General features: G+C 38.9%; 52 protein-coding genes, 8 pseudogenes and 1 riboswitch (1 of these 61 running past the window's edge). Of the genes and pseudogenes, 41 read left to right on the top strand and 19 right to left on the bottom strand.

Translation table 11 applies throughout. The annotated features are described in order from the left end of the window. Nucleotides 1-80: 80 nt before the first annotated feature. The 4 genes and pseudogenes from NSS70_RS07760 (at nt 81) to NSS70_RS07775 (ending at nt 6181) form a co-directional block, all read left to right on the top strand. Nucleotides 81-1208 (top strand): annotated as a pseudogene (locus NSS70_RS07760) (IS110 family transposase). Between the two features lie 186 nt (nt 1209-1394). Continuing rightward, complete coding sequence (locus NSS70_RS07765) at nt 1395-3122, top strand: methyl-accepting chemotaxis protein (RefSeq protein ID WP_339211266.1); 1728 nt, start codon at nt 1395-1397, stop codon at nt 3120-3122. 850 nt (nt 3123-3972) lie between these two features. Then, complete coding sequence (locus NSS70_RS07770) at nt 3973-4434, top strand: MarR family winged helix-turn-helix transcriptional regulator (protein ID WP_063389390.1); 462 nt, start codon at nt 3973-3975, stop codon at nt 4432-4434. Between the two features lie 94 nt (nt 4435-4528). Continuing rightward, on the top strand, nt 4529-6181 hold the full coding sequence (locus tag NSS70_RS07775) for a bifunctional diguanylate cyclase/phosphodiesterase (protein ID WP_339199548.1): 1653 nt from the start codon (nt 4529-4531) through the stop codon (nt 6179-6181). Nucleotides 6182-6314: 133 nt separating this feature from the next. Here NSS70_RS07775 and NSS70_RS07780 read toward each other — a convergent pair whose 3' ends face one another. Next, nucleotides 6315-6413, bottom strand: a complete 99-nt coding sequence (locus NSS70_RS07780; protein WP_063389388.1) for a YjcZ family sporulation protein — start codon at nt 6411-6413, stop codon at nt 6315-6317. A 75-nt stretch (nt 6414-6488) separates the two neighbouring features. Continuing rightward, a complete protein-coding gene (locus NSS70_RS07785; RefSeq protein ID WP_339199550.1) occupies nt 6489-8288 on the bottom strand; it encodes a DNA ligase D in 1800 nt (599 codons plus the stop codon). A 33-nt stretch (nt 8289-8321) separates the two neighbouring features. Between NSS70_RS07785 and NSS70_RS07790 the strand changes: the two genes are divergently transcribed. Next, nucleotides 8322-8849, top strand: a complete 528-nt coding sequence (locus tag NSS70_RS07790) for a D-glycero-alpha-D-manno-heptose-1,7-bisphosphate 7-phosphatase (protein ID WP_063389386.1) — start codon at nt 8322-8324, stop codon at nt 8847-8849. On the opposite strand, the gene ku is transcribed toward NSS70_RS07790, so the two are convergent. The 3 genes from ku to NSS70_RS07805 all read right to left on the bottom strand — a co-directional run bounded on the left by ku (nt 8846) and on the right by NSS70_RS07805 (nt 10391). Then, nucleotides 8846-9688, bottom strand: a complete 843-nt coding sequence (gene ku, locus NSS70_RS07795; RefSeq protein ID WP_063389385.1) for a non-homologous end joining protein Ku — start codon at nt 9686-9688, stop codon at nt 8846-8848. The genes NSS70_RS07790 and ku overlap by 4 nt on opposite strands. A gap of 165 nt (nt 9689-9853) precedes the next feature. Then, a complete protein-coding gene (locus NSS70_RS07800) occupies nt 9854-10021 on the bottom strand; it encodes a twin-arginine translocase TatA/TatE family subunit (protein ID WP_063389384.1) in 168 nt (55 codons plus the stop codon). 175 nt (nt 10022-10196) lie between these two features. Next, complete coding sequence (locus NSS70_RS07805; protein ID WP_063389383.1) at nt 10197-10391, bottom strand: alpha/beta-type small acid-soluble spore protein; 195 nt, start codon at nt 10389-10391, stop codon at nt 10197-10199. A 373-nt stretch (nt 10392-10764) separates the two neighbouring features. On the opposite strand from NSS70_RS07805, the gene NSS70_RS07810 reads away from it, so the two are divergent. The 4 genes from NSS70_RS07810 to NSS70_RS07825 all read left to right on the top strand — a co-directional run bounded on the left by NSS70_RS07810 (nt 10765) and on the right by NSS70_RS07825 (nt 14311). Beyond that, nucleotides 10765-11967, top strand: a complete 1203-nt coding sequence (locus tag NSS70_RS07810; RefSeq protein ID WP_339211275.1) for a quaternary amine ABC transporter ATP-binding protein — start codon at nt 10765-10767, stop codon at nt 11965-11967. Then, complete coding sequence (locus NSS70_RS07815) at nt 11957-12817, top strand: ABC transporter permease (protein WP_339211276.1); 861 nt, start codon at nt 11957-11959, stop codon at nt 12815-12817. Before NSS70_RS07810 ends, NSS70_RS07815 begins: the two co-directional genes overlap by 11 nt. 50 nt (nt 12818-12867) lie before the next feature. After that, nucleotides 12868-13758: a glycine betaine ABC transporter substrate-binding protein gene (locus tag NSS70_RS07820; protein ID WP_339211277.1), complete on the top strand. Its 891-nt coding sequence runs from the start codon at nt 12868-12870 to the stop codon at nt 13756-13758. A 337-nt stretch (nt 13759-14095) separates the two neighbouring features. Continuing rightward, a complete protein-coding gene (locus NSS70_RS07825; protein ID WP_339199556.1) occupies nt 14096-14311 on the top strand; it encodes a DUF6366 family protein in 216 nt (71 codons plus the stop codon). On the opposite strand, the pseudogene NSS70_RS07830 reads toward NSS70_RS07825, so the two are convergent. Then, nucleotides 14303-14803, bottom strand: a pseudogene (locus NSS70_RS07830) (IS1595 family transposase); the annotation flags it as partial. The gene NSS70_RS07825 and the pseudogene NSS70_RS07830 sit on opposite strands and share 9 nt — an antisense overlap. A gap of 88 nt (nt 14804-14891) precedes the next feature. On the opposite strand from NSS70_RS07830, the gene NSS70_RS07835 reads away from it, so the two are divergent. Continuing rightward, nucleotides 14892-15116: a hypothetical protein gene (locus tag NSS70_RS07835; RefSeq protein WP_339199559.1), complete on the top strand. Its 225-nt coding sequence runs from the start codon at nt 14892-14894 to the stop codon at nt 15114-15116. A 44-nt stretch (nt 15117-15160) separates the two neighbouring features. Here NSS70_RS07835 and NSS70_RS07840 read toward each other — a convergent pair whose 3' ends face one another. After that, nucleotides 15161-15859, bottom strand: coding sequence for a DUF1836 domain-containing protein (locus tag NSS70_RS07840; RefSeq protein ID WP_340881225.1), 699 nt, complete (start codon nt 15857-15859; stop codon nt 15161-15163). A gap of 234 nt (nt 15860-16093) precedes the next feature. Here NSS70_RS07840 and NSS70_RS07845 point away from each other — a divergent pair, with 234 nt between their 5' ends. The 4 genes from NSS70_RS07845 (at nt 16094) to NSS70_RS07860 (ending at nt 20168) form a co-directional block, all read left to right on the top strand. Further along, complete coding sequence (locus NSS70_RS07845) at nt 16094-17449, top strand: TrkH family potassium uptake protein (protein WP_063389377.1); 1356 nt, start codon at nt 16094-16096, stop codon at nt 17447-17449. A gap of 42 nt (nt 17450-17491) precedes the next feature. Continuing rightward, nucleotides 17492-19483 carry a penicillin-binding transpeptidase domain-containing protein gene (locus NSS70_RS07850; protein WP_445206621.1) on the top strand — a complete coding sequence of 664 codons (1992 nt, stop codon included), beginning with the start codon at nt 17492-17494 and terminating at the stop codon, nt 19481-19483. Between the two features lie 396 nt (nt 19484-19879). Then, complete coding sequence (locus NSS70_RS07855; RefSeq protein WP_094245525.1) at nt 19880-20035, top strand: hypothetical protein; 156 nt, start codon at nt 19880-19882, stop codon at nt 20033-20035. Next, a complete protein-coding gene (locus tag NSS70_RS07860) occupies nt 20025-20168 on the top strand; it encodes a hypothetical protein (RefSeq protein WP_339199568.1) in 144 nt (47 codons plus the stop codon). The genes NSS70_RS07855 and NSS70_RS07860 overlap by 11 nt, the downstream gene beginning before the upstream one ends. On the opposite strand, the gene NSS70_RS07865 is transcribed toward NSS70_RS07860, so the two are convergent. Continuing rightward, entirely contained in the window at nt 20165-21934 is a 1770-nt protein-coding gene (locus NSS70_RS07865) for a B12-binding domain-containing radical SAM protein (protein WP_340881227.1), read from the bottom strand. The genes NSS70_RS07860 and NSS70_RS07865 overlap by 4 nt on opposite strands. 491 nt (nt 21935-22425) lie before the next feature. On the opposite strand from NSS70_RS07865, the gene NSS70_RS07870 reads away from it, so the two are divergent. Beyond that, complete coding sequence (locus NSS70_RS07870) at nt 22426-23172, top strand: FadR/GntR family transcriptional regulator (protein ID WP_063389375.1); 747 nt, start codon at nt 22426-22428, stop codon at nt 23170-23172. 109 nt (nt 23173-23281) lie between these two features. Further along, nucleotides 23282-23832: pseudogene (locus NSS70_RS07875) on the top strand (transposase); the annotation flags it as partial. A 96-nt stretch (nt 23833-23928) separates the two neighbouring features. On the opposite strand, the gene NSS70_RS07880 reads toward NSS70_RS07875, so the two are convergent. After that, nucleotides 23929-24165, bottom strand: coding sequence for a hypothetical protein (locus NSS70_RS07880; protein WP_144598530.1), 237 nt, complete (start codon nt 24163-24165; stop codon nt 23929-23931). Between the two features lie 432 nt (nt 24166-24597). On the opposite strand from NSS70_RS07880, the pseudogene NSS70_RS07885 reads away from it, so the two are divergent. From NSS70_RS07885 to NSS70_RS07900, 5 genes and pseudogenes are all read left to right on the top strand, one after another. Continuing rightward, nucleotides 24598-25827 (top strand): annotated as a pseudogene (locus NSS70_RS07885) (IS110 family transposase). Nucleotides 25828-26180: 353 nt separating this feature from the next. Beyond that, nucleotides 26181-26616 (top strand): annotated as a pseudogene (locus tag NSS70_RS20835) (IS1634 family transposase); the annotation flags it as partial. A 141-nt stretch (nt 26617-26757) separates the two neighbouring features. Further along, entirely contained in the window at nt 26758-27477 is a 720-nt protein-coding gene (locus NSS70_RS07890; RefSeq protein WP_063389374.1) for a (Fe-S)-binding protein, read from the top strand. A gap of 18 nt (nt 27478-27495) precedes the next feature. Further along, entirely contained in the window at nt 27496-28929 is a 1434-nt protein-coding gene (locus NSS70_RS07895; protein WP_063389373.1) for a LutB/LldF family L-lactate oxidation iron-sulfur protein, read from the top strand. Next, nucleotides 28926-29645, top strand: a complete 720-nt coding sequence (locus NSS70_RS07900; RefSeq protein ID WP_340881229.1) for a LutC/YkgG family protein — start codon at nt 28926-28928, stop codon at nt 29643-29645. The genes NSS70_RS07895 and NSS70_RS07900 overlap by 4 nt, the downstream gene beginning before the upstream one ends. Before the next feature lie 284 nt (nt 29646-29929). Here the strand turns inward: NSS70_RS07900 and NSS70_RS07905 are convergent, their stop codons facing one another. Continuing rightward, on the bottom strand, nt 29930-30931 hold the full coding sequence (locus NSS70_RS07905) for an acyltransferase family protein (RefSeq protein WP_066247926.1): 1002 nt from the start codon (nt 30929-30931) through the stop codon (nt 29930-29932). Nucleotides 30932-31105: 174 nt separating this feature from the next. On the opposite strand from NSS70_RS07905, the gene NSS70_RS07910 reads away from it, so the two are divergent. Both NSS70_RS07910 and NSS70_RS07915 read left to right on the top strand, forming a co-directional pair. Continuing rightward, nucleotides 31106-33262: a PAS domain S-box protein gene (locus NSS70_RS07910; RefSeq protein ID WP_339199578.1), complete on the top strand. Its 2157-nt coding sequence runs from the start codon at nt 31106-31108 to the stop codon at nt 33260-33262. Nucleotide 33263: 1 nt separating this feature from the next. Then, complete coding sequence (locus tag NSS70_RS07915) at nt 33264-33758, top strand: methylated-DNA--[protein]-cysteine S-methyltransferase (RefSeq protein ID WP_063389369.1); 495 nt, start codon at nt 33264-33266, stop codon at nt 33756-33758. Nucleotides 33759-33939: 181 nt separating this feature from the next. Here NSS70_RS07915 and NSS70_RS07920 read toward each other — a convergent pair whose 3' ends face one another. Together NSS70_RS07920 and NSS70_RS07925 are read right to left on the bottom strand one after the other, a co-directional pair. Further along, a complete protein-coding gene (locus NSS70_RS07920; RefSeq protein ID WP_339199581.1) occupies nt 33940-35100 on the bottom strand; it encodes a toxic anion resistance protein in 1161 nt (386 codons plus the stop codon). Between the two features lie 5 nt (nt 35101-35105). Beyond that, the gene (locus NSS70_RS07925) at nt 35106-35732 is read right to left on the bottom strand and encodes a 5-bromo-4-chloroindolyl phosphate hydrolysis family protein (RefSeq protein WP_063389368.1); all 627 of its coding nucleotides are present in this window, start codon (nt 35730-35732) and stop codon (nt 35106-35108) included. Between the two features lie 179 nt (nt 35733-35911). Here NSS70_RS07925 and NSS70_RS07930 point away from each other — a divergent pair, with 179 nt between their 5' ends. Together NSS70_RS07930 and NSS70_RS07935 are read left to right on the top strand one after the other, a co-directional pair. Beyond that, on the top strand, nt 35912-36226 hold the full coding sequence (locus NSS70_RS07930) for a YbjQ family protein (RefSeq protein WP_340881232.1): 315 nt from the start codon (nt 35912-35914) through the stop codon (nt 36224-36226). A gap of 418 nt (nt 36227-36644) precedes the next feature. Then, nucleotides 36645-36893, top strand: a complete 249-nt coding sequence (locus tag NSS70_RS07935; protein WP_066247934.1) for an aspartyl-phosphate phosphatase Spo0E family protein — start codon at nt 36645-36647, stop codon at nt 36891-36893. Between the two features lie 22 nt (nt 36894-36915). On the opposite strand, the gene NSS70_RS07940 is transcribed toward NSS70_RS07935, so the two are convergent. After that, entirely contained in the window at nt 36916-37647 is a 732-nt protein-coding gene (locus tag NSS70_RS07940; protein ID WP_063389365.1) for a ZIP family metal transporter, read from the bottom strand. An 88-nt stretch (nt 37648-37735) separates the two neighbouring features. Between NSS70_RS07940 and NSS70_RS07945 the strand changes: the two genes are divergently transcribed. Then, nucleotides 37736-38188: a hypothetical protein gene (locus tag NSS70_RS07945; protein WP_340881234.1), complete on the top strand. Its 453-nt coding sequence runs from the start codon at nt 37736-37738 to the stop codon at nt 38186-38188. Nucleotides 38189-38393: 205 nt separating this feature from the next. Here the strand turns inward: NSS70_RS07945 and NSS70_RS07950 are convergent, their stop codons facing one another. Continuing rightward, nucleotides 38394-39881 (bottom strand): ATP-binding protein, encoded by a 1488-nt coding sequence (locus tag NSS70_RS07950; RefSeq protein WP_340881236.1) that lies wholly within the window; start codon nt 39879-39881, stop codon nt 38394-38396. A gap of 173 nt (nt 39882-40054) precedes the next feature. Here NSS70_RS07950 and NSS70_RS07955 point away from each other — a divergent pair, with 173 nt between their 5' ends. Next, entirely contained in the window at nt 40055-40501 is a 447-nt protein-coding gene (locus NSS70_RS07955; protein WP_063389362.1) for a MarR family winged helix-turn-helix transcriptional regulator, read from the top strand. A gap of 13 nt (nt 40502-40514) precedes the next feature. On the opposite strand, the gene motB is transcribed toward NSS70_RS07955, so the two are convergent. The 3 genes from motB to NSS70_RS07970 form a co-directional block, all read right to left on the bottom strand. Continuing rightward, the gene (motB, locus tag NSS70_RS07960) at nt 40515-41294 is read right to left on the bottom strand and encodes a flagellar motor protein MotB (protein ID WP_063389361.1); all 780 of its coding nucleotides are present in this window, start codon (nt 41292-41294) and stop codon (nt 40515-40517) included. After that, the gene (gene motA, locus NSS70_RS07965; RefSeq protein ID WP_063389457.1) at nt 41287-42081 is read right to left on the bottom strand and encodes a flagellar motor stator protein MotA; all 795 of its coding nucleotides are present in this window, start codon (nt 42079-42081) and stop codon (nt 41287-41289) included. Before motA ends, motB begins: the two co-directional genes overlap by 8 nt. Nucleotides 42082-42243: 162 nt before the next feature. Beyond that, nucleotides 42244-44364, bottom strand: coding sequence for an ATP-dependent Clp protease ATP-binding subunit (locus NSS70_RS07970; protein WP_063389360.1), 2121 nt, complete (start codon nt 44362-44364; stop codon nt 42244-42246). Between the two features lie 243 nt (nt 44365-44607). Between NSS70_RS07970 and NSS70_RS07975 the strand changes: the two genes are divergently transcribed. The 7 genes and pseudogenes from NSS70_RS07975 to queF all read left to right on the top strand — a co-directional run. Then, nucleotides 44608-45642: a YkvI family membrane protein gene (locus NSS70_RS07975; RefSeq protein ID WP_066247941.1), complete on the top strand. Its 1035-nt coding sequence runs from the start codon at nt 44608-44610 to the stop codon at nt 45640-45642. 32 nt (nt 45643-45674) lie between these two features. Continuing rightward, entirely contained in the window at nt 45675-46412 is a 738-nt protein-coding gene (locus NSS70_RS07980; protein ID WP_063389358.1) for a metallophosphoesterase family protein, read from the top strand. 373 nt (nt 46413-46785) lie between these two features. After that, a riboswitch (PreQ1 riboswitch) is annotated at nt 46786-46829 on the top strand. 141 nt (nt 46830-46970) lie between these two features. Further along, a pseudogene (gene queC, locus NSS70_RS07985) lies at nt 46971-47669 on the top strand (7-cyano-7-deazaguanine synthase QueC); the annotation flags it as partial. Continuing rightward, nucleotides 47669-48106 carry a 6-carboxytetrahydropterin synthase QueD gene (gene queD / locus NSS70_RS07990; protein ID WP_063389356.1) on the top strand — a complete coding sequence of 146 codons (438 nt, stop codon included), beginning with the start codon at nt 47669-47671 and terminating at the stop codon, nt 48104-48106. The pseudogene queC and the gene queD, both read left to right, overlap by 1 nt. Continuing rightward, on the top strand, nt 48106-48834 hold the full coding sequence (gene queE / locus NSS70_RS07995; RefSeq protein WP_063389355.1) for a 7-carboxy-7-deazaguanine synthase QueE: 729 nt from the start codon (nt 48106-48108) through the stop codon (nt 48832-48834). Before queD ends, queE begins: the two co-directional genes overlap by 1 nt. A 24-nt stretch (nt 48835-48858) precedes the next feature. Beyond that, nucleotides 48859-49026, top strand: a pseudogene (locus tag NSS70_RS08000) (preQ(1) synthase); the annotation flags it as partial. Between the two features lie 377 nt (nt 49027-49403). Continuing rightward, nucleotides 49404-49733 (top strand): annotated as a pseudogene (gene queF / locus NSS70_RS08005) (preQ(1) synthase); the annotation flags it as partial. A gap of 130 nt (nt 49734-49863) precedes the next feature. Here queF and NSS70_RS08010 read toward each other — a convergent pair. Continuing rightward, nucleotides 49864-50043 carry a YkvS family protein gene (locus NSS70_RS08010; protein ID WP_063389354.1) on the bottom strand — a complete coding sequence of 60 codons (180 nt, stop codon included), beginning with the start codon at nt 50041-50043 and terminating at the stop codon, nt 49864-49866. Nucleotides 50044-50178: 135 nt separating this feature from the next. Here NSS70_RS08010 and NSS70_RS08015 point away from each other — a divergent pair, with 135 nt between their 5' ends. After that, nucleotides 50179-50382, top strand: coding sequence for a hypothetical protein (locus NSS70_RS08015; protein WP_063389456.1), 204 nt, complete (start codon nt 50179-50181; stop codon nt 50380-50382). A gap of 61 nt (nt 50383-50443) precedes the next feature. Here NSS70_RS08015 and NSS70_RS08020 read toward each other — a convergent pair whose 3' ends face one another. Continuing rightward, nucleotides 50444-50953 (bottom strand): sigma-70 family RNA polymerase sigma factor, encoded by a 510-nt coding sequence (locus tag NSS70_RS08020; protein ID WP_063389353.1) that lies wholly within the window; start codon nt 50951-50953, stop codon nt 50444-50446. Nucleotides 50954-51217: 264 nt separating this feature from the next. Between NSS70_RS08020 and NSS70_RS08025 the strand changes: the two genes are divergently transcribed. The 6 genes from NSS70_RS08025 to NSS70_RS08050 all read left to right on the top strand — a co-directional run. After that, nucleotides 51218-52702 (top strand): spore germination protein, encoded by a 1485-nt coding sequence (locus NSS70_RS08025; RefSeq protein WP_082829433.1) that lies wholly within the window; start codon nt 51218-51220, stop codon nt 52700-52702. Nucleotides 52703-52725: 23 nt separating this feature from the next. Next, on the top strand, nt 52726-53820 hold the full coding sequence (locus NSS70_RS08030; protein WP_339199608.1) for a GerAB/ArcD/ProY family transporter: 1095 nt from the start codon (nt 52726-52728) through the stop codon (nt 53818-53820). Between the two features lie 2 nt (nt 53821-53822). After that, a complete protein-coding gene (locus tag NSS70_RS08035) occupies nt 53823-54890 on the top strand; it encodes a Ger(x)C family spore germination protein (protein WP_158640196.1) in 1068 nt (355 codons plus the stop codon). Nucleotides 54891-55037: 147 nt separating this feature from the next. Beyond that, a complete protein-coding gene (locus NSS70_RS08040; protein WP_340881240.1) occupies nt 55038-56363 on the top strand; it encodes an oligosaccharide flippase family protein in 1326 nt (441 codons plus the stop codon). A gap of 119 nt (nt 56364-56482) precedes the next feature. Beyond that, complete coding sequence (locus tag NSS70_RS08045; protein WP_339195041.1) at nt 56483-57031, top strand: TlpA disulfide reductase family protein; 549 nt, start codon at nt 56483-56485, stop codon at nt 57029-57031. 313 nt (nt 57032-57344) lie between these two features. Beyond that, a protein-coding gene (locus NSS70_RS08050; protein ID WP_340882488.1) for a heavy metal translocating P-type ATPase crosses the window boundary here: on the top strand, nt 57345-57671 show its 5' portion. The gene runs 1572 nt beyond the window's last position; 327 of the gene's 1899 nt are visible here — the first part of the coding sequence; its start codon is at nt 57345-57347; its stop codon lies beyond the right edge, outside the window.

A 57671-nucleotide genomic window follows, 5' to 3' on the forward strand; every position in this document is an offset into this window, starting at 1 on the left:
AGGTGACTACGAACAGAAAAATGCCTAACGTGCAAATGGACTCCCTGTTTGCGAATTTATCGATGGAAGGAGTAAGAATCATGGATGTTCTTTATCATCGTTGTGCAGGATTAGATGTCCATGCCGAAACAATTGTCGTTTGTGCTCTTCTTGGAGAGGAAGAACACGTTCAAAAGGAAGTTGAAACATTTCCTACTTTCACGAAAGACTTGTTTCGTCTTCTGAAATGGTTAGAAGATCGTGGTGTCACTCATATTGCGATGGAGAGTACGGGCGTTTACTGGAAACCTGTGTTCAATATTTTGGAAGATTACTTTGACATTACACTTGCCAACGCTCAGCGAATCAAAAATGTACCGGGGAGAAAAACCGATGTTTCCGATGCAGAATGGATCGCCAAATTGTTGCGTTACGGATTGATCGAGAAGAGTTTCGTACCTCCTGAGAACATTCGAGAATGACGGGATTTAACTCGCTTGCGCAAAAAATGGATCGGGCAGTTAACCGCGGAGAAAAACCGCATTCAAAAAGTGTTGGAATGTTCCAATATCAAGTTAAGTTCCGTGATTTCGGATGTATTTGGTGTATCTGGGCGAAAGCTACTGGAACGTTTAATGAAACAGGGATACATCGAAGAAACCGAAGTCGATGCTTGCATTCACAGGAGTATGAAGAGGAAAAAACAACAAATTCAGGATTCTCTCTTTGGTACATTGACCAACCATCAACTGTTCATGATTCGCCAATCGTGGAAGCACATCGAATCGTTGGAAAGTTTACTTCGAGACATCGAAGAACGAATCGACCAACTCTTACAAGTATACAAACAAGAGATGGAGCTTCTTGTGACCATACCGGGGATCAAGAAGGAAACCGCTGCCGTGATTATCGCTGAAATCGGAGTCGATATGGGACAATTTCCAACGTCTCAACACCTCGCTTCATGGGCGGGAGTCGCGCCGGGAAATCATGAAAGTGCTGGAAAACGAAAAAGTACCCGAACGACGAAGGGGAATCCGCATATCAAATCGGCGTTATGTGAGGCGGCTTGGGCTTTGTCTCGATGTAGGAATCAACGTTTGGCAGCGAAATATTGGTCATTGGCGGCACGCAGGGGAAAGAAAAAAGCACTCGTTGCGATCGCGCACCGAATGCTTACCATCATTTACTGCATCATTTCTCGAAAAGAACCGTTTCGAGAGCAGTAAATAAATTAGTATAACCAAAAAGGTTCAGAAATATACGAGATACCTAAAAATAAGGTAGCTCTGCTTTCCTATTGCCTTTTTTTGGTCGTTAATAGGGTATCCAATTTGATTGTGGGGTATACCGCTTCAGCCATGGTTAATTGATTTTCACAGAAAAAGAGGTTTGGGAAGGGGATCGTAGATCATATGAAAAAGAATAAAACAGTGACAAGGATCACTACTTCCAAAAAGCAAGGCGGATTGAGAAGAAGGCTGCTCAGAAGCTTTGGAATATTAATGCTGCTAACATGTTTAATGGCCGTTATTAATTTTGGGGTAATAAAAAATTTAACAAATCATACGGAAAGCATCATGAAGGAAGATGTAGAAGGACTGATCCAAAACGAGAAAATGCGATACAATATTGCAGAACGCATTTCATTAATAAACCAGTTTCTTCTATATGGGGACCGAGACATTCGTCAAAAATACGAAGAATTGGCAAAACAGAGCAGCGAGATTCAAAAGCAGTTATTGAAATTGAATTCTTCACAGCAAATGAAGGATTTAGTTGCGAAATGCCACCAATGGGAATTGCTTGTCCGACACGAGGTTTTATTTGACTATGATATGGGGAAAAAGAATGATGCTTTAAAGCAAATGAAAGAAAGTGTACAACCGCTTGGGGAAACGATTATTCAAGAATTTGAAAAAGTGACGTCGGATCGACAAAACGATGTAATCAAAAGCGGAAATAATATGATTCAACTTAGCAATCTATCTATCATCATCATATTAGCTGTTTTGGCCTCCATACTTTTAATCGGTTTCATCATGTCCTTTAAAATGGCTCGTTCCATTACGAATCCTTTGATCAAAATCGCCGGCCAAATGGAGCAAATATCTAAGGGAAATCTAATGTTGGAACCGTTATCAATAAAGTCGAAGGATGAAATCGGCGAATTGATGGAAGCTGTCAACGAAATGGGGAATCAGCTTCGAAAGATCGTGCAAGACATTCATCATGCTTCAGATACTATGTCAAAACAAAGCAGCGATTTGCTTTCTTCCTCTAAAGAGCTAAAAGAAGGAAGCAACCAAATCGCTGCGACAATGCAAGAGCTGTCGGCTGGAGCAGAATCGCAAGCTAATTCTGCCTCAGAGCTTTCTGAAGCAATGGGTATGTACATGGATAAGATTTATCAAATACATAGGAATGGAAAAGAAATGTTTGATAAATCGAGAGAAGTGCTGGAGTTGACGGACAATGGCAGCAAGCTGATGAATCAATCGAAAAAACTTTTTGATTATATGTTTACAGGCATGCAAAGCAATATGAAAAAAATTAAAAAACTTGATGAACGCTCAAAACAAATTTCCAAACTCGTTGAAGTTATTCAATCTATAGCTGATCAAACAAATTTGCTCGCGCTAAATGCAGCGATTGAAGCGGCTCGAGCGGGGGAACATGGAAAAGGATTTGCAGTAGTTGCAGACGAGGTCAGAAAATTGGCTGAACAAGTTTCCAGTTCCGTTGTGGATATTCAAAAAATCGTGGAAGAAGTCCATAGCGAGACGAATAAAGTGACGAAAAGCTTTGAATTAGGATTTCAACAAGTAGAATCGGAAATGGATTCAATGAACGAAACGAGTGCCGCATTTCAACAAATTAAAGAAACGATTAAAGAAATTTCCGAAAGAATCAACAATGCTCAAAATGATTTAACTGACATGTTATCAACGAGCGAATCGATTAATGATTCGATTTCCAACATCGCATCGATTTCGGAAGAGGCGGCTGCAGGTATTGAACAAACATCAGCTTCAGCAGCAACGGCAAATGAGTCAGCGGCAACTATTGCTTCACATGCCGAATCCATGTCAAATCTGGCTGGAGATTTGCAATCTTTAGTGAAAAGGTTTCAAGTTCAATAATCAATTTTTACGAACCGTATGACAAAATAAAAGGATGAATGGACTGTAAAGCGTGCAAGCATCTTGCTGCACGCTTTTATTTGTGCGCCCGGCATGTATATGAACTATAGGGTGTAAGTCCCGAACCCCGAAGACAGAAGTAGAGGTTAGCCAAGAGCAAGGGTGTCCGTGGTGACGCGGAATCTGAAGGAAGCTGGAGGCAAAACACCGGTCCGAGGAACACGAACTTCATATGAGGCTAGGTATCACTGGGTGAGTTTGCAAGACAAAACAAAGCCCTTTCTGCCGAAGGTGATACAGAGTAAATGAAGCAGATGGATGGAAGGAAAGATTACACTCTTACCCGGGGAGGTCTGGCTGGCACGCCAAGTAACCTTGGTAACCTATCTAGTGATAGATAGCTGAACCGTCAGAAGTCAGCAGAGGTCATAGTATTAGTTGGTCTAGAACAACTAAGAAGGACCGAACAATTAAGAGAGAATAGCCCTTGGCATTCAGTGAGTCATGATGAACACAGAAAACGTAGTACCTCACTTGAGGGAGGAAGCGGTGAATCCCGTGGGAGACCTCTTGGAGGGTGGAGTGACCACTGGCATAAAGAGAACAGCTATTCACGGAAGTTATGAAAACTTGCGTCAATTATCTTAATTGAACCGCCGTATACGGAACCGTACGTACGGTGGTGTGAGAGGACGGGAGTTAATCGCTCCCTCCTACTCGATTTTTCGATAAGAAAAGATTTTGACTGACTGTTTGGTAGAGCGCACTTTTAAAATGACAGCGTTTACATAAACTGTTTTTTCCATTAAAATGAGCATTATAAAATAAAAAAAGGAAAAGGGGATTGGAAATGTTTTTTTCCTATACTCAAGAAGAAATGGAGAGGGCTTTAAACTTGTTTCATACGCTTGCAAAAGCGTATAAAAACGTTTCGGATCACGCCAATCGAGACAGCAAGGAGCATGGTTTGAATCCAACCGAATATGCTGTATTGGAGCTTCTGTACATAAAGGGTCCGCAAAAACTTCAGCAAATCGGGTCAAAACTATTGCTTGTCAGCGGTAATGTAACTTATGTTATTGACAAGCTTGAAAAAAACGGGTGGATTTATCGGGAAAAAAATCCGAAAGATAAACGGTCAGTTTATGCAAATTTATCGGAGAAGGGGCGCCAATATTTTGATGAAATATATCCGATCCGCGCCTTAAGGATGGCGAGAGTTTTTTCCGGCCTATCCGAAGAAGAACAAGTGCAATTGATCGAACTGTTAAAAAAAGCTGCAGACTCCAGCAATAGTGTGCTGTTTCGATAATTTTTATGAATGAAATTCTATGTAATTATTGAATAAAGCTATGTTTATACCGATATAAAAAATGAGAACCCATAGTTGAGGAAGTGTTAAAATAATGGATCGCCTTTTTCAACAATTTTATGACCTCATTTTTCAATTTCACCCTGATATGATCGTTTTTTGTGATCCAAGCGGATTGGTCAAGGAAGGCAACAGAATGGCTGCGCATTTTTTGCAAAAGAAAGGTTCGATTTATCATTTTTTTCATTCTTCATCCAGAAAAGAGATTCAGCATCTTTTTGAACAGGTGAGGATAACCGGCGAACCTGCAACTTTTGAGGCAGTTGTTGAGGAAACGCCTTCGTCCATCTTATGCCTTCCTTTATATAGCAATAATTTTTTTTATGGTTATGCGCTGATTATAAGAGATATTTCAAAAGTAAAGGAAGCGGATGAAAAGATTCAATATTTAACGCAATTTGACGATTTGACAAAGCTGCCAAATGAACAAGCTACTTTCAACCGTTTAGAGTATTTATGCCAAACAGAAAAAAATCCTGCTGCAGTTGTGAAGTTTCAAATTAACCGCTATAAATACATAAACGAAATTTTTGGGAAAGATATTAGTAATGAAGTGATTAAGTCATTTGCAAGGCAGTTGAGAAATATTTTTCCCGATACATACTTTATAGGTCGATTGTCAAATGACGAGTTTTTAGTTATTGTTTACAATGTTGTAAATAAAGATGAGATGATTCGTGATATTGTGCATCGTATCAATAAGCTGGAAGATATACTTGTCATCAACGATTTGGAAATTTATTACGACTACAGCATTGGCATCGTGTTTTACCCGGTTCATGGAAGAACGCCGAAAACTTTAATTAAAAATAGTGAAATTGCTATCAAAATGGGGAAAGAAAAAAACGAGCGCATTGCCCAATTTAATAATCATAACAGCAAATCGATCGAACGAAGAATTTTTATAGAAAATGAGCTTTACAAAGCTGTGAAAAAAAGAGAATTATGTTTATATTATCAACCGATCGTCGATACAAAAGAAAAAAAAATTACCGGCTTTGAAATGCTGCTCAGATGGAAACATAAAGAGCTTGGGATGATTCCCCCTTCAGAATTTATACCGATTGCGGAAGATACAGGGCTTATCGTAGAAATCGGCAAATGGAGCATGGAAAAAGCTTGCCAGCAATTAAAGGAATGGAGAGATAAGGGCTTCCGTGACTTGAAAATCAGTGTCAATTTATCTATTAAACAATTTTACCAGCATGATGTTGTGAAAATGATTACGGATTACTTGACGATGTATGAAATTCCGCCTGAATGCTTTGAGCTTGAATTTACCGAAACCGTCCCAATGTACAATTTTGAATGGTTTTTGGAAATCATCCGTAAGTTAAAGAAACTAAATATAGGTCTGAGCATCGATGATTTCGGAACAGGCTATAGTTCGCTCAGCTATTTAACGAAGCTGAAGCTGGATAAAATTAAAATTGACCGTTCTTTTATTCAAAACATTTATTTAGAGCACGACCACAATGTCGTTGTAAAAACGATCATTGCTCTAGCACAAAATTTGAAGCTTTCCATCGTAGCGGAAGGCGTCGAAAAAAAAGAACAAGTATTTTTTCTGAATCGCCACCATTGTTTTCAAATGCAAGGTTTTTATTTCAGCAAGCCTGTTTCATCTGATGAAGCATTCCAACTTTTGCAAAATTGGCCTGAAAAGAAAAATCAATTGTTCATTTGAAAATCTTGATCGTCGGATTTAGATTGATTACTCTTAAAAAAATATTCTGCTTTTAACAGGTGAAACCGGCAATTTTGCCGGTTTCAACGAGAGAATAAGCTCTGGCATTTTTGAAAAAGTCAAAATGCAATATTTACCATCCCCACCAAGATGCACCAACAATAATGAGAAGGATGAACAGAACGACGATTAACGCAAAGCCTCCGCCGTATCCTCCAGATACTCCAGACATATGAAAACCTCCCTGTGAAATGTTTTATTACAGTTATAAACTATGCTGAAGAAGCTCAAGTTGTATAGGCGGTTTTCATAATAAATGCTCGACAATGGCCTTAATTTTTTCATGCTGATCGATGGAAAAATAATGTTTCATTGGACAAATACCTGATTTTACCCTGTTGATGCAGTAGTCCATTGTAAAAGATTCAGCGTCAAGCTGTTCATTGACTTCATTCCAATGAAGCGGAGCGGCAACCGTTCCATTTTCGACTCCTCTGACGGAATAAGGTGAAATGATCGTTTTTCCCTCTGCATGCTGTAAAAAGTCAATATAAAGGCGGCTGCCCCGGTTTTTCTTCAAGCGTTCAATCGTAAATTCGTTCGGATGCTGTTCGGCTAAATAATTAGCGAAAAAAGACGTAAACCGCCTCGTATCCTCATATGAGAAAATGTTGGTGCCGATCGGAATATGAACTTGAATTCCTTTGTTTCCGGAAAGCTTTGGAAAGGAGGCAATCTCAAACCGATCTAAACATTCCTTCAGCTTGTTTGCAGCATAAACAGCCAAATGAAATTCGTTTTTCGACGGCGGATCTAAATCAAATACAATTTCCGCCGGCTGTTTTTCCTTCCACGTATTAAAGGGGATATGAAATTCAATTGCGAGCTGGTTGCCAAGCCACATAAGCGTTTTTTTGTCATTGCAAATGATATAATGAATCCCGTCGATTGCTTTTGTCTGAATAAATTCCGGGGCATAATCAGGACAATTTTTTTGAAAAAATGCTTCTCCCAACAAACCGTGCGGATAGCGGATCACCGTTAAGGGGCGGTCTTTTAAAAATGGAAGCATATAATCGGAAATTTCCAATAAATAAAGCAAAAAATCTTGTTTTTGTATATCATGTTTCGGCCAAAGAGGTTTTTCAATATGTGTGACAGCAACATCTTTGACATTGGCTTCAGCCATTTTCAGCTGCAAAAAAGTGCAGTCTGTCCAATCATGTTCCAATGCAAAGGAATGGAAAGAAGGTTCTCTTAAACTGCCGCCGTCAATGGAAAGAAACCGTACTTTCATGCAAATGGCCGGCTCTATAGTATATAGATGGTTTTCCTTTTTTCCTTTCTTTTTTATAATCTCCAACAACGCTTGTTTTTGGTTGTCAGGCATACCGTGAGAAAAAACGCCGGCTTGCACAATTGTTCCTTTATGATGAACAGAAATATGCATGTAGCCGTTGTTTGAATCAAATCCAGTGACAAAAAAGAGCGCTTCTTTAAAGTTTTTGATTTTCAGCCATTGTGATGTTCTTTTCTTGTTCTCATATGTGCTTAACATATGTTTGCAAACAACGCCTTCTCCATCATGCTGGACAATTTTTTCCCATAATTGGGAAAACTGATGATATGCTTGAATCATTTGGATCGGGACCGGATTCTCTGGACTAACATGCAGCGGTAAACCGAGTTGTTGAAATAAGGAGGATAGTAGTTCTTTTCGGCTGGAAAGGGGTTTTTTTGTTATATCCTCTCCTTGCAGCAAAAGTATATCGAAAACGAGAAGCTGATATGCTTCGGTCGTTTCATCGCTTTTTCTTTTCCATTTTCTTTTTAAAGAGGCAATATCAGCGGAAAAAGCTGTTTTGAGCATAACAAGCTCTCCGTCCAAAACAAGCGGAAAAAAAGGACGCCATTTTTCTATTTGTTTTTCGATAAAATGTTTAATTTCCGGGAACGATGGGGATAAATCGTTTCCATTTCGGCTCATGAGAGAAATACGGTCTTCGTCCGCTTGCAATATCGCGCGAAAACCATCATATTTTGGCTCATATAGCCATTGCTCCCCTTCCGGAATATGGAAAGATAATGTCGGCATCATCGGTTGCATAGTGTTCACCCTTAAAGATTGGAGGATAGATTTGTGAAAAATGCAGTTTTTTTAGACAGAGACGGCGTTGTAAATGAAGTGATGACCAATCGTGTCCGTTTCGTAAATAAGCCTGAAGATTTTTATTTGCTAAAAGGAGCAGCTGAAGCTGTTGCGCTTTTGAACAGATCCAATTTTGACGTTTTCGTTGTCACAAATCAGGGCGGAATCGGATTAGGATACATGTCAGAAAAAATGCTCCACAAAATCCATGAAAAAATGGTTCGTGAAATTGAAAAAAAAGGCGGAACGATTAAAGAGGTTGCCTATTGTCCCCACGCACCTAAAGAAGGCTGCGCCTGCCGTAAGCCGGAGCCGAAGATGATTGTTGATTTGGCAAAGAAATATAACATCAATATAGAGAACAGTTATATGATTGGCGATCGTGAAGTAGATATCGCTGCCGGAAAGGCTGCAGGAGCTAAAACGATATTAGTAGGCAGCCGCCATCAAGAAAAAATAGCTGATTTTCATTTTCCGGATTTGCTGTCGGCCGCCCGCTTTATTGTCCGGCAAAGCTAAGCTTTTTTGCGGGTCGTTTTCGTTTTTTTGCCTGCTGCACCGCTTTTTTCTTCTCCCTTTTTATTTAATGATTTTGAGCGTTCGATGCTTGCCTCAAGCGCACTCATTAAATCGACTACGTTCTTTTTTGGAGACGGTTCAGCCGTTTTTGTTTCGTTTTGCTGTACTTTTTGTTCAATTTTTTCTTGAATCCGCAAACGGTATTCATCTTGATATTTCTCCGGTTGGAACGTTGTTGTCAGCTGATCGATAAGCAGCATGGCAGCGTCCAGCTCTTTTTTTTCAATATTGGTATTTTGAGGAACCCCGGGAACGTCACGGGCGTTTCGCACTTCATCTGGATAATGAATTGTTTCCATTAAAATGACGTCCTCATATGTCCGGATGACAGCCAATTGTTGTTTAGAGCGCATTGAAATCTTTCCAATTCCAATCTTCCCTGATTGTTTCAATGCTTCACGAAGCAATGCATACACTTTTTGTCCGTTTTCGCCTGGACCGATATAATATGACCGGTTAAAATAAATCGGATCAATTTCCGGCAAATTCACGAAATCGACGATTTCAACCGTTTTGTCTTCATTTTCTTCCTTCAGAGCTGCTAATTCCTCATCTGTTAAAATAATGAATTTGCCTTGTACATATTCGAACCCTTTCACAATGTCATCGTTGCCAACTTCTTCGTCGCAGTTTGGACAACGTTTTGCGTATTGAATTGGGGTATGGCATTTTTTGTGAAGCTGACGAAATTTCATATCCTTGTCTTCTGTAGCAGAAAACAGTTTGACCGGGATGTTGACGAGCCCGAAGGATATGGAACCTTTCCACATCGTATGCATATTCATTCCGCCTTTCCGTAAGTTACCTTTTCTTTCTCTTTATTTTTAGCGAAAGGATCAGAATGATTTGTGTTAAAAAATGTAAGTTACATACTCGAAAACCGGTTCATACAAATTTCGAAAAAAGAAAAAAATCGGCAATTTGCCGATTTTAGGTTGAACCAATTATTTTTTTTCATTTTTTTCTTCTTCGTCAAGAATTCCTTTTGTAGCCAGCTTGAATTCCCGCAGCGTTTTTCCTGCTGCTTTTCCAAGCTCCGGAAGCTTGCTCGGTCCAAAAAGCAAAAGTGCAACGAAAATGATTAAAATAAATTCTGTCCAACCAATTCCCATGTTCTATTCCTCCTAAAAAATGTTCCATTTCATGCCGTTATGCAATCGGAACATGAACAAATAAAACTTATGAAACATCATCCAACATCATTTTACCCTAAACAATATGAAAAATGAAGCATTTGGACGAACATGGGAAAGGATAAAATGTTTGTATTATTTACAAAAGTCTATTTTAAGGCTGTTTTCCGCTAAAATCAGCCTGAGCTTGTGCAATTAAACGCTTTGTCATTTCTCCTCCAACAGATCCGTTTGCGCGTGAGGTAGTATTTGAACCAAGGTGGACACCAAACTCTTGCGCGATTTCCATTTTAAATTGTTCAAGAGCTTGTTCAACTCCTGGAACAATTAATTGATTTCGCCTTGCCATTCGAATTCAACTCCTTTTTGCCTGTTTACGCATAGTTTGCAAAAAAGAAGTGATCTGATGTGTGGAACTTGTTGGTTAAAAATAAACAATGTAGTTGACCGTAAAATGTTGATATTGGTATGAATTTACCAGCATATAAAAGGAAATGTAAGAAAACTATATAAAAAAACTATTCAGTACAAACTGACCATTAAATATAAGAGATATCCGCTATATACCGCGTTTGTATCCATCAAGAAAAATTAGTTATACTTATAAAGCAACGAATCGTTCGGGTTTACATATTTTTATTATGAGCTATTAAAGCTTAGTATGACAATTTTATCGGCGTATTATTTTGAAAATATTGAATTTTATAAAAAGGGGTGGAAAAATGCCGATCATTGAGGTAAAAAATTTAACAAAAATTTTTGGTAAAAACCCCGCTCAAGCATTGAAGCTATTAGATGAAGGATTTTCAAAGCATGAAATTTTACAAAAAACCGGACATACAGTGGGAGTGAATCGCGCTTCCTTTTCCGTTGAGGCTGGAGAAATTTTCGTCATTATGGGGTTGTCTGGAAGCGGCAAATCCACATTGATAAGATTGCTCAACCGGTTGATTGAACCGACTAAAGGAAGCATTTTTATCGATGGGGACAATTTGTCAAAAATGGATAAAAAATCATTGCGAGAGGTGCGGAGAAAAAAAATCAGCATGGTTTTTCAACGATTTGCCCTATTTCCGCACCGAACGGTTTTAGAAAATGCAGAATTCGGACTTGAAATTCAAAAGGTCCCAAAAGAAGAACGAAGGGAGAAGGCAATCAAAGCGCTTGAAATGGTCGGATTAGGACAATATTTGGAGCAAAAGCCTAATCAGCTGTCAGGCGGAATGCAGCAGCGCGTAGGACTTGCGAGAGCATTGGCAAATGATCCTGAAGTGCTGTTGATGGATGAGGCCTTTTCAGCCTTGGATCCGCTTATCCGAAAAGAAATGCAGGATGAATTGCTCGATCTTCAAGGGACGATGAAGAAAACCATTATATTTATTACACATGATTTAGATGAAGCTTTGCGGCTTGGAGACCGGATTGCCTTAATGAAAGACGGATCGATTGTGCAAATCGGTACGCCCGAAGAGATTTTAATGAATCCGGCAAACGACTATGTTGAAAAATTCGTTGAAGATGTAGACAGATCGAAAATATTGACGGCGCAGCATATTATGAAACGGCCCGAAACGATCAATATTGAAAAGCATGGACCGCGTGTTGCATTGGAAAGAATGAGAGAAGAAGGGATATCCACCATTTTCGTTGTTGACAGCAAACGGAATCTAAAAGGTTATGTAACAGCTGATGATGCATCAGAAGCAAGAAAAAAAGATGTTCGTGATATTGAAGAAATATTGCGGACAAATGTTCCGAAGGTTGAAAAGGACACTCCAATGCATGATATTTTTACGGTCATCCACGACTCGCCGATACCAGTAGCAGTAGTCGAAAAGGAAAAATTAATAGGGATCATCGTTCGCGGGTCAGTCATCGCGGCTCTTGCAGGTGAAAGCGAGGTGAGCACAAACAGTGCTGAATAATGTGTTGGATTTTGTTCCGAAAATTCCAGTTGCGGAAAAGATCAAACAATTTACGGACTGGGTGACAAATTCTTTTTCGTTTTTGTTTGATCCGTTAAAAAAATATTTTGAGGATTTAATGGAATATGTGGCGGATTTGTTGGGGGCTGTGCCGCCTGTTTTAGTCATATTGATCGTTGCCATTATTGCCTTTTTTATAAGTGGAAAAAAGTTTGGCCTGCCGGCATTTTCCATCGTCGGCCTTTGGTTTATTTACAACCAAGAGCTTTGGGATCATTTAATAAGTACATTTACTTTAGTTTTGATGGCAAGTTTATTATCCGTCATCATCGGTATTCCAATAGGTATTTTAATGTCTAAAAGCAGAACAGCGGAAGCAATGATTACTCCTATCTTGGATTTTATGCAAACGATGCCTGCATTTGTCTACTTAATACCTGCCGTTGCTTTTTTTGGCATCGGCATGGTGCCGGGAGTGTTTGCATCATTAATTTTCGCGACACCTCCTACCGTTCGTTTTACGAATTTAGGAATTCGCCAGGTGCCGAAAGAATTGATTGAAGCTTCTGATGCATTCGGTAGCACAGCAGTTCAAAAACTATTTAAAGTAGAACTGCCGATGGCGAGAGCCACAATTATGGCCGGAATCAATCAAACCGTCATGCTGGCATTATCAATGGTTGTCATTGCCTCGATGATTGGAGCGCCGGGTCTTGGAAGAAACGTGTTATCCGCTTTGCAGCGCGCTCAAATTGGTCCCGGATTTGTTGCAGGTATCGGTATTGTCATATTAGCCATCATTATCGACCGCTTCACTCAAAGCATGAACAAGAAGCATGATCATGTATAGCAAGTTGGTCTTTTTTCGAATTGAAAAATTAAAAAGGAGTTTTGATATTTATGTTTAAACGAATTTGGAAACGCCTAGGACTTGTTGCCGGAATTTCCTTGTCGCTTTTAGTGGCTGGCTGCGGATCAAACGGGGGATCTCAAGGCGGGGCGGCAGATGAAGGAAAAATAAAATTGGTTTACGTGGAATGGGATACGGAAGTCGCCTCCGCCCATGTCATCAAAAAAGTTTTAGAGGATCAAGGATTCGATGTGGACATTACACCTGTTGATAATGCTGTTATGTGGGAATCTGTTGCAAAAGGTGAGGCAGACGGCATGGTTGCCGCCTGGCTGCCGGCTACTCACGGAGATTTATATGAAGAATATAAAGATCAGCTGGAGGATTTAGGTCCAAACTTGGAGGGTGCGAAAATCGGGCTCGTCGTTCCGAAATATATGGACATTCAATCAATTGAAGAGCTCGATCAATATGCTGGCAAATTAAACAAAACGATTACAGGCATTGAACCTGGAGCGGGCGTTGTAAAATCAGCGGAAAACGCTGTTAAAACATATGAAAGCCTAAAAGGCTGGCAAGTCCAAACATCTTCAAGCGGAGCTATGGCAACGGCTTTAGGGGAAGCTTATAAAAATAAAGAACCAATTGTCGTTACAGGCTGGTCCCCGCATTGGAAATTTGCTGCATATGACTTAAAATTTTTGGAAGATCCGAAAGGCTCCTTTGGGAAAGAAGAACATATATCCACAATCGTTCGAAAGGGATTAAAAGAAGATATGCCGAAAGCATATAAAATTTTGGATCAATTCTCATGGACTGCTGAAGATATTGAACAAGTCATGTTGGAAATTTCAGAAGGCAGTGATCCTGCTAAAGCAGCAGAAGATTGGGTCGAAGCAAATCAAGGTAAAGTGGCAGAATGGACAAAAGGTGTGGAATGATCTATTTTAAGAGGGGCTGTACAGAAAGTCAAATCGCCATTGAAAACAAAAAATCATAAACACCGATATATCTAACACATTAATGGGGGCGTCAATAAGCCGTAAAAACGACTTATTAGACACCCCCTTTTATCATTTTTACATGGTCCGGAGCGTCTTTAGTTTTGATCATTTCAATTGTTTATTTTTAGTAAAGGCTGTTCTCTAAAAGATTTTTTTATATGAAAATTTGTTAAATTACCATAATGTGTTAAAATTATGTTATAAACCTTAAGGTAAGATTTATGTAAAGAGTATGAAGAACATATGTTAGTATTACAAAAATGGGGGTGTGATAATGAGCGAAGACAAAGAAACACCTGGAAGAAGAAGAGAAAGACTAAGACGAGAAGAATTAATACGAAACCCAACTGGAAATATAAGCGATGCGTTTAATAGAGCTGAAACTGGAAACCTTGCTGATTTAGTAGGTAGTTTAGGTTGGAAGGGTACTGGAATACCTATTCTTACGATCATAATAGGTTCTATAGCCGCATCAATATTCTTAAAGTAAGGAGAGTGCTTTGAGGTCTTTTATTATGCACTTCTTAGTTGTATAATTTGATTTTTGACAAGCTGAAATAACACGTTTATCAAATGTTAAATCCTTTCTTTATGAATCAACGGAACTAATAAAGGCAGTGATCCAAATAACGAGTTCCAACCCTTTAGAACCTTTCCACCCAACCTTTCAAACGATTGTGGAAATTGTTAACGTGTTGAATAAGATAAATTTCTTCCTTAACACGTTGCTTTTGGCGTTCATTGACCAACATCCCCTTCAATTTGGCAAGCTTTTTATAATTCGTTGCTGTATCAGTGCATAGCAAAGCGGAAAGGTGAATAAACTCACCTATCACAGTTCAATTTCTTCGGCTTTCACACGCCCTGTTCCTGTTTTTCGAGCAATCATATTGCCATTTCTATCTTGTGCTGCGACAACTGCGATTGTAAAATGAGAAATCCCTCTTTTCTTGTCTTTCTTGCCACATTTCTTAACTTTTCTATGTGATTTCACGCTTCCTTAAAAATGTTGCCCTTTGCTGTTTCTTTGTTATTATATAGGTATTGGTCGCTATAAGGAGGGGACTTATTTGAATCATCAAAAAAATGATGTTTATCTTAACATGATGGAAAATAGCTTACAAAGAATTTCAAGCCATTTTCATGAAATGGTCAAGATGATGGAAGAAAAAATGGATTTTACATACGAACGTTATACAGCTTTTGAACGAATGAAAAAGGAATTACTTGAAGACATGAGGGCTCTCGAATTTTACATAAAAGGTTCGGCTAAAAGTAGTCAAGCCCGAAAATAGTTCGGGAATTGCACAACCGCAATTCCCGATCTAAAAGTTAGTTGTTATCCATTTTTTGTCGATTCGCTTTCTTTATCAATGAACGCTTTTGCCCTTGTTTGAAAATGAAACGTTAAAACAGCCAATACCGCAGCAACCGTCACATGGCAAATGCTGTCGATTTGAGCATCCGATAAAGAAGTTTGCTTTTGAAGAAGCCTTTTTGTTTGTACGAAAAGTTTTTTTTCAAACTGCCGGTTGTTGTCGATCTCGACATTTTTTACTTGTTCCAACACATCTGTATATAATTTATAAAACATTAACGGACTGATTAAATCATCATTCCGGTCGGAAATCGTATTAAAAACTTTCATCAATAAGGAACGGACAGTTTCAAAGTCGAATATGGTTTTTAAATCTTTTACAATTAACAATAAAGCAGCTTGTTCGACCGAATATTTTTTTCCAAGTTCAGGAGGACCGATGATTTCTTTTATATCACGCTTGACCCAATTTTGAACGGAAGTTGATTTCAAGGAAGTTAGTTCGCAAAAATTTCCTAAGATGACGATTTCATTCGTTGACAGTCCAAGCTCTCCTTTGTCTCTTTGTTTGCTCAATTTTTTGATGAAGCCAGGTATTTGGTTTGTTTGATCAGAGGGCAATTGTTGTTTCATCACTTCTTCAGGGGATAATTCGTGTATTCCTTTTAAAGATAGTAATAATTGAACCATAACGGAACGGCGCAATTGAATTTTTCCCATAACATCCCCCTTTATTAAACAGCCTACCCTTATTTTTAATAAAAAGATATAAAAAAACAAGCATTTTATATGGAATTAATAAGTTCAGATAAATTTTTCTTGAGTATGAATTTGTAGAAATTGACACAATAACAAATTTTTCAGTTTCGATGATCAAAATTGGAAAAACCTCTTTAAAAAAACTTGTACTTTCTTTATGATAGTATGAGCAGTAAAAAAAAGGATTGAACAAGGATGCTAGTAAATATTCGTAATCGATTAGTTTCACTATCACCAGCTCAGATGCTTGCTATTTTTTATTTTTTAGCTATCACAGTTGCGGTCATTTTGCTCAGTTTGCCGTTTGTTCACAAACCGGATGCCGAATGGACGTTTTTGGATGCATTGTTTACTGCTGTTAGTGCAGTAAGTGTAACAGGGCTGACAACTGTTTCAATTATTGATACGTTTACCGTTCCGGGGATTTTTATTTTAATGATTGTTCTCCAAATTGGCGGCATCGGCATCATGACGTTGGGCACATTGTTTTGGCTCGTTTTAGGCAAAAAAATAGGCTTAAGGGAACGTCAGTTGATCATGGTTGATCAAAATCAATTGAATTTGTCCGGCATTGTAAATTTAATGAGGCAAATTATGTTGATGATTTTGATTATTGAACTGATCGGAACCATCATATTAGGCACATATTATTTAAAATATTTTCCGGAATGGAAGGAAGCTTATTTGCATGGCATGTTTTCTGCCATCAGCGCCACAACGAATGCCGGCTTTGATATAAGCGGTTCGTCGCTCGTACCTTTTGCACATGATTATTTTGTCCAAATGGTTCATATTATTTTAATGACGCTGGGAGCTATCGGATTTCCAGTTTTGATTGAGACAAAAAACTTTATTTTGACAATTGGAACAAAAAGGACATACCGGTTTTCTTTGTACACAAAATTGACAACTGTGACATTTTTCGCATTGGTCGTTATTGGAACAATCCTGATCTATCTAATAGAATCAGGCAATTATTTATCTGATAAAAGTTTTCTCGAATCTTTCTTCTATGCTCTGTTTCAATCAGCTACCACAAGGAGCACAGGGCTTTATACAATGGATGTCAGCATGTTCAGCGAGACGACTTTGCTGATTATGTCCATATTTATGTTTATAGGTGCTTCGCCAAGCTCTGTGGGTGGCGGGGTTCGAACGACTACCGTTGCAGTCATTTTGCTAGTTGCCTTTCATTTTGCGAAAGGTTCCAGCACGGTGAAAGTATTTAAACGGGAAATACACCCAGATGATATAAAAAAATCAATTGCCGTTATGACAGTTTCTGTTATTTTGTGCTTAACTTCGATTGTCATATTATCTGCAACAGAACGGTTTACGTTAATGGAAATTATCTTTGAAGTTTGTTCAGCCTTTGGAACAACAGGGCTTTCGCTTGGCATTACACCTGAACTTAGTCCGATCGGAAAAATCATAATCATGATCATGATGTTTATTGGTCGGATCGGCATTTTATCGTTTATCTTTTTAATTGGAAAACAGAGGAAGGAAGCCAATTATCATTATCCGAAAGAACGGGTAATTATTGGATAAAAAAGAATTGTGATAAAATCATAGGGGAGAGGGGGAATTTTTGTGCGGATTCGAAAGCTTTTTTTTAGTGTTTTTGTCGTGCTGGTGCTTTTTTCGGGATGTTCTAAAGATCCAAAGCCGGAGGATCGTTTTGCAGACTTTGTTGCCAATTGGAGAGACCAAAATTTTTCGGAAATGTATGACCAATTGACTGCCAATGTGAAAAAAAATATCAAAAAAGACGAATTTGTTTCCCGCTATGAAAAAATTTATCAAGATTCAGGTGTGAAACAGCTGAAAATCGACTTTAAGAAACCGAAAGAAGAAATAAAGCCTGATAAAAACGGAAATATTACATTCCCATTTGCTGTTTCAATGGAAACATTAGCGGGGAAAATAAGCTTTGAAAACAAAGCCGTTTTAAAAAAAGAAGAAACAGATAATGGAAACGATTGGCGAATTGAATGGAATCCTTCCTTTATTTTTCCTCAGCTTGATGAAGGAGAAGAAATTTCCATCCAGCCGATCGCGCCGGAAAGAGGGGAGATTTTTGACCGAAATGGAAAAGGACTTGCCATCAATGGCCTGTTGTTTGAAATCGGTGTAGTACCGGGAGAAATGAAGGAGCAAAAAGAAACCATTTTGGAACAAACAGCGAAGCTTCTTGAAGTTTCCAAGGAGGAAATTGAGAAAAAATTATCCCAAGGCTGGGTGAAGGAGGACTCATTCGTCCCGCTGAAAATCGTAAATCCGGCTGACACAGAGCTTGTCAACAAACTTTTAGCCATTCCTTCCGTTAAGAAAAAAAATGTAACGGGAAGAATGTATCCTTTTGGCGAGAGCGCTGCCCACTTGACTGGCTATTTGCGGTCAATGTATAAAGAAGAGCTTGAGAAATATGAGGAAAAAGGGTACAGCTCTTCTGAGCAAATTGGCGCAGCTGGATTGGAGCAAGTTTTTGAAGATGAGCTGCACGGAACGACAGGCTGGATCATCAAAGTAAAAGGAACAGATGAAGTGATCGCCAAAAAAGAAGCTGAGAACGGAAACGATATTTACCTTACAATTGATGCTGATCTTCAGCAAAATATTTACAAAGAATTATCAACTGATTCCGGTGCAAGTGTCGCAATCAATCCAAAAACCGGAGAAACTCTGGCTATGGTCAGTGCACCGTCCTATGATCCGAACGATTTTTTGACGGAATACAAGAAGAAAAAAGATGATCCGAATAAACCGTTTATGGCTAAGTTCAAAAATTTGTATACACCTGGTTCTGTTTTAAAGCCGCTCACAGCAGCGATTGGGCTCAATACCGGAACGATTGATCCGAATAAAAAGATTTCCATTCCAAAAGATACTTGGCAAAAAGACGGGAGCTGGGGCAATTATTATATTAAGCGGGTTCCATCCCCTGCAACACAAGTTGATTTGCGCGCTGCTCTTGCCTATTCAGATAATATTTACTTCGCTCAGGCTGCTTTAAATATTGGAGCCGAAAAATTTATAAAAGGACTAGAGTCCTTTGCATTTAATGAAAAAATTGATTTTCCGTTTCCTGTTGAAACATCGAAAATTGCAAATAACGGTATGGATAATGAAGTGCTTTTAGCCGATTCTGGATATGGACAGGGACAAATTCAAATCACTCCTCTTCATTTATCATACACCTTTACAGTATTTATCAATGGCGGAAACATGATTAAGCCCGTATTAATAAAAGAAGAAGAGAAGACACCATCCAATTGGAAAAGCCATGTTGTTTCAAAGGAACATGCGAATTTGATTTTTCAAGATTTGATTCAAGTGGTGGAGGATCCGAACGGAACGGCGTATAAACCTCGAACTCCAGGATTGAAGCTGGCTGGAAAAACAGGAACGGCAGAGCTGAAAGCGGCAAAAGGAGAAAAAGGTCAGGAAAACGGTTGGTTTGTTGCTGTTGATGCGGATAAAAAAGATCTTTTAATAACGATGATGATTGAACGTGTTGAAGATCGCGGAGGAAGCCATTACGTGGTTTCAAAAGTAAAAAATATTTTCAAAGCTAGAAAGTAAAAAAGGTCAACCATCCATTGCGAAGATGAATAGAATAAACGAATTTCAGTGTTGTCATGAATCGCTTCTTTCATTGTTTGGCAGTTTTACGAAATTACGCCAAATAAGAGCGGTTCTTTTTTTATGCAAACAAAGTGCTAAATCATCACTTTTTTTAGCTGCAAAACAGAAAACGGTCCAAAATTGCCGAATAGCTTGAAGTATAAAACATCAAAATTGCCGCATAACCCGTTATAAAAGAAGCACAAAATACCCTTGCGGAGTAATCGAAAAAACTTCTAAAACATTGACGATTGGGCATCCATATGGAAGCACATCCCTTTTTCCATCTTTTATAGAAACAGCTGAATAAATGGTTTGTTTCTGAAAAAGATAAAAAAGAAAGGAGGATGCAGATTGAAGAGGAAACAAGCATATAATCAAGCAGAAAAAACGAGCAAAACACCGACAGAAAGCCTTCCTGAAAAAGAATTTTCAGCATCCTATACAGATGAAGACCCGATGAAAGGGGCTAACCGAAATTCAAAAAAGGGGAAAGCACATGGATCATAATAAAAACGTAAAGAACAAAAAAGATGTGAAACAAGATTTGGAATTTGGCAATGAACTGGGAGATTTTAATGCTGCGAAAATTTACGATATTTTAGAAGAAAACAAAAGAAAAACAAAAGGTGAGGGATGTTAAGCTTCCCTCACCTTTTTCAGCGCAGTATACGGAAAAGAAAACATATGCGGCTGGTGATCGCTATAGTTGTAATAAACTAACAAAATTGCCGGCTCTTTTACTAATATCTTTTTTTGCAAATACAGCTCAGGATTAAATGGAAGAATTTCTAAAACCGTATGCTTATATAAATCTTTTTCCGAAAGAGACAGATTTAAAAAGGTTTTTCCAAGCATTTCAGGGTTGGACAGGATAAATTGATAGATTGCTGATTGCTCCTGTTTTTTAAGCTTTTCATCCCACCATGGCTTTCGCGGCTTTTGCTTCTGATTGCGCAAATAATCGTATTTCAGAAACCCTTCAACAATTGGCAAATGTTCTCGTTTGCGTTCTTGAATAAACGAAAATAATCTTCGAAACAAATCTTCGAGCTGATGACCAATTCTTGCCCATCCGCGTTCATCCCAGTAGGCGCCAAATTCTTGAAAGAAATCAAAAGGCGTCTCAAACACTTCTTCTACTAAATATTCTACTGTCGCGTCCATTCGATGGTCGTTCCAAAATTTCTCAAGAACATCTTCCACCTGTTTAATTTTGAGAATATCTTCAAAAGAGAGAACGTTGTTGCTTAAAATTTCGTATGGCGGTTCATCCATATACACGTAGCCAAAATGTTTAGCTCCAATTCGAAGACCAGTCCCTCTGAGCATTTTTAAAAAACCAAGCTGCAGTTCTTCAGGTCTTAATGCAAACACATCGTTAAAAGTTTTGCGAAAAGAGTTGTAGTCTTCTTCAGGAAGTCCGGCAATTAAATCAAGGTGCTGATCTATTTTTCCGCCTTGTTTGATCATCGTCACCGTTCTGGACAGTTTTGCGAAGTTTTGCTTACGTTTCACTAATTCGTTTGTGAAATCGTTTGTTGATTGAACGCCGATCTCGAATCGGAAAAGTCCTTTCGGTGCGTTGTCATTTAAAAATTGAATCACTTCCGGGCGCATAATGTCGCCAGTTATTTCGAACTGGAACACGACGCCTGAAACATGTTCATCAATTAAAAATTGAAACATGTCCATCGCATATTTCCGGCTGATGTTAAACGTTCGGTCGACAAATTTAATTGTTTTCGCACCGTTTTTCATTAAATAGCGAATATCTTCCTTGATTTTCTCCCGATCAAAATAACGAACCCCAACCTCAATGGAAGATAAGCAAAATTGGCAGTTGAAGGGGCAGCCGCGGCTCGTTTCAATATAAACAATCCGTTTGCTAAGATGTGGCACATCTTCTTCAAATCGAAAAGGCGACGGCATCATTCGCAGATCAATTTTGTTCCTCTGCGGATTTACAATGACTGCTCCGTCTTTTCGAAAAGCTAAACCGCTCACGTTTTCCCATTCTTGGTTTCCATGTGCTTCCCGCAAAAACTGCTTAAACGTTTCTTCCCCTTCTCCTACGATAATAAAATCAATCTCTGGGATTTTTTCAAGCCATTCTTTCGTATCATAGGATACTTCAGGCCCACCAAAGACAATGATGGTTTCCGGCTTTATTTTTTTCAGTATTTTCGCCACTTTGATTGTTTCTGCAATGTTCCATATGTAACAGCTAAAACCGATTATGTCCGGTTTTTTTCGAAACAAATCTGTTACAATGTTCATCGCGGGATCTTTTATCGTATATTCTGCCATTTGAACTTGAAATTCTGGCTCGGCATATGCTTTTAAATAACGTATAGCCAAGTTCATATGAATGTATTTGGCATTTAATGAACTGACAATGATGTTCATATTTCCACACCTTTTTCATAATGGATATTGAGAAGTAGCGATTTTCTACATTATTGTAACATATTCTTTTCAAATAAGAAGAAGCAGGGATTCACCCTTTTGATAAGTTTTTCGTACGCGTTCTTTTCCGTTTCTATCAATCACCTTAACAAGTCTACAGCTATAAAGCATATTCGTCGAGTGTTTTTGTCATTTTAACTGGTACAGTAAAAGTGAGTTACATATTAGACGTTCGTAACGGATGAAGCATTGTTTAAGAGTTTAGACAAATTTCTCTTTTTTTATGATGAAGTTTCATTCAGTCATTTGCGCGATTTCGGAGACACAGGTCTATGATTCCTTCCAAAAAAGTTGTCAAAAAAGAAAAAGTTTATGGTGAGACGTTGTTATTTTTTCGCCAACACTTTGATTTTTATAAGTCTTTTCCAGTAAAATAAATGTACCGATATTTTGGACTTCATTTTGTTTAGTTGAACTTTGGGGTGAAGCAAATGGAATATAAACAAATCAAACCGAGAAAGCTTTATGAAGAAGTGGCGGAAGCCCTTTTAGATATGATTAAAAAAGGAGAAATAAAACCAGGAGAAAAATTGGAATCCGTTCATCAGCTTGCTGAAAATTTTCAAGTCGGCCGTGCAGCGATTCGTGAAGCATTAAGCGCATTAAGAGCAATGGGGATTGTTGAAATGAAACAAGGGGAAGGAACGTTTGTAAAAGAGTTTGATCCCATGTCATTCACGTTTTCTCTTTCGACAGCGGCGTTAATGAATATGAAAGATATTGAACATTTATTAGAGGTTAGAAAAATATTAGAAGTCGGTGCTGCATTTACTGCTGCAGCAAAGCGGACGGAGCAAAATCTCCATGATATGAAAGCTGCGCTTGACGAAATGCTTATCCATATAAACGATGAAGAATTAGGAGAAAAAGCGGATTGGAAGTTTCATAAAGCGATCGCAGCCGCTACGCAAAACCCCATTTTATTAAGCTTAATGAACAATGTAGCCGACATGATTGTTGAAACGATGCGGGAAACACGAAAAATTTGGCTTTATTCAGAGCAAGTAACCGCAGAACGAATTTTTCAAGAGCATAAAGCCATCTTTACAGCAATTGAACAACAAAACGCGGAAGAAGCACAGCATTTAATGCTCGCACACCTGACAAATGTTGAAAAGGTTTTGAAAAAACATCATAAAGCCCATATAAAAACAGGGGCTAAAACAGAGTCTTTTTAATTAGGAATTGACATATGATGCAAGCGTTTTTACACATGCCGTCTCTGACTTGAACTGACAAAAGAACTGTTGTTTTTTGCGGCAATAAAAAATTTTTCGGGAGAAACCCGTTTGGGCAGCACTGAAAACCAACCGCATCCTGTATCCACAAGGAATTCGTCAATCCGCCAAAGAATTTGCCCGTTACATCGATGTTTCCGATACCCACCTCGTGACCGTGGGAGGGGAAACGTATCGAGTGTATCGCTACGAAGGGGCATTGAACGACATTCCAAATGCGGTGGTATTGTTTTGTTGGAAAACCGATCAACCGATGACGAGCGAGCATTTGCGTTGTTTTTTAAGTACAGACACAAAAACTGAGTGATCAGGCTATTCTTGAATACTATGCGAAACGCTGGTCGATCGAAAGCTACTTTCGGCAAACGAAAGAAACATTAGGTTTCGATCGATATCGAATCCATCATGAGTAAGGCATTAGCGATATTGGACCATCGACAATTTACGTATATCTATTGCATGACAGAACATTCAAGTGATTTTTCAACCGGTCTTGCGAGTGTAAGATCGAGAAAAATTCACAATCTCACTGAGTTTATTTATTACGAAGCCCAACGAGGAGTGCCACTAGATTCCATTAAACACCAGTTACGAGTGGCATTAGGGTATTTTTGTTTTCTTTTTAAAGATGGTAATAAATGTAATGGAATTTACTCATCTACAGTTTAAGTTTAAAAGAAAAAATCTACATAAAGATTATGTAGATTTATTTTTTTGTTCTTCTCTTATTTGCAAAAGTTTAGGTATTTTCTCGCTAAAAATTGTTTCAATGTCATTGATTATATTTTCTTTTGTAATGTCTTCTGTAGAATATTTAAAATTTCCAAGCTTCCCATAAATTATTTTTAGAAATGATTTTGCATCTTCTTCAGAAAGTTTTTCAATTATAGCTAAAATATCATCTAAATCCAATCTTTCATTAGGGTTCTCCATAATATTACCTCCTCGTATACTAAGTTTCAGAAAGTTTTTTTATCGAATTTCCAGTCCGATACGCTCCTTGACAATCGCATATCTTGGGTGGTTGCCTTTGTGGGAGGGGCGCGCCCCTCCCACAAAGGGTTGAGCGTACCGGGGTTGGACTTTTCGCAATGTTCCTGGATAATGGTCTTAGGATCATCGGGGATACTCTTCTCACTCCTGTAGCTTTGACTACTTGTAAAGTCTGTCTCCTCGGCCCCTGTTTGGACGTCTAACCCGCAGGCTGTTCCCGTTGGTTTTCCCCATGCTGGAAGGAGCAGCTTCCAGGGCAGCCCATGGTCCAACGTGAGTTCTCATATGCGAGGGTGACTGGTCAACAGGCGCGATCCGGGGGCATCCCGAAGAGTCCTACCCCTCGATCCTACAACAATAGGAGGTGATCTCATGAAACTCTACGTCGGGATCGACGTGAGCTCACGCGACTTAGCCACCTGCATTATGGATCATGAAGGAAATACGTGCGCACGCTTCAAAGTGGATAATCATCTTCTGGGCGCCACCTTCCTTCGGGATCAAATCCTCCTGTGGGCTAACAAGCGAAAGCCAACCGAATTTCTGATCGGGATGGAAGCCACCTCGGTCTACAGTTGGCATCCAGCTATGTTTTTCCACCAGCAGGAGGCCTTGCAGGCTTGGAACGTCAAGGTGTTTACGATCAATCCAAAGCTCATTCGCAAGTTTAAAGAAGCCTATGTCGACTTGGAGAAAACGGATGACATCGATGCTTGGATCATTGCGGATCGGCTTCGCTTCGGCCGTCTGAAGATGACGGCTGTCCTCAAGGAGCAGTTTCTCGCGCTTCAGCGACTGACACGCATGCGATATCATCTCGTCCACCAGTTAACCCGTGAGAAACAGTATTTTCTCCAGCACTTGTTTTACAAATGCAGTTCCTTTACCCAAGAGGTGGACAGTTCGATCTTCGGACATGCCATTCTCGAACTGCTGCTTGAGTCGTGGAGCCTCGATGACATCTGCCAAATGGATGTCAAGCAGTTGGCCGACTTCCTGCGCCAAAAAGGGCGCAATCGCTTTGCCGATCCGGAATGCATCGCCAAGTCGATTCAAAAGGCGGCCCGTTCGTCGTATCGGTTGTCCAAGTGTGTCGAGGATTCCATCGACTTGCTGTTAGGGCTGTCGATTCAATCAATCCGCAGCCTGCAATCGTAGCTCAAAGAGCTCGATAAAGCCATTACCCGCCATCTTGAAGGCATTCCGAACACACTGCAAACCATCCCAGGCATCGGACCGGTTTATACCGCAGGCATCCTGGCCGAAATCGGGCAAATCGAGCGGTTTCACAATCAGGCCGCCTTGGCAAAATATGCCGGCTTGACATGGTCCAAGCACCAATCGGGCCGTTTTCAAGCCGAGGACACCTCCCTCATTCGTTCCGGCAATCGCTATCTCCGTTACTACCTAGTGGAGGCTGCCAACTCGGTACAACGGCATGATGCGACGTTTCGTGCGTACTACCGGAAGAAGTATGAGGAAGTGCCCAAACACCAACATAAACGAGCCCTCGTCCTCACCGCTAGAAAACTCGTGCGTGTGATCGATGCGCTGCTACGCAACGGTCAAATCTACACGCCAAGAAAGGGGGAAGATCGATAAGAGGATCGATCTGGTATACCAATATCAACCTTTAGACCCAGTTTATTACATGTACCAATACTGGGTTTCTTCAGTATTGCCTTTTTTCGGATCATCGGACAAGGGAATTTCCAATTTCTATGATTTTTCACCTTGACATATTACCGCAGGACTTTAATCATTACACTTATATTCTATCGAAAATAACACAATATATAACATGGGAAAATGGTATAATTTGTTATATAAAAATAGAGTCTAGGAAATTTAATTACTAATTTCGGGTCTTTTGGGGGGAAGCGGAATTTGACAAGAGGATACTTTGGAGTTTTCAATGCCATTTTCAAAAAAATACATGCCAAATAAACCCACATATGTATATTCGAATTAATAAGCAAAAAATAAAAATGGTTCTGTTCGTCAATATCTACAAATATGTCGTACATTTCGTGTAGACAATAAAGTTCGGCAACAAACGCTTATAATCTAGGGGGGTTAGAGCATTTATTAGAGAATGGCTCTGTCGATAAATAAATCGAGGGATTAATCAAATTTTCAGAGCGTTACTTTGACCGAATTCACGGGCAAGGCTCTTCCTCTTCTGTCTCCGTGCTTTGGACAAAAGAGTTTGGGCCGGTTTATCTGTTCCGAAAGGTATGGGAAAAGTTAGGGCTTGGTCGGCTATTACGTAAAATCATGGATGATTCCGAGGCTGCTTCTCAGTATGACGAAGCCGTTTTTGCCATGGTGTTAAACCGTCTCATGGATCCCAATAGTAAGTATGATATCTTCAAACAATGGATCGACACGGCGGCTTTTTTTATGAATAAAGCAAGCATATTCCTTTCTAGTCATCAGATGACCTGTTGACTAAAGATAAAAAAAGCGATAAAGTGAAAAGAAAAGGGTTACATCTTAGTTGAAACTGTTTCACAAGGCGGGGGGAGCAAATTGAAAGTTTCATTATTTGTCACATGTTTAGTGGATGTATTTAACGGTTCAGTAGGCAAAGCAACAGTTGAGCTTTTAGAAAGACTTGGATGCGAAGTAGAATTTCCGGAAAGCCAAATTTGCTGCGGACAGCCTGCCTATAACAGCGGATATGTTCAAGCGGCAAAAGAAGCGATGAAAAATATGATTCTCACCTTTGAACATGCCGATTATGTTGTCACACCTTCCGGATCATGTGCCACGATGTTTAAGGAATATCCGCACATTTTTGATGAAGATCCGGTTTGGAAAGAAAAGGCGCAAAAGCTTGCAAATAAGACGTATGAATTAACACAGTTTATTGTAGATGTTTTAAATTTGGAAGATGTGGGCGCAACATTAAAAGGAAAAGCAACCTATCATACATCATGTCATATGACCCGTCTTCTTGGAGTTCAGGAGGCACCATTTAAATTGCTGGCAAACGTGAAGGGGCTTGAATTGGTTCCGCTTCCAAATGCATATGATTGCTGCGGCTTTGGCGGAACGTTTTCCGTCAAAATGGAACAAATATCTGAACAAATGGTTGATGAAAAAGTTCGGCATATTGAGGAAACCGATGCCGACTATTTAATCGGGGCAGACTGCGGCTGCTTAATGAATATTGGGGGGAGAATAAGCAGGAAAAATAAACAAGTGAAGGTCATGCACATTGCTGAGGTGTTAAACAGTATCGAATAATGGAGGGGGGAAAGCAGGATGGCAATGAAAATTTCGGATCAGCCGTTTGATCAAAGGGTGCAAAAAAATATTGAAAACGATTTTATGAGAAATGCAGTCCAAGATGCTCAAGAAAGGCTGAGAAAAAGACGTCTGGAAGCTGCTGAAGAGCTTGGCAATTGGGAAGAATGGAGATCGCTCGGTGAACAAATCAGAAAGCATACATTGGAAAATTTGGACTATTATTTACACCAGTTAAGCGAAAATGTTGCAAAAAGGGGCGGACATGTTTTTTTTGCTCAAACAGCGGAGGAAGCGAACGATTACATCCAAAGCGTTATCAAGAAAAAAAAGGCTCGCAAAATTGTCAAATCGAAATCGATGGTGACGGAAGAAATTCATATGAATCAATGTTTGGAGGAAGCGGGCTGTGAAGTTATTGAAACGGATCTAGGCGAATATATATTGCAGATTGATGATCATGATCCGCCTTCGCACATTGTAGCCCCAGCCCTGCATAAAAATAAGGAACAAATTCGAGATGTGTTTCAGCGAAAACTTGGGTATGAGAAAACAGAAAAGCCTGAGGAGCTTGCACTCCATGCGAGAAAAATGCTTAGGGAGGAATTTTTAACAGCGGATGTCGGCATCACAGGATGCAATTTTGCCATTGCCGAGTCCGGATCGTTTTGTTTAGTGACAAATGAGGGAAATGCCCGCATGGTGACGACCATTCCGAAAACACAAATAACTGTCATGGGGATGGAAAGAATAGTTCCAACATTCGAAGAACTTGATGTGCTTGTCAGTCTTTTGACAAGGAGTGCAGTCGGTCAAAAATTAACGAGCTATATAACGGTTTTAACTGGTCCGAAACAAAAAGAGGATGTTGACGGACCGGAAGAATTCCATTTGGTGATTGTTGATAACGGACGAAGCAAAATTTTAGGAACTGAATTCCAGCCTGTTCTTCAATGCATTCGTTGTGCAGCGTGCATTAACGTCTGTCCTGTATATCGGCATATAGGCGGCCACTCGTACGGATCGATTTACCCAGGTCCGATTGGCGCTGTATTGACGCCGCTTTTTGGTGGTTATGATGATTTTAAGGAATTGCCTTATGCTTCCACACTATGTGCCGCTTGTACGGAAGCATGCCCCGTAAAAATTCCGCTTCATGAACTTCTCCATAAGCATCGGCAAGTAATTGTCGAGCGGGAAGGACGAGCGCCAATAAGCGAGAAGCTGGCGATGAAGGCATTTGGAATAGGAGCATCGAATCAAAAACTGTATCAGTGGGGAACAAAACTGGCGCCAGCAGCCCTCAAACCGTTTTCGAAAGACGGGAAAATTTCCAATGGACCAGGTCCTTTGAAAAATTGGACGTCCATACGTGATTTCCCGGCACCGGAAAAAAACAGCTTTCGCGAATGGTTTCACAATCGTAAAAAAGAAAGTGGTGATCGTTCATGAACGGAACGATTCAAAATCGAGATTCGTTTTTGCAGATGATAGCTCAAAGGTTAGGACGAAATCCCCGGAAGGAAGGGGTGGAACGGTCCAGCTGGTCATTTCACCCTCAAGAAAAAACACTTGCTGGTTATTCTTCCGACGAACTGGTTGATGCATTTATAAAACAATGTAAAAATGTTCATGTCGATGTATACAGAACGACTTCCAAATCATTGAAAAATACGCTGAAAGAGGTGATTGCTTTTTATGGAGGCGGTCCGATTGTGACGTGGGACGATCATCGGTTTGAAGCATTCGGGCTGATGCCTTTTTTATTGGAGGAATTGCCAAACGAAGGAACAGACGTGCATATATGGGATCCTGAGCTTGGAAAAGAAAATATTCAAATTGCGGAAAGAGCAAATATCGGAATTACGTTCAGCGATTATACACTGGCTGAATCCGGAACGGTTGTCTTGTTGAATGGGGGAGGGAAAGGAAGGGCGGTCAGCCTTTTGCCGACAACGTATATTTCCATTATTCCGAAAAGCACGATCCTCCCTAGAATGACACAGGCCGCCAGAAAATTTCATCAAATGGTGGAAAAAGGCGAAACGATTTCTTCCTGCATTAATTTTATTACAGGACCGAGCAATTCAGCGGATATTGAAATGAACTTAGTGGTTGGCGTACATGGGCCAATTAAAACAGCCTATCTCATTATTGAAGATTGCTGAATGGATTGACTAAAAAATTGAACATCTGGCGAAGTCCATCGAGGGGCCTCGCCAGATTTTTTTGGCAAATGTTCGAATTTTCCATACCCCGCTAGGACCTCTGACTTATGACTTGTTTTTAAAGTTAGAAAGTTTAGGAACTGCGACGCCTTTGAAGTTATTTCTCTAACTACTCTAGATTGTTGTTTCAGCATCTCGGACTGTAGAAAAGACCTATTTCTGAAAAGCTATTAGAAGCCGTTCTATTTATGTGATGTGACTGTCTGTGTGCGTCAGCCCCGGTCTTATAAGCCTTTTACTATTTTTTTTAGCATTGTCGCTCGAAGTTCAATGATTGGCTGTGCGATCGTTTTGACAAAGCGGCTCGACAGCAAGAATGTAACGACAATTGAAACAATGGCGAATACCGTGATGCTTTCTATTTCTGTAAGCCAGCTTTCAAGTTCGCTGTCTCTGAACGATTGAATGATAAATCCGTGCAATAAATAAACGTAAAAAGTTCTTGTGCCCCATTCAGTGAAAAATTGACGCTTTTTCGGTATTAACGAGAAAAATCCGAACGTCGTAATCAAAGTAAGAAAATAAAATCCGAGCCGCACCAGCCCTGAAAAGATATCCGTTTCGCCAAAAGCTGAATAAGGCATGGAACCGAACAGCCACTCATACTCAAAAGGCAAATAGAAATACGTCACAAATGTAAGCAACAGAGCACTTGCCCCTAAAGATCTTGCAGGCAGCTTCGTCATCATGGCAAAATGTTCTTTCTTTAAATAAAAACCTATTAAAAAAATAGGAAAAAAGACTAGTGTACGTGACAAGCTCAAATAGTTGCTGATGAAATCAAAATATCCAGCTGCAATACCGATAAAGAACGAAAGTCCTAAAGCGACCAATTTATTCAATTTAGAAAACGGGATCAGCATGACGTTCCAGAAAAACAAACTTATTAAAAACCAGAGGGACCAGTGCGGATTCAAAGGATCAATTGAATGGAGCAGATTGTCGCCTTTAATCAAAACATAATAAACTGTATAGATGCCATGAAAAATGAAATATGGCAAAATGAGTTTTTTGGCTATTTTTTTAACGTATCCCTGTTTGTTAAACCCTTTGGCAAAAAAGCCGGAAATTAAAATGAACGCAGGCATATGAAACGTGTAAATAAATTTGTATATGTTCATCATAATGTAATTGTCTTCAATCATCGATCGAATAAAATGGCCGAACACGACAAGAAGAATTAATATAAACTTGGCGTTATCAAAGTAGCTGTTCCTCTCATTCATGTTATCACCTTCAAAAAAAGTTTCGATTTAAAATATAAGACAAATTCAACATTTTGTAAACAGTCGTACTGAAAGGTACATCGAATTGACTAAATTGACAGTGCATGAAGGATTCTAACGTAATTTGTAGAAAATGTAAATATATTGAGAGTGTTAAAATGAGAGGTGGGAAGTTTGAAGCAAAACATTGCAGCCATTGAAGAAGATTTGTTGGCAAAGCGTTTAAAAAAAGCGCAACAAGAAAATGAAAAATTAAAAAAATATTACGAAATTTTCGATCGATCAGTAGATGCTATGGTGCTTTTAGATCATCACGGCAAGTTTTTTCAAGTAAATCAGTCAGCATGCCGCCTTTTTGAAATGGAAAAAGAAGTCATACTAGAGAAGTCGATAGATGATTTTGTAGCAGCTCTGCCAGGAAACGAATTTATAAAAAATTTTTCTGATCATGAAAAACAGCAATATGCGGAACTCATGTTAAAACTGGAAAACGGCCGAATCAAATATGTTGAATACAGCATCATTGAGAACATTTACGGCACATACAATCTTGCTATTTTTCGGGATGTTTCTTCGAAAAAAATTCTTGAACAGGAACGATCGATCAATGAACAGCTGTTTCCGGATTTATTTGACCGTGCTGTTGACGGCATTGTCATTTTTGATTACGAAGGATTTATTATAGATGCCAATCAATCATTTTGTACAAGCTTTTGCATTCCGAGTGATGAACTCAAAAACTATAAATTTTCAGATTTTATCGAAGATGAGAAAATGAAAAAATATTTTTATGAAGTATTGTTTGAAAAAGGAAAAATGAAAGGAGAAATGCCTGTCCGATTAAAAGACGGAACGCGAAAAATTTTTGAATTTACGACCACGTCAAACATTTTACACGGATTTTACATGTCGATATTGCGCGATATTACAGAGAAGAGGCTTATGGAACAGCAAATTTTGAAGAGTGAAGAAAGGTTTAGAGAAATTTTTGAAAATGCTCTTGATGCCATCCTTATTTGGGATCATTTTGGAAATATTATACGCGCGAATCAATGGGCTTGCCGCATATTTGAACTCCCCTTTGATGAACTGTTGAAAAGCAATTTAATGCGATTTATCAATGCAAATGATCCAAAGTTTTTGCAGGTGAAAGATGAATATTTAAAATCCGGTGCCATCCGGGAAGAATTAATGTTTTACATGCCGAACGGACAAAAGAAGCAGCTCGAATTCACATCAAAATACAACCCGAAGGAAAAAACCCATATGACCATATTGCGAAATATCAGCGACCGGAAACGAATGGAAAAAGAATTGCGTGAAAGTGAACAAAAATTTCGGAATGTGTTTAACGGAGCGATGGACGGCATCCTTCTGTTTAATGATGATTGGGTGATTGTTGATGCCAATCCTGCTGCAATGCAAATTTTAGGATTAACACAAGACCAAATTGGACGTGATTGCATATTCCGATTTTTTCCCATTCATTTTAAAAGTGATTGGAAAATGGATGGGTTGACGAAAGAATTTGCGATTACGGTGAAAAATAAGCAGGAAAGAATTCTCGAATGTTCATTTAAACGCCACATTATTGAAAATATGAATTTAGTTATATTTCGCGATATCACCGAAAGAAAAGAAATCGAAGAGCGGCTGAGAAAATCGGACACTCTCAATATTGTTGGGGAATTGGCAGCCGGAATAGCCCATGAAATCCGCAATCCAATGACAGCGTTAAAAGGATTTATCCAGCTGCTGCAAGGAAGCATAAAAGAAGATTATTCCATGTATTTCAATGTCATTACTTCTGAGCTGAAGCGAATTGAATCAATCATTGATGAATTTCTTATTTTGGCGAAGCCTCAAGCTGTTCGATTTGAACAAAAAAATATTGTGAAAATCATGAAAGATACGATAGAATTATTAAATGCACAGGCTATTCTAGTAAATGTGCAAATTCATTTAGACTATGGGGAAGTGCCGGATATATTTTGCGAACCCAATCAATTAAAACAAGTTTTTATTAACATATTAAAAAATGCAATCGAAGTGATGCCAAATGGAGGCAATATTTATGTTTCGATCACAAAAGAAGATGATCACCGGGTTCAAATTTCCATTCAAGATGAAGGGCCAGGCATTCCAAAAAATAAACTGAAGCGGCTTGGGGAGCCGTTTTATACAACGAAAGAGCGGGGAACAGGCCTAGGTCTTATGGTAAGCTACAAAATTATTAAAGAGCACAATGGGAAAATTGATGTCAAAAGCAAAGTAGGGTATGGAACGACATTTTATATTTCGCTCCCTATCAATGGTCAAGAAGGTGTGTAGGATGTACTTTTTGCATACAATGAACAGCCCTATTGGAACGATCGGGATTATAGAGGAAAAGAATCGAATTGTCTCTTTGTTGATGGACGAGCAGGAGCTTACAGAGCTTCTGGCATCTTCAAAAGTTGTGGAACATAAAACGGATCTATTGGAAGAGGCAGCGAAACAGCTTAAGGAATATTTTCAAAGGAAACGAAAAATATTTTCCCTTCCCATTTTTCCAAAAGGCACTTCATTTCAGCAAAAAGTATGGAAAGAGTTGATGAACATTCCATACGGTGAAGCTAGAAGCTATCAATATGTTGCAGATGGGATCGGAAATCCGAAAGCTGTTCGGGCAGTTGGACAAGCCAATAAAGCGAATCCTATCCCGATCATAATTCCTTGCCATCGGGTGATTGGCAAAAACGGAGCGCTTGTAGGCTATGCAGGCAATCAAACGGATAAAAAAGCTTTTTTGCTGCAATTAGAGCAATGTAAAAATTGGGCATCATAGAAACTTTCAAAATGAAAAACTCTGCGATGCCTGCGCAGAGTTTTTAAAAAATTTGCTGTTTATATGATGTAAATGCCGTGCAGGTTCTGCATGAGCATTTAAAAAAGCTTGGACGAAATCACTCAACAGCTGTATATGTGTAAAATCTTTCCTCTATAAAAATCATCCCGGTTTGTCTTTTTTATTCTTGTTTAAATTGCAATAGTCTTGTTTTTAAGTCTTTCTCGAGCTGCATTAGTTCTTGCTCAGCCTGCTGCCTTTTTAGACGTCCTTCCTGTTGGATCCTGAGCGTTTCTTCGATTGTTGAAATTAGGTCGTCCTGTGTTTTTTTCAACGTTTCAATATCGACGATGCCTCGTTCATTTTCCCTGGCTGTTTCAATTGTGTTTGCTTTCAGCATTTCTGCATTTTTCAAAAGCAGCTCGTTCGTCGTTTTCGTCACTTGCTTTTGGGCCTCCAGTGCTCCTTTTTGCCGATATAAGGTGAGAGCGATCGCAATTTGGTTTTTCCATAAAGGAATGGACGTCAAAATGGAGGATTGGATTTTTTCCGCTAATGTTTGATTCATATTTTGAATCATCCGGATTTGCGGAGCCGTTTGGATTGTAATTTGCCTAGATAGCTTTAAATCATGGATCCGTTTTTCCAACCGATCAGCAAATTGAAGCATGTCGTTTACTTCTTGAACCGCCATTTGATCTCCAGTTGCTTCCGCTTTTTTTTGCAATTCCGGTATTACTTTTGTATGGAGCTCCTCCAATTTTAATTCACCAGCAGCGATGTAAATGTTTAGCGCGTGAAAGTATTCCTTATTATGCTCATATAAACGATCGAGCAATTGAATATCGGACATCAGCGCTTTTTTTGAATTTTCCAGCCGGACTGTAATGCGTTCAATTTGTGCCCCGATTTTTTGGTATTTGGATAAAATTTCATTGATCGAACTAGATATTTTCTTGAAAAGACGAGAGAAGAAGCTTCGTTTTTCCGGTTTTAATTCTTCCGGGTTTACTTGTTCGAGTTTGCTCATCAGCTCTTTTAAAATATCGCCTATAGGCCCGATATCCTTTTTTTGAACATAGTCCAGCATTTCGTGGGAAAAACTGGAGAGCTTTTGCTGAGCGGAAGCCCCAAATTGGACGATCGAATGCCGGTTTTTGTAATCAATTTGAGCTGCCAGCTGTGCAGCCTTTGCTTTATGCTCCTGTGAGAGCATGTCGATAAATTTTTTCGGCTGTTCTTCTTCGCCGACTGCTAAAGGTGATGCGGGCTTATCTTCTTTTTCTCCAAATGGGTCCTTTAATAGATCATCTAATAGATCCAACTCTTTCTTTTCTTCCAACGTAATCACCTATCTTTCCATTTCGTTGTTTGTTTTTTCGCAACATTTAATTCAAATTGAAGATGTTCGATATCATTCGATAAAACGGTGATTAAATCTTTCTCCAATGATTCGCAAATTTGATTCAACATCTGTTTCGTTTCTTCCAATGATGATTTAACGTTCTGATCGCGGATCGGCTGGGCGGAAAGAAACGTATACTTTTCTGCAAGCTCCACGCAAGAATCTAAATGATAGAAAAAGAATGATTCGCCTTGATAGAAGCGTTTCGGCTCCTTTTCAACGACATGATATATACGTTTGGAAAGCCTGATTGCTTCGACAAGCTGCTGAATCGTTCCGAGCGATCGGGCTCTAAATAAGGTGCGCTGCAGTCGGGCAATTTTTTGTCTTGCTTCCTTTAAATTTTCCTGTACATATTTGTATTCACTGGCTGTCAATCCGTTTTGCTTCAGCCAATTTCTTTTTTGCAGCCATTTGGTGATATAATAGACGATAATACCGCCTGCAACAGCATACAAAGACGATTGAATGAAAGCTTGGTCAAATCCTAAAAACAAGGCAAACCAAAGAACAGACATCGAACAAACAGCAATAAAACTTCTTATGAAAAACAAGAATATCGATTTCATGATCCTACCCCTGTCAGCATTGTTTAATAAATTTACGAACAAACGGAAAGCAAGGTTTCGCTTTTTACTACAATTTTACTACAATTTAGAGAAAAAGTAGAATGATTTGTGAATCGGAATGGAACGAAACGTTTTTTCAAACGTAATAAAGTAAAAAAATAAATAATGGAGGGAAATCCATGATTATTACAACAACCAATTCTTTGCAAGGAAAGGAAATTGAAGAATACTTGGGGATTGTCAGCGGTACAACCATTCTTGGTGCAAACATTGTCCGCGATTTTTTGGCAGGCATTACGGATATTGTCGGCGGCAGAAGCGGCGCATATGAAAGCAAGCTTTCAGAAGGAAGGGAAATAGCTATTGAAGAAATGACAGCGAAAGCTAGAAATCTGGGCGCCAATGTTGTGATTGGAGTGGATCTTGACTTTGAAACATTACGAGATGGGATGATGATGGTTGTAGCAACTGGAACAGCTGTAAAAATCCGATAAAATTGCGCTGTTTTTTAGGCTTGTCATTGTGATGATAGAAATAAGCGCAGCTTTTCTTAATGAAAGGAAAGAAATTTCCGACAATATTTTAAATAGAAAACAAGCATCTTATCATTGCTCAAATATTGTCCTCCGACCTATAAAACGGCAGCGGTTATTGAGGCAATAAGCTTTGGTCTGCTGTCAGCGAGTAAAAAAGAAGTCGAATTTTTTCTTTTAAAAAGTCTTTTGGATAAGCTTTTTATGACTGTATGAATGTTTTGACAATCCTCCTTACATAAATATTAAAGAGGATTGTCAAATACTTGTGTAAAAATATTGTCTAAATTTGCGAATCTATTTACAAAAATAGTAGAATCTGTAATAATAACCGAGTGCGTGTCTTTAGACCGCGAGATTTGGAAGGAGGATATGAGAAATGGCAACGGAAGAAGAGCTGCGCAAAGAAAAGCTGTTCATAGAAATCATAATAAAAAGGCAAAAAATGATTGAAATGGCTCAAATAAACGGGATGAACAGCAAAGAGACGATTGAGCTGAGCCAAGAACTGGACAAGCTTTTAAACAAATACCAGCAAATGGTAAGCAGCGATGAGAAAAATCAATCGATTTTCCACCCTATGAAATGGACATTAACAAATCCTTTTGTTGCAACGGTTGAAAAATAAAGAAAACTCATATTTGACAAGCTTAAAAAAGTTCAGTCAGCACAATCATAAATAAAATTCCGAAAATAAAAGAATATGTCGAAGTCAATTCATGACCATCGCCGTGGCTTTCCGGAATCAATTCTTTATAAATGATAAAAAGCATTGCTCCTGCAGCAAAAGCAAGACCGTAAGAAACTAAAGATTCAACAAATGTTGTTAAATAAAACCCTATTAGAGATGTGACAATCTCGATCGCTCCTGTCAACGTTGCAATGAAAAAGGCTTTGATGCGGGAAATGTTCTGATTGATTAAAAAAAGCGCAACTAATAAGCCTTCTGGTGCATTTTGCAGCCCGATTGCAAGAGCAATTAGATGACCTAAATCTTGTTTCTCTGAGGCATAACTTACTCCGACAGATAGACCCTCCGGGAGATTATGTAAGGTGATCGCCGAGATAATGAGCAATGCTTTTTCGTCAAATTGTATTCCTTCTTTCGTATGCTCCAGTTCAATGTGAGGAATATTTTTCTCTAAAATTGTTAATATAAGCACTCCAAGTATTAATCCGATGCACATTTTCATTATATTTCCGTTTGCTAATGCTTCAGGTATCAACCCCCTCATGGAAGCAGCCATCATAATCCCAGCGCTGAATGCTAATAATAAATCTCTTCCTCTATGTTTAATCGTTTTTTGCAAAAAAAGAATCGGGACAGCCCCTAAACCTGTAGACATTGCTGATAAAAAACTCCCAATATATACGTCGTACATAAAATCGTACCCCTTTTCAGAAAAAATAAATTTTGATAATAATGTTTTATAATAGATTTGTTATTTTATCAATAGAAGGAGATTTTATATGAAAGAAACGCTCTTATTCATTGTAGAACTGATTAATGATTTTCATGACAATATTATCCATTTGGTAGAAATGGCTGGTTTTCAATTAACAGATAAACAGCTGCATTTTTGGATCATCGGCATTTTCGGCATGGTTATCTTTTTCATTACACATGTGGTATTTAAATATATAGCAAAATTCGGCATTTTATGTATATCGTTTATTTATACAATGACCGTACTAGTTGTCATAGTGTTTGCCATTGAGGTTCAACAAAAAATAACGAATAGAGGAAATATGGAATTTGAAGATATTGTGCAAGGTCTATGGGGATTTCTCGCTCTGTTCTTCGCTTTTTTGAGCATTTATATCGTTTATAAAGGTGCAGTAAAAATAATGGGAAAAACACGTTCTCAAAAAGGAAGAAAAGGAAAAAGCGGAAGCCGCATGTCAAGATATCATTCATCGTAAGAAAATGATTGGGTACGACTCAGCATTTTTTAGCCCCGATCCTCTAATCGGTTTTTGATTCAAAAATAGATAAAAGAAGGTAGAAACCGTCGCTTTCATCGGTTTCTACCAATCCTGCATCAAATGCATCATCAAGCATTTTTAGATGCGGCTTACATTAGAACAAGAAGGCTGTTTTTCGCCTAGTTCAGAATCACATCGAGCTTTAGCTTTTATTTGATAGCGGCAGCTTTATCGTCACGGTTGTGCCGACATTCAATTTGCTTTCAATCTCAATGGTGCCGCCATACATATCGACAATGCGTTTGCATATTGCCAGTCCAAGTCCGGTGCCGCTGTCTTTCATCGTAAAAAATGGGTCAAAAATTTTTTCCATCATTTTTTCAGGAATCCCTTTCCCTGTATCGATCACTTTGATAACTGCAAGATTTGCTTCTTTTTTGACAATCAATTCTAATGATCCGTTCATGTCCATTGCTTCTAAAGCATTTTTCGTTAAATTTAACAAAACTTGTTTAATATGATTTTTTGTACAATAAATCCGAATAGGATTATGCCGATCCATATGAACTTGAAAATTTGTTCGATGGAGATTGATTTCCGATTTAATGATCGGCATGACTTCGTCGATAATCTGATTTAAGTCGTACAGTTTGTGTTTATGAGCGGTTGGTTTTCCGAGAACGAGAAATTCGCTCACAATTTCATTGATTCGGTCGATCTCTTTTTCTATGACGGAAAAATAATGCTGATCTTCTTCTGACTGATATTTTTTCTTTAACAGTTGAATAAAACCGCTAATTCCAGTTAAAGGATTTCGGATTTCATGCGCTGTGCTGGCAGCGAGAGTACCGACCAGTTCAAGCTTTTGCGCTTTAATTTTTTCTTCTTCCAATCTTGCTTTACGTTTCAGCAAATAATATTGGATCAACAAAAAAATAATATTAAAAAAAATGTATACAATGGCGGCATAAGTTAAAACAACTTGAGAGATTTCCAACGGCTTGACCGGAGCGACCGACGCTTTCAGCACCCATGGAAGCTGGGTAATATCCGTTTGAACAGATTTTTCGGAAGCGTCCTTTTCTTTTTCGCCTGCACTGAAAAGAAAGTTGTTCTTCGTGTCGCTCACCACGATATATAAATCTGGGCTCAGTACATTCATAATATTTTGTATATAGTTTATGCTTAATGTGGCGTATAAAACGCCATTTACATCTTTTTGCTGATTTACAATCGGGGTGCAGATCGTGATAAGCTTTTTATCGTGAACTTCTGAAATAGAAGTCTTTTTTGTTGCGAGCGCAGATTGAAAACATTTTTCCGAAGAGATGTCATGATGTAATGAAACGGGTTGAGTGCCGATTTTTATTGTTCCGTCTGCATTTGCGATATAAAGGCCGGTAAAGCGGGGTTCTTGTTGTAGGGTTTCTTTTAGAGCTCTTTGAATTTGGTTTGGATTATTTTCTTGATCTATGAATAACGCCATTGTTTCCATTCTCGTTTTTGTTTCCGAGATTAAGCGGTCAATTTGACTTTGATGAATGTCTAGCATATATACGGCTTCTTTTTCATGTTTCAAAAAGAGAATATTTTTTTGTTTTTCCCATATGATAAACGAAATCAGAAAAGTGGGCAGGATTACGATCAAAATGTAAAGCAAAACCTTATGGCGATGTGTTAAGTCCAGCATTTCTTTAAACTCCTTCTTTTTCATCAACCTTTTTATTATAGCATGATCTTTTGAAAGAAGATCGGGTTAAAAAAAGTTTTTTTATTCTGAAATTTTCTATGCAGTGATTGACAATAATGAGAAGTTTCACTATTATAATTCAAGACATTGAAATACTAAAGGAATGATGAAAGTTGGCTAAGGAAAACAGCAGTATTGAAAAATCTCTAAAATTTTTTATCGTTCTTTCACGTGCTTATCGCGCAATGAATGATCAAGTTAGCAAGCACATTCAATCATATGGATTAAACTTAACGGAATTTGCCGTTTTAGAGCTTTTGTATCATAAAGGAGATCAGCCACTTCAACAAATCGGCGGAAAAATTCTTTTAGCTAGCGGCAGCATTACGTATGTTATTGATAAATTAGAGCAAAAAGGGCTGTTAGTTCGAAAAGCATGCCCTAAAGACCGCCGTGTCACATATGCGGCAATAACGGAAAAGGGGAGAAAATGGATTGAAGAAATCTTTCCTTCTCATCAAGAGATGATTGATTCGATCGTGAATATTTTGACAGAAGATGAGAAGGAAACAGCGATTAATCTATTAAAAAAAGTAGGGTACCATGCGAAAGAAAAATGAAAGCGGAACCGGCTTAATTCGGCTCCGCTTTTTTATTGTTTGGAAGAATTAGAATTTCCACCCGTCTGTTTTTTTGTCTTCCTTCTGCTGTATCATTGGAAGCGACGGGTTTGTATTCGCCGTATCCTTTCGCACTGAACTTGCTTGGGTCGAGATTTTTGTTTTCTAAAATAATTTTCATCACATTTACGGCTCTCATAACACTTAAATGCCAGTTTGAATCAAAGTTTGAATTATGAATCGGTACATTGTCTGTATGTCCGCTGATAACCACGTTGCGGGCACTGCCCATGGCGAGCATTTTGGCAATGTCAGTAGCCAAAATTTCATCTTTTTTTCTCACTTTGGCGCTGCCCGAATCAAACAATATATCGTCCCGAATCGTGATTAACAAACCCTCTTCGTTTAGTGATGTTTTAATATTGTTTTTCAAGTTGTTTTCTTCAATGTATTGATTAAACCGATTTTGAACTTCCGCTAATTCCTCTTGATCGCTGTTTCCCGATTCATCATTGTCATGAGGCTCATTTTGCACTTTTCCATTTTGTTTGTTTTCTTCGATGTTTTCCATTTCTTGTTGTGGTAGAGGGCTCGGATATTCTAAAACGCTTATGCCTCCGTCAAAATTGGAATTGAAAGCTCTAGCCAAACGTTCAAATTTTTGGGCATCTATCGAACTGAGAGCAAATAGGACGATAAAGAGCGCAAGCAAAAGGGTTAAAATATCGGCATAGGGAATAAGCCAGCTTTCATCTGTATGATGGTCATTGCGGTTTTTTTTTCTACTACGCATCGGACGCAACACTTCCTTCATCAGAAATCTTTGCCCGTTCTTTTTCAGGAAGATAAAATGCCAACTTTTGCTGGATCGTCCGCGGTGCCTGTCCTTCTAAAATGGAAAGAATGCCTTCGATCATCACCTGGCGGACGAGCACCTCCTGCTGGGATTTCCTTTTCAGCTTGTTCGCAAACGGGTGCCATAAAACATATCCTGTAAAAATTCCGAGCAAAGTAGCAACGAACGCGGCGCTGATCGAATGTCCGAGCTCCTCAATATTTTCCAAATTGGCTAGTGCGGCAATCAAACCTAATACAGCTCCTAATACGCCAAGAGTCGGAGCATACGTGCCGGCCTGAGAAAAAATAGCGGCGCCTGCTTCATGCCGCTCTTCCATTGCATTGATTTCTTCTGTCATAACATCTCGGATGAACTCGGCAGACTGACCGTCCACAGCCATGCTTAAACCGGTCTTTAAAAATGGGTCATCTATTTCCTGAAGCTTAGCTTCCAGTGCCAACAATCCTTCTTTCCTTGCGATTTGCGCCCATTCAGAGAAAAGGACAATCAACTCTTGAATCGTATAAGTTTGTGTGTCTTTAAATAAGACGCGGAATAATTTCGGTACTCTTTTAATTTCATTTGTCGGAAAGGCAATAACGACCGCAGCAATCGTTCCGATGATAATAATGACGATAGCTGCCGGATTGATTAAGACGGAAAGACTGACACCTTTTAAAACCATGCCGACAATAATTGCCATAATTCCTAAAAAAATGCCGATAATTGATGTTTTGTCCATGTTCATCAAATCCTTCTTCTTTCTATATTCAATTATTATATCGACAAAGAAAGACGAAAATTTTATATTTGATAAAAAAAATAAACGACACATTCATCGGAATCGATTTTTGCGATGCTGTTCCCCAAAAAAAACTGCCCTAATGGACTGTTAGGGCAGCTGTTATGAACGAATAACGATTTCTTCATTTTCCACGTCGGCGATTAAATGATTGTGCACTTCACCGTCTAACAGGATGTCTGCAATTTTGTCTTCAATATGTTCTTGAATGACGCGGCGAAGCGGACGAGCGCCGAAGGATGGATGATAGCCGATTTCTACCAATTTTTCTTTTGCTTTTTCTGTTACGTCCAATGAAATGTTTTGTTCTTTCAACGTGTTCCGAACTTCTTCAAGCATCAAATCAACTATTTTCAAATAATCTTCTTTATCAAGCGGTTTAAATTCAATAATGGCATCGAAACGGTTTAAAAATTCAGGCTTAAAGAATGAACCGAGAGATTCAAGGATGCTTGATTCTTTTTCCACCGTGCTGTTAAAACCGACGTGAACTTGTTTTGCACCTGCTCCAGCGTTAGAGGTCATAATAATGACCGTATCTTTGAAGCTGACGGTGCGGCCTTGGCTGTCTGTCAAGCGTCCGTCTTCTAATATTTGCAAGAAAATGTGCTGTACATCTGGATGAGCTTTTTCAATTTCATCCAGCAGGATAATGCAGTAAGGATTGCGACGAACCTTTTCCGTTAATTGTCCTGCTTCTTCATGTCCGACATAGCCTGGAGGCGAGCCGATTAATTTTGAAACAGAATGTTTTTCCATATATTCACTCATATCCAAGCGAATCATGGCATCTTTTGAACCGAACAGCTCCAAAGCTAATGTTTTCGACAATTCCGTTTTTCCAACGCCAGTCGGGCCGACGAACAGGAAGGATCCGATCGGTCGGTTTTTTGCTTTCAATCCAGCGCGGCTGCGGCGAATGGCTTTTGCCACTTTCCGGACAGCATCCTCTTGGCCGATAATTTTTTTCGCCAAGTTTTCTTCTAAATGTTTCATTTTTGCTTGCTCATCCTCTTGCAGCTTGCCGACTGGTATGCCGGTTTTTTCTTCGATGATTTTTTGAATGTCTTCTACTTGAACGATTGCTTGCTGTTTGTCCTTTCCTTGTTCAAGCTGCTTTTCAAGGGCAGCTTCTTCGTCGCGAAGCTTAGCTGCAAGTTCGTATCGTTCTTCTTTTAGCGCTTTTTCTTTTTCATGGGCAATTTGTTTAAGCCGCTCGTGGATGTCTGCTTCATTAGCCGGCTCGGCTTTTAAGTTTAATCTTGAACCAGCTTCATCCATTAAATCGATGGCTTTGTCAGGCAAAAAGCGGTCTTGAATATATCGATGAGATAGTGTGACGCAAGCTTTAATCGCATCTTCTGAATATTTGACTTGATGGTATTGTTCATATTTTTCTTGAATTCCTTTTAAAATGCTGATCGCTTCTTCAATGGAAGGTTCTTTCACAATAACCGGCTGGAAGCGTCGTTCAAGGGCTGCATCTTTTTCGATTTGCCGGTATTCTTTTAGAGTTGTTGCTCCGACAACTTGAAGCTCACCGCGGGCGAGCGCTGGCTTTAATATGTTGCCGGCATCCATAGAACCTTCCGCAGAACCAGCGCCGACTAAAAGATGAATTTCATCGATAAACAGGATAATGTTTTTCCGGGCCTGCAATTCTTGAATTAGCTGCTTCATCCGCTGTTCAAATTGTCCGCGAATTCCCGTGTTGGCGACAAGTGATGAAACATCCAGCAAATAAACTTCTTTATTTTTTAATTTTTGCGGAACGTCTCCTTGAGAAATTTTTAAGGCTAGTCCTTCCACAATAGCTGTTTTCCCTACGCCTGGTTCTCCGATTAAAACCGGGTTATTTTTATTGCGTCGATTTAAAATTTCAATCACTCGTCTTACCTCATCATCGCGGCCGATGACAGGATCAATCAACCCAGCTTTTGCAGCATCCGTTAAATTTCGGCCGAATTGATCGAGGAAGCCGTTCTGTTTTCCGCCCCCTGATTTCGGTTGTGCTTGAACAGCTTGGTCAAAGCTCTCAAAAGAGTTTGGCATAAATGATTGAAATAATTCATCGAAACCGCTAAATCCGTAAAAACCACTTGGGATTTTTTGTTTATATTGTTGATAGCATTCTTGACAGAGACGCATTTCTTGTTTGTTGTGATTGATTTGTACATTTAATAAAACATTGGCTTTTCTTGCTTGGCAATTTTCACACAACATATAACATTCCTCCTTTTTGACTTTGATTAACTTTGACCAAAAGAAGAAACTTCTTTGACTTTCTTTGACCTTTTGGAATCAAAGAGACAATCTCAATCATTCAATAGTTAGATTCACTGTTTGACCTTTTCTGACTTTATTATACTTTGACCTTTTTTGACTTTCAAGTCTTTTTTACAAATTTTTTTCGTCTTTTTTTCCCTTCTTGTCCATATATTGTTGATAAAGTAAGGTGGGTGAAACATGAGCAATAAATGGGTATTGGCACTTCAAATAGCTTCTGTCTATATCGGCACTGTCATCGGTGCAGGGTTTGCAACGGGAAAAGAGATCGTTGAGTTTTTTTCAAAATACGGCGCCGGAGGAATTGTTGGAATTATTTGTTCTGCCGTTTTATTTGTTTGGCTGGGAACGAAAATGATGTTGATCGGAAGACGGATTAATGCATCTTCGTATTTGCAGTTGAACCAATTTTTGTTTGGGACGTTGTCAGCTTATGTAGTCAACGGCTTGATGTTTATGATGCTGATTGGCATCACATCGGTCATGCTGTCGGGGGCGGGGGCGATTTTTGAAGAGCAACTGTCGCTTTCAAAGCAATTTGGAATTTTTTTAACGATTGTGCTTTCCATTGCTGTGATTTCGTTTGGAGTCAAAGGGCTGTCTTCCGTCAATCTATTGGTTGTTCCGCTTTTTATTTTGTTTAGCCTGATCATCTCCATTGAAGCCATCATTAGGGGTGATTTTATCGATTTATCGTTGGATGGAGTGTTTCAACCAGTCAAATCAAGCTTTTTATATGTTTCTTTTAATCTCTCTCTTGCTCAGGCTGTACTTGTTCCGCTCGCAAACGCAATAAAGGATGAAAGCGCCATTAAATTGGGCGGAGTTGTAGGCGGTCTCGGATTAAGCTTCATTTTATTTTCCAGCTATTTCTCTCTTCTGCATTTGCCGGACGCCGGGCTTTTTGAAATCCCAATGGCTGAAATTGTCAAGCAGCTGTTTTCAGGCTTTTATTACATATACATCCTTGTTATTTTTGGAGAAATATTTTCATCGTTGATCGGTAATCTGTATGGTTTGGAACGGCAATTATCATCGGAAAAGCCTTTGGCAAAAATCGCTGGTGTCATTTTCATCCTATTATTATGTTATTTAGTCAGCCTGATAGGATACGGAAAGCTTATTTCCACGCTTTATCCGCTGTTCGGGTATATGAGCATTGCCTTTTTCATATTATTAATGTTCAAAAAAATTCCAGACGATAACAAATCATGATAAAATAGTAGGGAAATGAAGGAGGAGTTTATTTGGATAAAATCGCGGTCATTTCTGATATACATGGGAATATTCCAGCGTTGTCGTCTGTATTGAAAGATATAAGCTTGCGAAATGTAGATCGAATTTTTTGTTTAGGAGATCTTGTCGGAAAAGGACCTGAATCAAAAGAAGCGATCGATATCGTCCGCAGCTCCTGCGATTTTGTTTTAAAAGGAAACTGGGACGAGCTGATTACAAGGGAAGATGTAAACGATGTCGTTCGCTGGCATCAAAATCAGTTGTCGCAAGAAGACATAGAATATTTGCGTAGCCTCCCGTTTTCCATTGATTTTTATATGAGCGGCCGCCGGCTGCGGCTTTTTCATGCATCCCCTTTCAGCGTCTGGATAAGGGTACAGCCTTGGGATTCGATTGAAAAAAGATTGTCCATGTTTGAAAACAGCGTTGAAACCGGTTTGGGAACGAAGGAGCCGGATGTTGTCGGATACGGTGATGTTCATAATGCCTTTATACAGCATTTATCCGGCAAAACGCTTTTTAATGCAGGCAGTGTCGGTAATCCGCTGGACCTGCCCGAAGCATCCTACTGCATTTTGGAAGGCATGTTCAACTCGGAGAAAAGGGCTCCTTTTTCGATTCAGCACATACGTGTTCCATATGATATTGACCTTGCCATTCAATTAGCTAGAAAAAAAGAAATGCCGGAACTAAAAGAGTATATTCAGGAATTAACGACCTCACGCTACAGAGGCTTGGAAAAGGCATGATGCGGAGGTAAAAGTAAAATTATTGTAGGCAAAAATTAGCGCCTTCATTTAATGAGAACTCTGATTGCTCATTAAATGAAAGGGAAAGTGTGGCAGTAATATGAGAAAGTGCGGCTGCTCCTGGTAGAATGATCATGGACTACATTTAGATAAAAAATTGCCCACAAACGCTCGGCTCAATCCTGTTTTTTGAAAAAAGAAGATTTTTTTTACCAAGAGAGTACCCTGAAAAAAGTGATTTCGCTATCAAAAATAGCGATTAAAAAAGTTGCCCACAAAGTCTTGAGTGACTCCAGTCGGAGCATGCCGTTTGCATAACCAATTCTGTATGATATAATAAGATACAACTTGAATAAAAATCCGTTTCGAAAGAACGGGAGAGGTTCTAGCACACCCTCTATAAAAAACTAAGGAAAACTATATCCTTGGGATATAGTTTTTTCAATGTTTGCGAAAGGTTTAGAAGTTGAATAGATTTATGATGATTTCGAAAGGCTTCTGAACAGCTTGCTTCCGCCACTGTAGCAGAAAAAGTCAGTTTCTGTTTAAGCTAGGCAGTGTGAATGGCTTTCTTTTTTCAGAAAGGAGCGTTTTCAAATGGATAATAAGAAAGCGGTCGTTGTGTTTAGCGGAGGACAAGACAGTACAACTTGTTTGTTTTGGGCGAAGAAACAATTTGATGAGGTGACCGCTGTCACGTTTCATTATAATCAGCGGCATGCACAGGAAATTGAAGCAGCGAAAAACATTGCGAACGAAGCCGGCATACCTCATTATGTGCTGGACATGTCCTTATTAAATCAAATGGCGCCGAATGCATTAACGCGTTCAAATATGGAAATTGAACAAAAGGAAGGAGAGCTTCCCAACACTTTTGTTCCGGGGAGGAATTTAGTTTTTTTGACATTTGCCGCCATTTTGGCGAAACAACTGGGAGCGAAACATATTGTGACAGGTGTATGTGAAACGGATTTCAGCGGCTATCCTGACTGCCGGGACGTGTTCGTAAAATCCTGCAATGTAACGATTAATTTAGCGATGGAAGAGGATTTTGTGATTCACACGCCGCTTATGTGGATCAATAAAGCGGAAACGTGGAAGTTTGCCGATGAATTAGGGGTGTTCGATATCATTCGCGAAAAAACGTTGACGTGCTATAACGGCATTATTGGCGACGGATGCGGCGAATGTCCTGCTTGCTTATTGAGAAAAAGGGGATTGGAACAATATTTGGCTGAAAAAGGAGCTAATACGTGATGCTTCATCAATTTTATCCGCAAGTTTTTCATAGTTATAGTTATGAGCTGAATAAAGATATGCAAATATCTGCTGCACACTACATCCCGCATGAAAAAGCGGGGAAATGCGCCCGTGTACATGGCCACACGTATTTCGTCAATCTCACTATTTGCGGTGATCAGCTTGATGATTCAGGATTCCTTGTGAATTTTCAGCATTTAAAAAAATGGGTTCATGATCGATTTGACCATACGCTGCTCAATGACCATACGGATGTATTCAATGGTCAAAACAGCGAAGACTTTCCAACGACAGAAGTGGTTGCGCGGAAAATTTGGGAAATTGTCCAGGATCATTTAAATGTACTCCCGAATAAACCGAAATGCTTGCAGGTGTTTGTCAGAGAAACGCCGACAAGCTATGTTGTGTACCGTCCGAAAAGGGAGATGAAATAATGAAAAAAATACCGGTCATCGAGATTTTTGGACCGACCATTCAAGGGGAAGGAATGGTGATCGGACAAAAAACAATGTTTGTCCGAACGGCCGGTTGCGACTATTCATGCAGCTGGTGTGATTCAGCTTTTACGTGGAACGGTTCAGCAAAAGATGAAATTAAACAAATGACAGCAGCGGAAATTTTGGACGATCTTATTGAGCTTGGCGGCGATCGCTTCAATCACGTCACCATTTCGGGCGGAAATCCGGCATTGATTAGAGGATTGGATGAATTGATTATCCTTTTAAGGGAGCAAGGATTTCGCACTGCACTGGAGACACAGGGAAGCCGTTATCAAGATTGGTTTTTACTAATCGATGATTTAACTCTTTCTCCCAAGCCTCCTAGTTCAGGGATGAAAACGAACTTTACTGTGCTTGATGACATTATGAAGCGGCTGATCGATGGCGGACGGAAAGACAATGTTAGTCTAAAAGTTGTTGTTTTTAATGAGGAAGATTTTGATTACGCGAAAAACGTCCACCTTCGCTATCCAAATATTTCATTTTATTTGCAGCCTGGAAATGATCAAGTAAACGAACAAAATGATCACCTCCTGAGAAATCAGCTTTTAGAAAAATTAGAATGGCTGATCGAATTGACTGTTCTATCAAAAGAAATGAACGATGCTCGAGTTTTGCCGCAGCTTCATGCACTTGTTTGGGGAAACAAGCGCGGAGTGTAAATGAATAGGAAAGGATGAAAAAAGATGGCTGGAAGAAAAGATGATGAATTGAAAGATCTGACGCTGTTAGGCAACAAAAATACAAAATATTTATTTGAATACAGCCCAGAAGTGTTGGAAGTATTCGATAATAAACATCCAGACCGCGATTATTTCGTGAAGTTCAATTGTCCGGAGTTTACCAGCTTGTGTCAATAAGGGCACACTTCAGTGGCGACACTGTCGGATAAACCTTGTGAATTCAGGGGAAGAGGATAATGGAGTAAAAAGCGGAAATGGCAATTGTAATCAAATAAAAGAAAAACATGTTCTTGTCTCTTATTCCCATTATCTTTCCAACCCTGAGCCAAGCCTCAAATTTAAGGGAATCTTCTTCTTAAATTTGAGGAAGGTGCAGAGACTATCGAAATCACTCCAGCATGAAGCGAGTAAGAGTAGTGTTGGAGGAAGAGAGTAGAGTACACCAAGATGACAGCATATATTATCTTGGTGGAAGCGCAAGGGTTCTTATTCAATATCGCAGTTGAATAAGAATATGATATAGTCCACCTGTTTGTGAAAAACAGAGGCCAATCACCGGACAACCGGACTTCGCGACCATTTATATCAGCTATATTCCAGACAAAAAATGTGTGGAAAGCAAGTCGCTGAAGCTTTATTTGTTCAGCTTCCGCAACCACGGCGATTTCCATGAGGACTGTGTTAATATTATCATGAATGATTTAATCAAGATCATGGAGCCCCGCTACATCGAAGTATGGGGAAAATTTACGCCGCGCGGCGGTATTTCTATTGATCCTTATGTCAATTGGGGACGTCCTGGAACAAAATACGAGAAAATGGCGGAGTATCGTATGATGAACCATGATTTGTACCCGGAAAAAGTGGACAACCGATAAAGCAAGTCGCTTGAGGAGTTTTTTTGATAAAAGAACCTGCCGAAACTTGCGTTAATTGTAAAAAATTCTTGAAATGGCACTAAACTCTTTGATATAAGAAAAAGTAAAACGGAGCATTCAATTCTCCGTTTTACTTTCCGACAATTTTATAGTTTTTATGATTAACTACTGTTTTTTGTTCCAGATCCATTTCCCGAAAGTTTTCCATGTACGTAAGATCGACGATGACGGAATTTTCATTTACTTTTTCGACAATTCCTTTGAGACCGTCTTTAAATTCAATAACATCTCCAACTTCAGCAATTTTCATTTGTTCTCTCCTTTTTTATGGATTTTCAAATATTTTGCATGATTTCTTTAGAATTGTAAAGTTTTTTTGGACAATCGCAAAAAAATAGGTAAAAAGTTTCCATTGCTCGGTAGACTGTTTTTCATAGAAAAGGAGATGGTCGAGTTGACAAATCAAGAGATACAAGACATTTTAAACAAGCTTCGTGATGGAGAACTGGAAGAATATTGTGTATCAAAGGAAGATTTTATGGCGTTTCGCAAAGTGCTGATCGAAAGGGAAGATTTTAAACATTTTCATGGAACAGCAAAACGCGGTGGCAGCATTGTTTACCGATATACAAAAGATCCAAGAAGCTGACCGATGTCAGCTTCTTAATTTTTGGCACATCTTCCCCTTAAAAACTGCTATTAAAGACTGTTCACTGTTCTTCCCGTGCCTTTACGGCATATTTCTTCAATTTTTTTAATGCTCCTTTTCTCCAATTTTTTACTTTGTTGACTGTGACATTTAGCTCCTCTGCAATTTCCTTCTGAGTTTTTCCTTCAAAAAAATACATGGTAAACCAAATTCGTTGAGCATCTGATAAAGCGGGGGCAATCCGTTCATATAAATCTCTTGCTTCAATGTCTGTATATGGAAAAAATTCCAATTTAGCAGCTATTATGTCATTCGCATGAAGAACATGCCTTTCTTTATATGTTTGTTTTTTCCTTAATTCTGTCATGAGCGAGCCTTTTATCGTTGCATAAGCATAAGTGGCAAACCGTCCTTTCTGTTCGTCATAATTGATGCTTGCTTTCCAGAGGGCGATCGCTGCTATTTGAAAAAACTCGTCTTGGTCTGTATAAATATTTAAAGTTTTCATAATGTGAAAAATTAAAGGGCGAAAAGCAGTTAGCATCTCCTCAAATGATTGATTCTTTTCCACGTGTGCGCATCCTTTCAAAGAGCGCGCTCTTTTTTTTTCCGCGGTAATACAATCGTAAACGGTGTAAATCATTTGAGCGAATCATCATGATTTAGATGATACGCGTCCAATTGTCTGGGAAATTCAATTTTCTATATAGGAAAATACAATTATTTCGTTTCAGCCTCCTCCGTTTTCACCATTTTCCTCCTTATTTCTATAGAAGAAATTTAATTGAATAAATAAAAAGATGGCTTGAAAAAATAATGGAAAGAGGTGGGATGAATGAGCCGAATGTATAAGCAAAATTGGAAAAGAAAAGATTCAATTGAAAAATTGTTTGCTGTCTTCCGCAGTTCTACTGATTTTATTCAATATGACGTCAATACAAGCCATATCAAATATTGGATTTCATATTTTGAAACGTTAGTGGATGTAAATATATTAAATGAAAACATTTTAAAGCCGATTCACTCAAAATATTGGCAGTCATTAGAAGAACTAAAAAACATTTTACCGGTCAAAGATATTTTTTTAACCATTGATACGGATTTAATGAAGGAAAAGCTTTTGGAAGGCTTTGTTATGATTTCGCTAAGCGAATATGGATCTCCGTGCTTGCTCGTTAATGCAAAATTAAACAAAGCTAGAGAAGTTACACTCCCGGAAGTGGAATTTACGGTCATCGGTCCGAAAGAGGCGTTTGTTGAGTCCATTGAATCCAATATTAATTTAATTCGAAAACGATTGCCGATTGAAGAGCTGCGCATTCGGACTTTAAAAATTGGCAGGCTGACGCAAACGAGATTAGCGATCATCTATATAGAAGGCATAGCGGATGAGGAAAATGTATTTACGGTTTGGCAAAGAATTTCTAATATCCAAATTGATCAAGTGAATGATAGTTCGTACATTACGGAAATGATCTCTGACAATCATAATTCTCCCTTTCCTCAGCTGTTGGATACGGAAAGACCGGACCGTGTAGTTTCCATTTTGGCGGAAGGGAAAATAGCGGTCATTGTGGACGGCTCTCCCCATGTATTAATCGGTCCGACAACTCTTGTCGAATTTTTCGCATCGTTTGAAGATTATTTTTTAAATTGGATTTTGTCTTCCTTTTTCCGTATTATCCGCCTGTTTGCTGTCTCCTTTTCCATATTGGCAACACCGATTTATGTAGCTGTTTTAAATTATCATTATGAGTTAATTCCAACTGATTTACTAAACAATTTTGTCACATCCAGAAGGGAGGTCCCAGTTCCGCCTTTTTTAGAGGCGCTGTTTTTGGAAGGAACGATCGAATTGCTGCGTGAGGCGGGCGCCCGGCTGCCGACAAAGGTTGGACAAACGATCGGCATCGTCGGGGGGATTGTAATCGGAACAGCTAGTGTGGAAGCAGGTTTAACAAGCAATATTTTGCTCATCATTGTAGCGCTTGCTGCATTAGCATCATTTACAACACCTGTCTATAAAATGGGCAATACGATCAGGCTTTTGCGTTTTCCATTTCTCATGTTTGCCGAAATGTACGGTCTTTTAGGAATCGTTTTATGCTTTTGTTTTTTAGCGACCCATCTTTTACGATTAACTTCTCTCGGACGTCCTTTTTTGGAACCAATCTATCCTCCGAGAATTTCCGATTTAAAGGATGCATTCCTGCGTATGCCGTTTTCAATGATGAATGAACGTCCGAAACAGCTGCGGACGGAGCAGCCGAAGCGAATGGATGAAGAGAAATCGAGGGAAAATAAAGATATTGATGAATAACAGCGGAAGAGGAGGAATCCAACTTGGCGCAAATAGCAGAACGTCATAAAGTTTCCGCACCGCTCGTTTTTTATTTAGTGCACAGCACTCAATTCGGCATCGGTGTATTAGGTTTTCAAAAAAATGTCGTCAAGTATGCGGGACATGATTCATGGATTTCAGTTATTTTGATCGGTCTTATTGTTCATCTGTACATTTGGATGATCTATCAAATTTTGAAACGTTCAAGCGGAAGCTTAATGACACTGCAGCACGATTTGTTTGGAAAATGGGTCGGCAATGGATTGAACATTGTCTGGATCATCTATTTTTTTCTTGGAAGCTGCGCCATATTAATAGGATATATTGAAATTTTGAAGGTGTGGATGTTTGAAGATTTAAATATTTGGATTTATACCGCGATTTTTATGGGATTGCTTTATTACATTTTTAACGGTGGATTTCGGGTAGTAACCGGATTTGCTTTTTTTGGAGTGGTTCTGCCGCTTTGGATTTTTCTTACATTTTTAATTTTCCCGACTCGTTTTGCAGATCTTCAGCACCTCTTGCTAATTATGGATCATTCACCTCAGGAAATTTTCATGGGAACGATGCAGATGGTCATAACTGTTATTGGGTTTGAAACTCTTTTTTTGTATTACCCCTTTGTCAAAAATATTGACAAATCCCAAAAATGGGCTCATATTGGAAGTTTATTTACAACCTGTTCCTATATCATCATCATGATTGTTTCGATCGTTTATTATTCTGCGGAAGAAGAAATATTGCGCAATAAATGGGCGACGCTAGCGATGTGGAAAATTGTTGAACTTCCTTTTGTTGAAAGATTCGAATATATCGGTATTGCTTCCTGGTCTCTCGTCATCTTGCCGAATATTTGCGTCATGTTGTGGAGCGCCAAAAGAGGTATAACAGAAATTTTTGGAATAACAGAAAAGAAGGCAATCATTTCTGTTCTGGTCGTCATGTTTTTTATAGTCAATGTCATTGTTGATAAAGAAGATATTCAATTATTAAATAAGATCATCAATACGTATGCTCTTGGTATTGTATTTTGCTATATTCCGGTTTTATACCTCATTACGTTTGTACGGGATTTATGGAAAAGGAGAACATAAACATGTGGAAAATTCTCTCCTTCATTATGTTGTTCATGCTGATGCTTTATGGATGTCTGGATAAAGAAATTATTGATGATGTCAATTTAGTGATGGTTATTGGATACGATGTCGGCGAAGGCAATAAAATTAAAGGAACCATTGTTGCTCCTGAATATAAAAAGGAGCAGCCGGTCGACAGCAAGGTGATGACGGTCGAATCAGATTTAAGCAGGGATCTGATTTCCGATTTGCAAAAGGAGTCGCCAGCCCCTCTAGTTTATGGAAAATTGCAATTTGCTCTTTACAGTGAAGACGTAGCAAAACAGGGAATTGAAAAATATGTCGACTCGCTTGAACGAGATGCAAGCGTCGGTTCAAAGGTTATTTTAGCGGTCTGCAAAGGTGAAGCGAAAAATTTGCTGGAAGGAAAATATGGACAACAGGGGACTGCCACGTACTTTCGTAATTTAGTGGAGCATAATATGCACCGGGAAAATTTGCCGATTATCAATTTACACACATATTTGCGCAACTTTCGCATGAAAGGAAAAGACCCTTCTTTACCTTTATTAGAAAAGAAAAACGACCATGTCAAAATAACTGGACTTGCCTTGTTTCAAAAGGACAAAATGGTTGGCGAAATCGAAAATGATCAGCTTTTTTATTTTAAGCTTCTTTCCGATCGATATGTTAAAGGAATTCATACGATCACAATGGATGATGGAAATAAAGCATCTATAGAAAGCATCCGTTCGAAAAGAAGAGCGAACATCGATGAAAAAAATCCGTTCCATTTAACGATAGAGCTGGAAATTGAAGGGTATCTACGCGAATATTCGGAAGGGACTGTTCGTCCGGAAATCTTAAAAAAAGCTGAAAAAGCGTTTGAAAAGGAAATTGTGAAGAACAGTATGGAGATGATCGATATGTTTAAAGAGAAAAACATTGATCCGGTTGGATTAGGAGAAGAAATTTTAAGCCATGCGAGAGGTTTAAGAAAAGTGAAAAATTGGAGGGATATTTATTCAAAGATGGAAGTCGATGTGCATGCGGATGTAAAAATTACTGAAACTGGTGTGGTGCAATAATTCTAAATATTTGATTGCTTCGTTTTGCCAATGAAACGAGAAACCGAAATAACAAAGGCTGACTAAAAATTTTCCTCCCTCTTCCGATCCTCTGTCATGTTTTTGAACTTGTCTCATATGCATGAAATAAGAAAAGAGGGAGGAAAAATGAAAACTTTTTTTAAGGGAGCTCTGCTTTTAATCGTTGCTTCGTTTCTAGGGGAATGCTTTGATTTTATGATTAACATGGTATTGACGCGGGAACTTGGTGAAGAAGGCATCGGCCACTATATGTCGATCATGCCTATTATGTTTTTCATTATCGTGTTAGCAAGCTTTGAATTGCCGATATCTATTTCAAAATATGTGGCGGAAACTGAAAAGCCGTACCATTGGCCAATGTTGAAATATGCTTTTCGCCTAACTTTGTGGATCAGCATTTGCTTCAGCTTAATTGTTTTTTTGCTGTTTCCTGCTCTTCCGCCGCTAAAAAGCTATCATCCTTCCGTTACGGTTTTATTTGTACTGCTTGTTCCGATGATTTCTTTTTCCTCTATTGCTAGAGGCTATTTAATGGGCACGCAGCAAATGGGGAAAATTGCATTTGCAAATGGATTTCGCAAGCTTGTTCAGCTTATTCTGCTCATTTTGCTGTTCAACCTGTTTGAATTTTCTCCTGAAATGTCTGTCATTGCAGGGTTAAGCTCATTTATTGCAAGCGAAGCCGTTATTGTTCTTTATTTGCTTACCGTTTATGTCTATCAGGCGCAAGAACTAAAAAAAAGCACGCTCGCTTCATCCAAAACAGCTTTGATCCGGCGGAGTTTATTTCGTGTCTCTGTTCCAACGACAATTTTGCGCATTTTTCATTCTATGACACATGCGATTCAGCCGTTTTTAATCAAATATGCATTAATGGCAGCAGGTGTTTCGGAGGTTGGAGCGACGGAGCAGTTCGGTCTGCTTTCCGGAGTTGCGATGACGATCGGCTTTTTTCCCGCGTTTATCGCTCATGCACTGTTAACGATTTTGATCCCAACTGTATCAGAAGCGTTTGCTAAAGGAAACCAGGAACTTTTAAAGAAGCTTTTGCAGCAATCGCTCGGAATGACAATGCTTTACGGAATACCTGCGATTGTGATTATGTTTGCTTTTGCTGAGCCGCTTACAAGTTTGTTTGTCAACGGAACTACTGCAACACTTTTTTTAAAGCTTTTATGGCCGTACTTTTTTACCCACTTTTTGATCATTCCGCTGCAAGCGTATTTGATCGGTCTGAACTTAATAAAGGATGCTTTGTTTCATACGGTTTGGGCGCATTTTATCTCGTTTGTCGTCATCTTTTTGCTTGGATCGCAGCCAGAATGGCAAATGTCAGGAGTTATTATCGGGCTCAATGCAGGAGGATTGCTGCAATTTTTAATGCATTATATGACAATATGCCAAAAAATCGGCATTGGCTATTGGTCGCTGAAGGAAAAACGTGTTCATTAAGATTTTCCGGGTTGTCTCTACTGTGATCTATCGCAGCAATAAAGTATGAAATAGCGAAAGTCATCATTTTTCCATCATTGAATGGAAAAAATTAGTGCTCTCATGAAGGGGGAAGCGTTTTGAAAAAAACAGCTGCCTTGCTTTTTCATTTTCTGCTTATATCATGTGTGTTTTTTGGATGTCAAGAGAGCGATTTGAAACAAGAAAATGCACCGAGCAAAACAACTATGAAAGAAATAATAACGAAAGAAGATTCGAAAGTGCCCGCTAACAATTTTGTTTTGCCAACAACTGACGGCAAGATGGTAAAACTTTCGGATTTTAAAGGGAAAAAGGTCGTGATCAATTTTTGGACGACGTGGTGCCCTCCATGTAAGGAAGAATTGCCTGAGCTTCAACGTTTTTATGAACAAGCGGATTCTGAGCACGTCGCGTTTTTAGGAATTAACATTACTTCAGAAGAAGGGGGGAAAGAAGAAGTAAAGTCTTTTTTATCAAAGAGCGGATTTGATTTTCCTGTGCTTTTTGATGAAAAAGGCGAAGTCATGAAATTATACAAGGTTATGGTCATTCCCACTACTTTTATAATCGATGAACAAGGACAGGTGTTTAAAAAAATCATTGGTCCCGTAACAACCGAACAATTAAAACGTTTAACCGATTTGTAAAGCACAGCGAAGCTTCTGTGCTTTTTCTTTTTTAAAAAATAGAATTTTAATGCTTAACATATGAATCGACCGATTTTCCAACCAACGTTTTTGATCTGTAAAAAACCGTGATTGAGAATGATAATAATTATTAATATTAATTATTAATTTAAAATTAATATAATTATTACTTGAAAAAAATAATTGTTGATATATAATATACATATAGATGTTGATATTTTAATAGTTTTTTTACTAGTCGCCAAGAATAGCATATGGAATTCAATAGAAGTGAAGCTGAATTTTATTCTCAGTTAGGAGGTTGTAAGTGAGAATGGAAGCAAAGATGTTTCATAATACGGAATTATTTCAAGGGTTGAAACAGCATGTTGAAATGATTGCGGCCATTGTGTCAGGTGTTCTCATTTTTTTCGCTTGGCTGCTTAGCATAGATGATTTCAACATCATATCAACGATTTTATTTATTTTCGCATTCGTTATTGGGGGATTTGCCAAAGCTAAAGAGGGAATTGAAGAAACGATCCGCGAAGGCAAGTTGAATGTAGAGCTGCTGATGGTTTTTGCTGCTATCGGTTCGGCAATAATCGGCCATTGGCTTGAAGGAGCGATTTTAATTTTTATTTTTGCCCTAAGCGGCGCA

The sequence above is a fragment of the Aeribacillus sp. FSL K6-2848 genome (assembly GCF_038004325.1).
In the GTDB taxonomy this organism is placed as follows: Bacteria; Bacillota; Bacilli; order Bacillales; family Aeribacillaceae; genus Aeribacillus; species Aeribacillus composti.

What these genes read in the sequence shown, in the direction of transcription:
- NSS70_RS07765 (WP_339211266.1), top strand. Translation starts at nt 1,395, where the DNA reads ATGAAAAAGAATAAAACAGTGACAAGGATCACTACTTCCAAAAAGCAA.
- NSS70_RS07770 (WP_063389390.1), top strand. Translation starts at nt 3,973, where the DNA reads ATGTTTTTTTCCTATACTCAAGAAGAAATGGAGAGGGCTTTAAACTTG.
- NSS70_RS07775 (WP_339199548.1), top strand. Translation starts at nt 4,529, where the DNA reads ATGGATCGCCTTTTTCAACAATTTTATGACCTCATTTTTCAATTTCAC.
- NSS70_RS07780 (WP_063389388.1), bottom strand. Translation starts at nt 6,413, where the DNA reads ATGTCTGGAGTATCTGGAGGATACGGCGGAGGCTTTGCGTTAATCGTC.
- NSS70_RS07785 (WP_339199550.1), bottom strand. Translation starts at nt 8,288, where the DNA reads ATGCAACCGATGATGCCGACATTATCTTTCCATATTCCGGAAGGGGAG.
- ku (WP_063389385.1), bottom strand. Translation starts at nt 9,688, where the DNA reads ATGCATACGATGTGGAAAGGTTCCATATCCTTCGGGCTCGTCAACATC.
- NSS70_RS07800 (WP_063389384.1), bottom strand. Translation starts at nt 10,021, where the DNA reads ATGGGAATTGGTTGGACAGAATTTATTTTAATCATTTTCGTTGCACTT.
- NSS70_RS07805 (WP_063389383.1), bottom strand. Translation starts at nt 10,391, where the DNA reads ATGGCAAGGCGAAATCAATTAATTGTTCCAGGAGTTGAACAAGCTCTT.
- NSS70_RS07810 (WP_339211275.1), top strand. Translation starts at nt 10,765, where the DNA reads ATGCCGATCATTGAGGTAAAAAATTTAACAAAAATTTTTGGTAAAAAC.
- NSS70_RS07820 (WP_339211277.1), top strand. Translation starts at nt 12,868, where the DNA reads ATGTTTAAACGAATTTGGAAACGCCTAGGACTTGTTGCCGGAATTTCC.
- NSS70_RS07825 (WP_339199556.1), top strand. Translation starts at nt 14,096, where the DNA reads ATGAGCGAAGACAAAGAAACACCTGGAAGAAGAAGAGAAAGACTAAGA.
- NSS70_RS07840 (WP_340881225.1), bottom strand. Translation starts at nt 15,859, where the DNA reads ATGGGAAAAATTCAATTGCGCCGTTCCGTTATGGTTCAATTATTACTA.
- NSS70_RS07845 (WP_063389377.1), top strand. Translation starts at nt 16,094, where the DNA reads ATGCTAGTAAATATTCGTAATCGATTAGTTTCACTATCACCAGCTCAG.
- NSS70_RS07860 (WP_339199568.1), top strand. Translation starts at nt 20,025, where the DNA reads ATGGATCATAATAAAAACGTAAAGAACAAAAAAGATGTGAAACAAGAT.
- NSS70_RS07865 (WP_340881227.1), bottom strand. Translation starts at nt 21,934, where the DNA reads ATGAACATCATTGTCAGTTCATTAAATGCCAAATACATTCATATGAAC.
- NSS70_RS07870 (WP_063389375.1), top strand. Translation starts at nt 22,426, where the DNA reads ATGGAATATAAACAAATCAAACCGAGAAAGCTTTATGAAGAAGTGGCG.
- NSS70_RS07880 (WP_144598530.1), bottom strand. Translation starts at nt 24,165, where the DNA reads ATGGAGAACCCTAATGAAAGATTGGATTTAGATGATATTTTAGCTATA.
- NSS70_RS07895 (WP_063389373.1), top strand. Translation starts at nt 27,496, where the DNA reads ATGGCAATGAAAATTTCGGATCAGCCGTTTGATCAAAGGGTGCAAAAA.
- NSS70_RS07900 (WP_340881229.1), top strand. Translation starts at nt 28,926, where the DNA reads ATGAACGGAACGATTCAAAATCGAGATTCGTTTTTGCAGATGATAGCT.
- NSS70_RS07905 (WP_066247926.1), bottom strand. Translation starts at nt 30,931, where the DNA reads ATGAATGAGAGGAACAGCTACTTTGATAACGCCAAGTTTATATTAATT.
- NSS70_RS07915 (WP_063389369.1), top strand. Translation starts at nt 33,264, where the DNA reads ATGTACTTTTTGCATACAATGAACAGCCCTATTGGAACGATCGGGATT.
- NSS70_RS07925 (WP_063389368.1), bottom strand. Translation starts at nt 35,732, where the DNA reads ATGAAATCGATATTCTTGTTTTTCATAAGAAGTTTTATTGCTGTTTGT.
- NSS70_RS07930 (WP_340881232.1), top strand. Translation starts at nt 35,912, where the DNA reads ATGATTATTACAACAACCAATTCTTTGCAAGGAAAGGAAATTGAAGAA.
- NSS70_RS07935 (WP_066247934.1), top strand. Translation starts at nt 36,645, where the DNA reads ATGGCAACGGAAGAAGAGCTGCGCAAAGAAAAGCTGTTCATAGAAATC.
- NSS70_RS07940 (WP_063389365.1), bottom strand. Translation starts at nt 37,647, where the DNA reads ATGTACGACGTATATATTGGGAGTTTTTTATCAGCAATGTCTACAGGT.
- NSS70_RS07945 (WP_340881234.1), top strand. Translation starts at nt 37,736, where the DNA reads ATGAAAGAAACGCTCTTATTCATTGTAGAACTGATTAATGATTTTCAT.
- NSS70_RS07950 (WP_340881236.1), bottom strand. Translation starts at nt 39,881, where the DNA reads ATGCTGGACTTAACACATCGCCATAAGGTTTTGCTTTACATTTTGATC.
- motB (WP_063389361.1), bottom strand. Translation starts at nt 41,294, where the DNA reads ATGCGTAGTAGAAAAAAAAACCGCAATGACCATCATACAGATGAAAGC.
- motA (WP_063389457.1), bottom strand. Translation starts at nt 42,081, where the DNA reads ATGGACAAAACATCAATTATCGGCATTTTTTTAGGAATTATGGCAATT.
- NSS70_RS07970 (WP_063389360.1), bottom strand. Translation starts at nt 44,364, where the DNA reads ATGTTGTGTGAAAATTGCCAAGCAAGAAAAGCCAATGTTTTATTAAAT.
- NSS70_RS07975 (WP_066247941.1), top strand. Translation starts at nt 44,608, where the DNA reads ATGAGCAATAAATGGGTATTGGCACTTCAAATAGCTTCTGTCTATATC.
- queD (WP_063389356.1), top strand. Translation starts at nt 47,669, where the DNA reads ATGCTTCATCAATTTTATCCGCAAGTTTTTCATAGTTATAGTTATGAG.
- queE (WP_063389355.1), top strand. Translation starts at nt 48,106, where the DNA reads ATGAAAAAAATACCGGTCATCGAGATTTTTGGACCGACCATTCAAGGG.
- NSS70_RS08010 (WP_063389354.1), bottom strand. Translation starts at nt 50,043, where the DNA reads ATGAAAATTGCTGAAGTTGGAGATGTTATTGAATTTAAAGACGGTCTC.
- NSS70_RS08015 (WP_063389456.1), top strand. Translation starts at nt 50,179, where the DNA reads ATGGTCGAGTTGACAAATCAAGAGATACAAGACATTTTAAACAAGCTT.
- NSS70_RS08025 (WP_082829433.1), top strand. Translation starts at nt 51,218, where the DNA reads ATGAGCCGAATGTATAAGCAAAATTGGAAAAGAAAAGATTCAATTGAA.
- NSS70_RS08035 (WP_158640196.1), top strand. Translation starts at nt 53,823, where the DNA reads ATGTGGAAAATTCTCTCCTTCATTATGTTGTTCATGCTGATGCTTTAT.
- NSS70_RS08040 (WP_340881240.1), top strand. Translation starts at nt 55,038, where the DNA reads ATGAAAACTTTTTTTAAGGGAGCTCTGCTTTTAATCGTTGCTTCGTTT.